Genomic DNA, 57671 nt, shown 5'->3' with positions numbered 1-57671 from the left:
GTCGGGCTCGCCCACGCAGAACTGGTTGCCCTGCGGGTCCGCGAGCACCGACCACCGGTAGCCGGGGATCGTGTGCTCGGCGACCAGCGAGGCACCGTCGGCCAGCAGACGCGCGACCTCCGCCGTGCGGTCCGCGGCCGACGCGTCGAGGTGGATCTTGTTCTTGCCGGGCGTCGGGTCCTCGACCTTCTGGAACCCCAGGACGGGACCCTTGCCCTCCTGCGCGGGGACGACCTCGAGGAACCAGCCGTCGGCCTCGTCGATCACCTTCCCGCCCGTCTGCCGGGCCCACCACTGCGCCAGCGGGCGCGGGTCGGTCGAGTCCACCGTGACCATACCGATCGAAAGAGTCATACCCGGCAGGTTAGCGAGAGGCACCGACACGTGCAGGGCGTCCGGGCCCGCGCGTCGAGGGAGAGGGCTGGTGCCGGGAGAGAGGCTCGGAGGCCTCCCCCTCGACATCGGCCCTCCACCTCGTCGTGAACGGACGTCAGGGGATGTCGGCGGACTCGGTCGACCGGTCGATCGCCCCGCCGTAGCGCCGGTCTCGGCTCGCGTACTCCTCGACGGCACGCCACAGGCTGCGCCGGTCGACGTCGGGCCAGTGCTCGGGCAGGAAGACCATCTCGGCGTACGCGGCCTGCCAGATCATGAAGTTCGACGTGCGCTGCTCGCCCGAGGACCGCAGGAACAGGTCCACGTCCGGCAGGTCCGGCTCGTCGAGGTACTTCGCGACCGTCTTCTCGGAGACCTTCTTCGGGTCGAGCCGGCCCGCCGCGACCTCCTGGGCGATCGCCTGCGCCGCGTCCGCGATCTCCGCACGCCCGCCGTAGTTCACGCACATCGTCAGGGTGCACGTGTCGTTCTCCCTGGTGAGCCGCTCGGCGTCCTCGAGCTCCTTGATGACCGAGCCCCACAGGCGCGGACGGCGCCCCGCCCAGCGCATGCGCACACCCCAGCTGCTCATCTCGTCGCGGCGACGGCGGATCACGTCCCGGTTGAACTGCATGAGGAAGCGGACCTCCTCGGGCGATCGCTTCCAGTTCTCGGTCGAGAACGCGTACGCCGAGACGTGCTTGACGCCGATCTCGATCGCACCCGCCACGACGTCGAGCAGCGCGGCCTCGCCCGCCTTGTGGCCCTCGGTGCGCGGGAGCCCGCGCTCGTTGGCCCACCGGCCGTTGCCGTCCATGACGATCGCGACGTGGTTCGGCACGAACCGCGCCGGGATGTTCGGCGCCGTCGCGCCCGACGGGTGCGGCGGAGGCGGTTGGATCGGTCGCCCCATCAGGCCTCTCCCCCGGCCCGCGGGGTACCCGCGTCGTCTCGTTCCACCATCCGCAGTGATCGCAACGTTCTCTCCAGGTGATATTGGCTGTAGGCGGCCACGAGGCCGCTGGCTTCCTTGCGGTGGCGCACGTCCGACGCGTCCGCCACGTCCCACTCGCCCGCGAGCAGCGCCGCGAGCAGGGAGAAGGTCTCGGGGGCCGGGGACGTCGACCCCGGCGGCCTGCACCGCGAGCAGACCGCCCCGCCCAGGGCCACCGCGAACGACCGGTGCGGTCCGGGCTCGCCGCAGCGCGAGCAGTCGGTGAAGCTCGGCGCCCACCCGGCGACCGCGAGGGCGCGCAGCAGGTAGGAGTCGAGCACGAGGCCCGGTGCGTGCGCGTGCCCCGCGAGCGACCGCAGGGCACCCGCCAGCAGCCAGAACTGCTGGACCGCGGGCTCCTTCTCGGCCTCGACGAGCCGCTCGGCCGTCTCCAGCATCGCGGCCCCCGCCGTGTACAGGCCGTAGTCCTCGCAGATCGCGCGCGCATAGGGCCCCACGGTCTCCGCCTGCGTCACGACGTCGAGCGACCTGCCCACGTGGAGCTGGACGTCGACGAACATGAACGGCTCGAGCCGCGCCCCGAAGCGCGAGGACGTGCGGCGCACGCCCTTGCCCACGGCCCGGACCTTGCCGTTCTCGCGCGTGAGCAGGGTGACGATGCGGTCCGCCTCGCCCAGCTTCTGGGCGCGCAGGACGATCGCTTCGTCTCGGTAGAGGACCACACCCCCATTGTCCGTCATGCCACCGACGTCCCGGTGCACGGTCCGCGCGCGGCCCGCACCGCACCGCTCCGGCGCCGGGCCCGCCCGGCCGCACCGCCACATGGTGCGGACGTCCGGAGACGACGACGGGTCCCGCACCGTTCGGTGCGGGACCCGTCGACGAGGGATCAGCCGTCCGCGCGCTCCGCACGGTTCACGGCCGACACGATCGCCTTGAGCGAGGCCGTGGTGATCGACGGGTCGATCCCCACGCCCCACAGCACGTCGTCGCCGACCTGGCACTCGACGTACGCGGCGGCCGTCGCGTCACCACCCTCCGAGAGCGCGTGCTCGGCATAGTCCAGGACCCGGACCTCGACGCCCACGTGCGCGATCGCGTCGACGAACGCCGCGACCGGTCCGTTGCCCGAGCCCTCGAGCGTCAGGTGCTCGCCACGGTCCAGCACGTCGACAGCCAGTGTGTCCGGTCCGTCCTCCGACGACGCCGCGCGGGTCCCGCGCAGCGCGAGCCGGCCCCACTGCTCCAGGCCCGACTCGGGCGCGGCCGGCAGGTACTCGTCCGAGAAGATCCGCCAGATGTCGTCGCCCGTGACCTCCTGCCCGCCCGCGTCCGTGAACGCCTGGACGACGCGCGAGAACTCGATCTGCAGGCGACGCGGCAGGTCCAGGTGACGCTCGGACTGCAGCAGGTACGAGATGCCGCCCTTGCCCGACTGCGAGTTCACGCGGATGACGGCCTCGTACGACCGGCCCACGTCCTTGGGGTCGATGGGCAGGTACGGCACGCCCCACACCAGGTCGTCGACACCCTTGCCCGCGGCCTCGGCCTCCGCGGCCATGGCGTCGAGACCCTTCTTGATCGCGTCCTGGTGCGAGCCCGAGAACGCGGTGAAGACCAGGTCGCCCGCGTACGGGTGACGCTCGTGCACGGCGATCTGGTTGCAGTGCTCGACCGTGCGGCGGATGCGGTCCATGTCGGAGAAGTCGATCTCCGGGTCGATTCCCTGGCTGAACAGGTTCATGCCGAGCGTCACCAGGCAGACGTTGCCCGTGCGCTCGCCGTTGCCGAACAGGCAGCCCTCGATGCGGTCCGCGCCCGCCTGGTACCCCAGCTCCGCGGCGGCCACGGCCGTCCCGCGGTCGTTGTGCGGGTGCAGCGACAGGACGACGTTCTCGCGGTGCGCGAGGTGCCGGTTCATCCACTCGATCGAGTCCGCATAGACGTTGGGCGTCGCCATCTCGACCGTCGCAGGCAGGTTGATGATGACCTTGCGGTCCGGCGTCGGCTCGAAGACCTCGATGACCTCGTTGCAGATCTCCACGGCGAACTCGAGCTCGGTGCCCGTGTAGGACTCGGGCGAGTACTCGTAGAAGACCGCCGTCTCCGGGATCGTCTCCTCGAACTTGCGGCACAGCTTCGCGCCGTTGACCGCGATCGCGATGATGCCCTCACGGTCCGTGCGGAAGACGACCTCCCGCTGGAGCCGCGACGTCGAGTTGTACAGGTGCACGATCGCCTGCTTCGCACCCCGCAGCGACTCGTACGTGCGGGCGATCAGGTGCTCGCGGGACTGCGTCAGCACCTGGATCACGACGTCGTCCGGGATGTGCCCCTCCTCGATGAGCAGGCGCACGAAGTCGAAGTCGGTCTGCGAGGCCGACGGGAAACCGACCTCGATCTCCTTGTAGCCCATGTCGACGAGCAGCTGGAACATCTTCAGCTTGCGCTCGGCGTTCATGGGCTCGATCAGCGCCTGGTTGCCGTCGCGCAGGTCGACCGCGCACCAGCGCGGGGCCTTCTCGATGCGCTCGTCCGGCCACGTCCGGTCCGGCAGCGACACGTCGAACTGCTGGTGGAAGGGCTCGTACTTGTGCACGGGCATGCCGGACGGCTGCTGTGCGGAACGGGTGCTGGTCTGGGGGGTCTGCGCCGTGGTGCTCATCATGTCCTTCGCGATCTCTTCGTCGGTGCTGTTCAGCCGGCACACCAGACCACCGCGACGAGGATGCGGCCTAGAGGGCCTCGTCGCGGCAACAAAGGAGGAGCAGCTGAGTCACGTGCACGCTGCCACTGTACTCCCGTCCGGGACGATGGTCCGGGACGTCCCGATGGGCGACACGCGAGAGGCGGGCCGACGGCGCCACGAGAGCGACGCCGTCGGCCCGCCTCAGGGCGGGACCGGACAACCCGGCGGCACCACGAGAGCGATGCCGTCGGCCCGCCTCAGGGCGGGACCGGACAACCCGGCGGCGCCACGAGAGCGACGCCGTCGGCCCTCCTCAGGGCGGGACCGGACAACCCGGCGGCACCACGAGAGCGACGCCATCGGCCCGCCTCAGAGCGGGACCACCAGGGAGGTCAGCGGCGCGAGCGCAGTGCTGCGTCGACCGCGGGGTCGCCCAGGTTGCCGAGCCACTCGAGCAGCGCGGGGTACGTCGACGGGTTCGCCGCGACCTGCGGACGCAGGTGCGGAGCCTCCTGGACGATCTGCGCGAGCACCTCGAGCGGCGTGGACGGGTCCAGCGCCTGAGCAGCGCTGAACCCGGCCGGCTGGGGGTCCTGGTACGGAGGCAGGACCGCGGTGTCCCCGACCGACTGAGCGGCGTAGCCGGGGCGGGCCGCGTAGCCCGAGCGCTCGGGCACGACCGGCTGCACGGGGTGCGACGACGAGCCGCCCTGGGCAGGCAGGACCTGCGTCGGCTGGTACTGCTCGACCGGACGGGCCTGCTGCGTCGGAGGGTCCTGCCGCACGGGCTGCGTCGGTTCCTGGCTCGGCTGGTAGCGGACCTGCTGCACGGGCTGCGGCTGGGCCTGCGCGGGCACCTGGGCTGACGTGGGGCGCGACGGGGTCGCGACCGGGTCGGGCTCGTGCTCGCCGGCCTCGGGGCCGTAGCCGTCCGGTCCGGTCGCATAGCTGCCGCTGCCGTACGGGCCCGCGACGGGCTCCTTGGCAGGCTTGGGGCGCGCCGGGCGCGGTGCAGGCGGCTGCCAGACGTATGCGCTCGGGGCGGTGTCGGCCCCGACGGGAGACGCCGGGCGGTTCTCGGCGAAGTGGGTCCTGACCTCGGCCGGGACCGTGAGCGCGAAGACCACGAGGAGCGGGAGCCCGTAGGCCAGCAGGAGGAGCGACGTCCCGAAGCCCGCACCCGGCTGGTTCGTCGCGACGATGAGAAGCACGATGCCGAGGATCGCGACGACGCCCGCCGCGCCCAGGGCGAGGGTCCGCCCGGCCACCGCGTCGCGGGCGAGCGAACGGCGGGCCACGAACGCGGCGCCCGCGGCGAGCAGCCCGAACACGATCGACAGGATCAGGATCGAACCCCGACCGCCGTCCGCGAGCGTGAGGACACCGGACAGCGCGGTCCCGAGGGCGACGACGACGACGAGGTCGAGCGTGTGCACCGCGACCGCGACCCAGGTCGAGACGGGCGACGACGAGGCGGTGGTGCGGGCGAGGGCGGGAGACGACGCGGCCGCCGCCGCAGCCGGTACCAGCAGCAGCCCGAACTGACCGAGCGCGAAGGAGTCGAAGCTGACCAGCAGGTTGCTGGTGTTGAGCACGAACAGGGCCACGAGGGCGACCCCCAGCCCCACGAGCACCAGACGCCAGGCCTCCTCACGGCGCAGGATCCCCCAGACGGGCCATCCGACGAGCGCCACCGTCACGGCCCCGGCGACAAGGAACCGGAGCACCAGCAAGACGGGCACCCCGAGGGAGAAGGTGAGGAGGAAGGCGATCAGCGCGCCGACGACCGCCACACCGGCGATCACCGTCAGGACGAGCGACCAGAGTCGCGACGCCGCCCCGTCCTGCTCGACCGGGCCGAGCTCGGCCTGTCGCGGCTGGGCCGCCAGGAGCGCACCTGCGAGACCGAGCGAGAGCGCCGTCCCGACGCCGCCCCACCCGTTGTCGACCGAGCGGTTCACCAGGTCCAGGACAATGTAGACCGCGGCCAGGAGCACGTACGGGGCGTTCGCGACGAGGCGCGCGAGGCGGGTCGTGTGCACCGTCCACGTCGTCGGGAGCGCGCCGGTCCGTGCCAGGTACGGCAGGGCGAGCGAGAGGAGCGAGACGACCGTGACGAGGACGACCTCGAGCTTGTCCGACGCCTTGTGCCCGGCGTCCCACGGCATGGTCAGCGAGACGAAGAGGAGCAACGCCGCCACGCCGTCCCGCACGTAGTCGCTCACGGGGATGCCGACGAACGGGTTGCTCCCGGCTGCCGGTCCCGGCGTCTGCTCGGTATCGCCCGCCGGTTCCGGGGCGGACACCTTCAGGGACCCGTCGGACGACGGATCCTTCTCGGCCCCGCCGGCGGGAGTCCGTGGCTGCTGATCGGGGCCGGGCCCAGGGTCGGTCTCGTTGGTCATCGCGTTCTCCCTACAGATCACCCCGGGCTCGGTGTCGGTCGAGCGCCGGATCAGGCCACGACGGCCCCGTCAGTTTCTACCGGTAGATCACCGATGGCTCAAGTCTCCCACTCTGTACCTCCGCGTCCCACGACCCAGACGCACGACCTCGGTCCTGGTCATGGCGAACAGCACCCCCTGTGCGGAGACGACCTCGTAGTAGTCTCCGTCGAGGGTCATGCGCCACTCGGTGCGGCCGTCGAAGAGGCTCACGGACACCACGCTCGTCGAGGCACCGCCCGTCCCGCCGAGCTCGTCGCCGAGCGTGGCGAGCAGCACGGAGTCCCCGTCGGTGAACACCCGGACGATCTCCGTGGGCAACCAGCGCTGCCACACCTCGCGGCCGGTCCTCGTCTCGAGCGCCAGCAACCGCGAGCCCGACTCCACCACGACGACGTCGTCCGTCTGGAGCCACAGGACCTCGGGCCACTCCTCCCGGTGCCACAGGCGGTGCCCCGTGCTCGCGTCGTACCCGGTGAACCCGGGCATCCGGACCACGAGCACCTGAGGAGGACCGTCGTCGGTGACCTGGGGCACGAAGGGCTCCCCGGCGACGCTGAACCTCCGCCGACCGTCCGGCCCGACCACGTCCACACGGTCCTCCTGCCCGGTCCGTCGGTCGTCGACCACCCTGGCCGACGAACCTCCCGGAAGGCTGCCCTCCTGCAACCATCCACGCGCCTGCACGCTGGAGAACTCTGCGGACGGCTCTCCGGCCGCGTCGAAGGTCTCCGACACCTCGCCGGAACGGACGTGCAGCAGCCCGCGCGCCGCGACCAGACCGACGTCCTCGACGGGAGCCGTGGAGTCCCCCTCCGCGCCCGTGGACCCGACCGCGTCCACGGGAGCCGGCGTCACGCCGACGGTGCGCACCTGCTCGACGGCACCGTCGAGCGCGCCCTCCCACGTGACGACGACGCCGTCCGTCCCGAGGACCGCCGTCGCGACGCGCCCTCCCGCGAGCGGTACCGCCGCCTCGACGCCGTCGGTCAGGGCACGGGACCCGACGACCTGCCCGGCCTGGTCCAGGACCGTCACCAGGAACGGGAACCTGTCGCCGCTCCGGCCGGCCCCCGCCGACGCTCCCCGGTCCGTGACGCACACGAGCGGCGAACCCTGCACGCCCGGGTCGAGGAGATCCGGCCCGCACGTCGTCGTCCCGGGCGGGAGGCGCGCCGTCCACAGCTCGCCTCCCGTGGTGATGTCCCGGGCCGTCACCGTTCCTTCCGGCCCGGTGAGCACCACCTGGCCCTCGACGGCCGCGGGCGGCCCCTCCCCGGTCGAGGCGCGCCACAGGCTCGCCGGCTCGGAGGCGACGGGCCAGAGCCCTCCGGCCTGTGCGGCCACCCGGTCGGCACGAGCCCGTTCCAGGACCGCCCCGACCGCGAGCGAGGCCCCGGCTCCGCACGCCAGGAGGACCACGGCGAGGACCAGGCGGACGCGCCGGCCTCTGGTCCTGCCCTGCTCGCCGACCGCCCCGGTACCGAGGGGCGCCCGTCCGGCTCCGGCCGTCGACGAGCCTGCTCCCGTCCGTCCGGCATCGGCACCTCGCGGGTGCGCTCCAGCGCTCCCCGTCGTCCGCCCCGTAGCCCCCGTCTGCCCCACGTCGAAGTCGTCGTCGAGCTCGGCCACCTCGACCAGCTCGACGGCGTGGGCATCATGCTCACGACGTCGTGGAGCCACCTCTCCACGGTAGTCCCGATGCCTCGACCGGGCGGGGCGAGAAGGGGCGCCAGGACACGCAGCAGACGCCGCACGAGGCCCCCGGTACAGGTCAGCCGATGCCGAGCACACCGCCGTCGGAGGTCACGACCACGAGCGTCCCGCCGACACCGGTCCCCCAGACCGCGGTGTCCACGAAGTCCTTCACCCACACCTCGCGCCCCGAGTCGACGGCGATCGCCGTGAGCCGCATCCCACCGGTCGGGCCGCTCTCGACGAGGTAGAGGTCCGTGCCGTCGGTGTGCGCCGAGGCGAAGCTCCGCACACCGGAGGCCTCCCAGAGCCGGGCTCCCGACCGCAGGTCGACCGCACGCAGGCGACCGGCGTCCGACAGGATCCCGACGTCGCCCGCCCTGGCGACCGGGGCGTCGAGCGTGCCCTCGCTCTCCCACAGGGTCCGACCGGTCTCGGGGTCGAGCGCGGCCATCCGCGGCGTGCCGATCGCACCGGAGGTGTCCATGACTCCTCCACCGTCGGTCACGAGGAGAGCACCTGCCGGTGTGCCGTCGGTCGCCCCGAACTCCTGGACCTGCCCCTGAGCCACGAAAGCCTCGCTCCCGTCGGGTTCCAGGACCGCCGACGTGCCGTCGATCCGGTGGACGACCGACCGGCCGTCCCCCAGCACCGTGGTCCACGAGTCGCGCGCGCCCTCGGGCTCCACGTTCCCCTCGGCATCGAGGGTCGTGCTGGTGCCCGCAGCGTCCAGGAAGAGCAGGTCCCCGACTCCCCACAGTCCCAGCTGGTCGCCGTACTCACCGCTCCGGTCGCGGACCGCCGCGATCTCCGTCGTCCAGCGCAGCTCCCCCGTGGTCATGTCCCGCAGGTCCACCACGACCTGGTCGCCCGTCCCCCACCGCGCCGTGGCCACCCCGTCGTCGAGGACGCTCGCCCCGAGGGTCCCGTCCTCGAACACGTGGGAGGCCGTGACCTCACCGGTGGTCGCGTCGAGCACCTCGAGGCCGACGAGACGTTCCTCGGCGGCCGTCTCGCCGAGGAACGAGGTCTGCCGCTGCACCGACGTCGTACAGATCAGCGGCCCCGACGCACTCGGCCACGGGCCGCTGCCCGAGCAGTCGGTCCGCTTCGTCCCCGGCACCACCGACCCGAACGGGGACGGGGCTCGCCACAGCTCTTCGCCCGTCGCCGGGTCGAGAGCCATCACGTCGGGCCCCGCCAGCACGACGGTCCCGTCGACCACGACAGGACGGGACAGCCAGGTCTCCGACTCGCCCGCCCCGACCGCACCCGGCTCGATCCGCCACACGACGCTCGCGTCCGGACCCAGCGGCCTGAGCCCCCCGGCGGCCACGACCCGCTCGATGCGCGCGGACTCGTTCATCGAGCCACGGACGAAGCCTCCGACGACGAGGAGAGCGACCACCGCGGCCCCGGCCACCACGAGGACACGGGTCCGGCGCGACCAGGGCCGACGTGCGGGCCTCTCCTCGGGGGGCGGCTCGTCCCCGGCCGAGCCTCGCGACGCCTGACCGTCGCCCGCCCTCGGGGCGTGCGCTCCGCCGTCGGGCGCCGAGCCGTGGACCGGCGGGCCGGACGGCCCCGGCTCCCCCAGGTCGTCGACCTCCTCGATCGCGAGCACACGCACGAGCGAACCCCTCGAGTCCCGCGACCGTCGTCCCATGCGAAGACCCTAGAGGTCGGCGACGACGGCGGGCGTCAGATGCCGAGCTGGTACACGCCCCAGTAGGCGAGCGTCACGAGCAGGATCGTCGAGCCGGCGACGGTCGCCCACAACGTCGTGCGGGCGCCGACACCGGTCGCCGGCCGCACCACGACACCCTCGCCCGAGGCGTCGACCGCCTTGTGCGCCGTCCGCAGGTCCGACAGGCGGTTGATGATGAACGCCGCGGCCACGACGGTCGCCAGCCCCAGGAGACGCACGGCGACCCACCCGCCCTGGACCACCCACGCGTCCGTCCGGTAGTCGAGCGCGAGCCTCGCGACCGAGACCAGGTACACCACGAGGCCCACCATGGTCGCGACGGACCCGACCGCGAGCCCTACGAGCGGCCACCGCAGCCCGGGTGCGAGCCGACCCGGCGAGCGCGGTGCCCGACGCATCCGGCGCACCGTCCCTGTCACGAGCCACACGAGCGGACCTACGACGAGGAGCACGCCACCCACGATCACGAACCCGATGACGATGTCCCCGTTCCCGTACCACCGGGGGTTGGGCACCGCGGAGGCGAGGTAGAGCTGGTTCGGCTGGCCGCCCGCCACCGTCGGGGCGGCGCCCGCCGTGCCCGGGAGCCCCTGGACCCACGCCGAGACGTCGCGCGCGAACTCCGGCACGAGGACGTCGTCGATCTTGATCCCGTGGTTCGCGCCCTCGTAGTAGCGCACCGTCACGTCGTGGTTCCCGTTCGCACCCGCCTCCGCGATGATGCGCAGCGCGCCCTGCTCGATCGGCATCGACGGGTCCGCCGTGCCGTAGACGACGAGGGTCGGGACGTCGAGGCGCGACAGGTAGGGCGTGACGTCGAAGTCCGCGTACTCGAACCCTCCCCCCGGCATCTCCATGCCCACGGCCCGCGGGATCGCCCGGAAGACGCCCTGCGGCACGCCCGTGTTGCGCAGGTAGGAGTCGACCGCGAAGCCCGCCTGCTGCCGTGGCGGCACCACGGGCGCCGAGACCATGACCAGGAAGGACACGTCGGGATCCTGGTCCACCAGGACCGGCGCGATCCACGTGCCCTCCGACTCGGCGTACAGCCCCACCTCGTCCGGGTCCACCGAGGGCCGGGTCCGCAGGAGATCCACCGAGTGCTGGTAGTCGGCCGCCATGTCGACGTAGTCGCGGTGCCGCGTCGTGTAGGTGTCGAGCCGCTTGGAGGGCACGAGCGTCACGACGCCGGCGCTCGCCATCTCGGTCGCGATGTCGACGAACGCCTCGTCGGCCGCCCCCGTCCCGGCGCCGTGGAGGAACACCACCCCGGGTCGCCCGTCCGGGGCGTCGACCGGCTCGCGCACGATCCCGTCGACGCTCGTCCCGTCGAGCCTGATGACGACCGGGGTCTCCGTGACCTCGTAGGTCCCCACCGGCTGGACGTCGGGCCCCTGACCGCCGATCGTCGTGTCCGACGTCGTGGGCTCGAGATGGTCGGTGACCGGCACGGGGGACCACTGGGGTCCGGTGACGGCCCCCACCAGGGCAAGACCGATCGCGAGGGCGGCGCTCGTCGCCGCGGTACGGAAGATCACGACGGCATCGTCTCGCGCGGACGGGGCCGCCCGCCCTGGGAACGACCCGACACCGGACGGGGGCGCACCCTAGAACCCGAGCCGGCGCAGCTGCTTGGGGTCGCGCTGCCAGTCCTTGGCGACCTTGACGTGCAGGTCGAGGTACACGCGCGCACCGAGCAGCGCCTCGATGCCCTTGCGGGCCTCCGTCCCGACGTGGCGCAACCGCGAACCGCCCCGCCCGATGATGATCGCCTTCTGGCTGTCGCGCTCCACGAAGAGGTTGACCCGCACGTCCAGGAGCGGCGGCCGACCGGTCTCCGGGTTCCCGGACCCCTCGCGCGGGACGATCTCGTCGACGACCACGGCAAGGCTGTGCGGCAGCTCGTCGCGCACGCCCTCCAGGGCGGCCTCGCGGACGAGCTCGGCGACCATCACGGCCTCGGGCTCGTCGGTCAGCTCGCCGCCGGGGTACAGCTCCGGGCCCGGCGGCAGGTGCTTGATCAGCACCTCCTCCAGCGTCTCGACCTGGAAGCCGTCCTTGGCCGAGACGGGCACGATGTCCTGCCACGCACCGAGCTGGTCCACCGCGAGGAGGTGCTTCGTCAAGGTCTCGCGGTCCACCAGGTCCGCCTTGGTCACGACCGCGACGACCGGGGTGGGTCGACGACCCTTCATCAGGTCCGCCAGCTGGGCCGCGATGTACTTGTCCCCCGGCCCGACCTTCTGGTCCGCCGGGAGGCAGAACGCGATGACGTCGACCTGCGCGAGGGTCTCGCGGACCAGGTCGTTGAGGCGCTCCCCGAGGAGCGTGCGCGGACGGTGCAACCCGGGCGTGTCCACCAGGATGAGCTGCGCGTCGGGGCGGTGCACGATGCCACGGATCGTGTGGCGGGTCGTCTGCGGTCGCCCGGACGTGATCGCGACCTTCTGCCCGACCAGGGCGTTCGTGAGCGTGGACTTGCCCGCGTTGGGCCGTCCGACGAAGCACGCGAAGCCGGCCTTGTGCTCTGCTGCTGCGTGGTCGTTCTGGGTCACCGGTGTGCTTCTCTCTCGTTCGACTCTCCCGCTCGACGCGGGGTGTCACTGGTCCGCCCGGCACGCTCCGCGCGCTCGGTGGTCGTCTGGTGGTCTCGGTGGCCGCGCTCGTGCGGCTCGGTGGGTTCACGCCGGTCGCCGCTCGACGACGCCTCGGGGTCGTCCGGGTCCTCGCGGTCGGCGGCGACGGCGCTCACGAGCACGGTCGCGAGCTGCTTGCGGCGTCCCTCGACCCGTTCGCCCGTCATGTGCACGCCCTGGGCCTCCGCGGTCGACCCGGGCAGCGGGACCTTGCCGAGAGCCTTGGACAGCAGGCCCCCGACGGTATCGACGTCGTCGTCCTCGATGTCGCGGTCGAAGAGCTCTCCGAGCTCGTCGAGGGGCAGACGCGCGGGCACCCGGAAGGTCCCGTCGCCCAGGTCCTCGACCTCGGGCCCGGACCGGTCGTGCTCGTCCGTCAGCTCCCCGACGATCTCCTCGAGCGCGTCCTCGATCGTCACGAGGCCCGCGACGCCCCCGTACTCGTCGACCACCATCGCGATGTGCGACGACGAGGCCTGCATCTCGCGCAGGAGGTCGTCGACCGGCTTGGACTCGGGCACGAAGATCGCCGGCCGGGCCACCTCCTCGACGCGTCGCGACGCCGCCTCGGGCGACTCGTGCACGACCTTGACGACGTCCTTGAAGTAGACGACGCCCACGAGGTCGTCGACCGACGTCCCCGTGACGGGCAGCCGCGAGAACCCGGAGCGCAGGAACAGGGCGAGCGCCTTGGACAGGGGCGTCGACGCGGGGGTCGTGATCATGTCGGTGCGGGGCACCATGACCTCGCGCGTGAGGGTGTCGCCGAGCTCGAAGACGGAGCGGATCATCTCGCGCTCCTCCTCCTCGATGATCTCGGACTCGTTGACGCGGTCGACCATGTCCCGCAGCTCGCGCTCGTACGGCCCGTCGGCCTCGTCCCGCGAGGCCGTGACACGCACCAGCCAGCCCGTCAGGGCGACCGCGGGCCTCAGGATCCCCGAGAGCGCCAGGAGCACCCTCACCGGGTGCTGGCGCCCGAGCGCGCGCGGCGCGACCCGCGCGAAGCCCAGCGCGACGAGGACCGCGAACAGCAGGGCCACGAGCAGCGCCTGCCACCAGTCGTCGAGCCAGGCCAGGACGAGCAGCGTCACGCAGGCGGCCGCCAGCATCTCGGCGACCACGCGCAGGAACGCGAGCGACGCCGCGGTGTGCGGGGGGTCCTCGGTCAGCGCCTGGACCCGGCGCACCCGGACCACGCGCGGCGGCAGCGGACCGGCCGCCCCACCGCCGTGCGGGCCGGTCGTGGCACCCTCGACCTCCGCGGCCGCCTCACCCACCGCCGCCCGGGTGACCCGCATGACCGCCGCCTCGCCCGCGCCGAGCGCCCCCGCGAGGACGACCCCGACGACCGCGAGGACCAGCAGCAGCGCGACGGGGACCTCTGTCATCGGCTGGCGAGGAAGGTCAGGAGCAGCTTGCGCTGGAGCGCGAACATCTCCTTCTCCTCCTCGGGCTCGGCGTGGTCGTAGCCGAGCAGGTGGAGGATGCCGTGCGTCGTGAGCAGGAGCATCTCCTCGGCCGTCGAGTGGCCCGCCGTGACCGCCTGCTGCGCGGCGACCTCGGGGCACAGCACGATGTCGCCCAGCTCGCCCGCGGGGGTCACGTCCCCGTCGCGCCCGGGACGGAGCTCGTCCATGGGGAACGACAGGACGTCCGTGGGGCCGGGCTCGTCCATCCAGCGGACGTGCAGCTCGGCCATGACGTCGGACTCGACGAACCGGATGCCGAGCTCGCTCTGCGGGTGGACGTGCATCGCGTCCAGGACGTAGCGCGCGAGGGCCGCGAACTCCGCCTCGTCGACCTCGTAGCCGGACTCGTTGTTGATCTCGACGCTCATCAGCGTGCCCCTTGCTCTCGTTGGTCTCGTGTGTCTCGTGGGCGCTCGCGGCGGGCCGTCCCGCCGCGCCCGGCGCCGTGCGCGTGGCCTCCGCCGTCGCGCGCCGGACGCGCGGTGCTCACGTCCCAGCGCGCGTACGCGTCGATGATGTCGCTCACGAGTCGGTGCCGCACGACGTCGGTGGAGGTCAGGCGGCAGAACTCGACGTCGTCGACCCCGGTCAGGACGTCCTCGATGACCCGCAGCCCCGACGGCGTGCCCCCGGGCAGGTCGACCTGCGTCACGTCGCCCGTGATGACCATCTTGGAGCCGAAGCCGAGGCGGGTCAGGAACATCTTCATCTGCTCGGTCGAGGTGTTCTGCGCCTCGTCGAGGATGATGAACGCGTCGTTCAGCGTACGGCCACGCATGTATGCCAGCGGCGCCACCTCGATGGTCCCGGCCTCGATGAGCTTGGGGATCGACTCGGGGTCGATCATGTCGTGCAGCGCGTCGTACAGGGGGCGCAGGTACGGGTCGATCTTCTCGGAGAGCGAGCCGGGCAGGAACCCGAGCCGCTCCCCCGCCTCGACGGCCGGCCGGGTCAGGACGATCCGGCTGACCTGCTTGGCCTGGAGCGACTGGACGGCCTTGGCCATCGCGAGGTAGGTCTTGCCCGTGCCTGCGGGGCCGATGCCGAACGTCACGGTGCTCGCGTCGATCGCGTCGACGTAGCGCTTCTGCCCGACCGTCTTGGGACGGATGGTCCGGCCGCGGCTCGAGAGGATGTTGAGCGTGAGGACCTCGGCCGGGCGGGTCGCGGTCGCCGCGGTGAGCATCGCGACGGAGCGCGTCACGACGTCGGGCGTGAGACGGGTGCCGGACTCGACGACCTCGACGAGCTCGTCGAGCAGCCGGGAGGCGAGCGCGACGTCGCCGACGGGGCCGGACACGGCGATCTCGTTCCCGCGGGCGTGGACGTCGATCGTGGGGAACCCGGACTCGATCGCTCGCAGGACCACGTCACCGCTGCCGAGCAGGTCCACCATCGGCACGTGGGAGGGGACGACGATACGGTGCTCGACCCGGGTCCCGGAGGGGTGCGCGGCCGCTGGGCCGTCCGGTGTGGGTGGTGTCGAAGATGGCATGAGCCGGCTTGCGCCGAGGCACTCCTTCTGCAGGTCGGGTGGTTCGTGGTGCGTCCATGATATCGAGCGTGCCCGCCCGGGTCAGGGCGAATACCGGGCGCTCCGGGCGGCCCGCTGGAGCGGACCGACGGGCGGCCTGCGGTCAGGCCGGGTTCCACCCCAGCGCGGTGCCGCCGATGACGTGCCCGTGGACGTGGAACACGCTCTGCCCGGCACGCGGCCCCGAGTTGAAGATGAGCCGGAACTGGCCGTCGGCGTGCTCGCTCGCGACCTCGTCCGCCAGGGCCACGACCCCCGCGAGGAGGTCTGGGTCGGCGGCCGCGAGCTGCGCGATGTCGCCGTGGTGGGCACGGGGCACCACGAGCACGTGGAGCGGTGCCTGCGGGTTGATGTCCTTGAACGCCACGGCCTGGTCCGTGGTCGCCACGATCGTCGCAGGGATCTCTCCCGCGACGATCTTGCAGAACAGGCAGTCCGGGTCGGTCGGGCGAGAGGTGTCGTTGCTGGTCATGACGGCAGGCTACCCCCGGCTCGCCGGCACGGCCCGGGAGGCGGGCCGTGCTCCGGCACCGCGTGCGGGGTCACTGCGCGTCGTCCGCCCCGCCCCACCGACCGAGCCGCTGGACGAGCATCGCGATCGCGACCGGGCCTGCCGTCGAGGTCCGCAGCACGTGCGGGCCGAGGCGCGCGGTCCGCGCACCGGCACCGGTCAGCGCCTCGACCTCCTTCTCGGAGATCCCACCCTCCGGCCCGACGACGACGAGCACCTCGGGTGCTCGTCCCGCCGCGGCCGCGTCCTGGGACGCGGGGACGGGCAGGGCCACCTCGGCGAGCGGGACGACGGCCTCCTCGTGCAGGACGATCACGGCACCGCCCGCGTCGACCACCTGGCGCGTACGCTCGACGAGCCCGCGCGTGTCGATCGCGAGATCCACCCGCGGGAGGCGCGCGCGCCGCGCCTGCTTGGTCGCGGCGCGCACGGTCGCGAGCCAGCGGGCGCGCGACTTGGCCGCCCGGTCGCCGCGCCACACCACGATCGAACGCTCGGCCTGCCACGGGACCACGGCGTCGGCACCGACCTCGGTCGCCGCCTCGATCGCCATCTCGTCGCGGTCGCCCTTCGCGAGGGCCTGGACCAGCGTCACGACGACGTCGGGCGCGGGCTCCTCGACGACCTCACGGACGCGCAGTCGGACGCCCGAGGGCTCGACCCCTTCGATGGTGCACCGCAGGCGCAGGCCCTCGCCGTCCACGACGTCGACCGCCTCACCGACCCCACGCCGCTGCACGACGCCCGCGTGACGCCCCTCGGCGCCGTCGAGCACGTAGAGCGAACCCGCCGGGAAACCCGCGAGGCCGTCCGTGGCCCCGCCGTCCGACGAGCTGCTCGCCTCCGCGAGGAAGACCGGCGCGCTCACGCTCAGCGTCCCGAGAGCTTGTCGCGCAGGCGGGAGAAGACCCCCGGGTGCGCGGCGGACAGACGCGGGTCGGGACGCTCCTCGCCGCGAGCCTTCGCGAGCGAGCGCAGCAGCTCCTCCTGCTCCTCGTCGAGGCCCGTGGGGACCTGGACCTCGACGTGCACGTTCAGGTCGCCGCGACCACCGGTGTGCAGGTGACCGACGCCGAGGTTCTTGAGCGTGACGATCTGACCGGGCTGGGTGCCGGGACGCAGGTCGATCTCCTGCGGGCCGTCGAGCGTCTCGAGCTCGAGGACCGTCCCGAGGGCCGCAGCCGTCATCGGCACCTGGAGCGTGCAGTGCAGGTCGTCGCCGCGACGCACGAAGACCTCGTGGTTGCGCTCGCGGATCTCGACGTACAGGTCGCCCGCGGGACCGCCCGCGGGGCCGACCTCGCCCTGCGAAGTGAGCTTGATGCGGGTGCCCGTGTCGACGCCGGCGGGGACGTTGACCGTCAGGGTGCGACGGCTGCGCACGCGCCCCTCGCCCGCGCACTCGGCGCACGGCTCGGGGATCACGGTGCCGAATCCCTGGCACGCGGCGCAGGGGGCGGTCGTCATGACCTGGCCGAGGAACGAACGGGCGACGCGCTGGACCGTGCCGCGGCCGTTGCACACGTCGCACGTACGGGGCGACGTGCCGGGGCGACAGCACGAGCCGGAGCACGTGCCGCAGATCACCGCGGTGTCGACCTGGAGCTCGCGGCGCGCCCCGAAGGTCGCCTCCGAGAGGTCGATGTCGAGGCGCACCAGGGCGTCCTGGCCGCGGCGTGCACGCGGGATCGGGCCGGTCTGCGCCTGGCCTCCCCCGAAGAACGTCTCGAAGATGTCCTGGAAGCCGAAGCCTCCGCCCATGCCGCCGCCGGCGGCCGACGGGTCCGAGCCGAGGTCGTACTGCTGGCGCTTGTCCGGGCTGGACAGCACCTCGTAGGCGCGGGACACGTCCTTGAACTTGTCCTCGGCGGCCTCGCCCGCGACGTCAGGGTGCAGCTCACGGGCCAGCTTGCGGTAGGCCTTCTTGATCTGGTCCTGGCTCGCGTCCCGGGGCACGCCCAGGATCTCGTAGTAGTCGCTCACAGGTCACTCTCTACTAGCGCACGCCGGTCCAGGACCGGCGACTTCCGACAACACCGTGCGGTGACGACCAGGGTCCGACGACCCGGTCGAGCACGCGCCGGCGCAAGAACCGAACTCATGTGGTCAGGACGCGCGACAGGTACCGCGCGACCGCGCGGACCGAGGCGATCGTCCCGGGATAGTCCATGCGGGTCGGTCCGATCGAGCCGATCAGCGCGACCGAGTCCCCCTCGTTACCGTATCCGCTCGTCACGACCGACGTTTCCGCGAGCCCCTCGAGCTGCGTCTCGTGACCGATGCGCACGCTCACCCCGGACTCCGCAGCCATCTCGGTCAACAACCCGAGCAGCACGACTTGTTCCTCGAGCGCCTCGAGGACCGGTCGCAGGGCGTGCTCGAACCTCATGCCGACCCGGGCCAGGTTGGCGGTGCCGGCGAGCACGATGCGCTCCTCCGACTCCTCGGACAGGGTCTCCTCCACGAGCAGCGCGAGCGAGCGCGCGAGGTCCCGGTGCTCGGGGCGGAACTCCTCGGCGACGTCGGCGAAGCCCTTGCCGAGCTCCGCGAGGCGCTTGCCCGCCGCGACCGCGTTGAGCCGCGTGCGCAGCTCGGCGAGGGTGGCCTCGTCCGGCGCCTGGGCGACCTCGAGGGTGCGCTGCTCGACGCGGCCCGTGTCCGTGATGATGACCACGAGCAGGCGCCGGTCCCCGACCGGGACGAGCTCGAGGTGCCGCAGGCCCGACCGGCGCAGCGACGGGTACTGCACCACGGCGACCTGGCCCGTGAGCTGGGCGAGGAGACGCCCCGCCCGGGCCACGACGTCGTCGAGGTCCACGGCCTCCGACAGGAACGTCTCGATCGCCCGCCGCTCGGGCGAGGACAGGGGCTTGATCGTCGAGAGCCTGTCCACGAACAGGCGGTACCCCTTGTCCGTGGGGACGCGCCCGGCCGAGGTGTGCGGCTGGGCGATGTAGCCGTCCTCCTCGAGGGCGGCCATGTCGTTGCGGATCGTCGCCGGGGACACCCCCAGGCGGTGCCGCTCTGCCAGGACCCGCGATCCCACCGGCTCCCTCGTCAGGACGTAGTCCTCGACGATCGCGCGCAGCACGTCGAGCCGTCGTTCCTCGCTCATGGACACCTCCTGCCGATCGTCGCGCGTTTCGCACTCTCCACCGTCGAGTGCTAATTCTACGCGGTCGTCGGAGGCGAGGGGCGCGACGTGCACAGTGTCCTCACGGGGTCTTCCCGACCGAGGCGCGGCAGGGGCCGGCCGGGCCCGACGACGCAGCCCGCCCTCCGCCGTCGGGCCACCGCCCGGCACGGCAGGTCAGACCGTCGAGGACACCCCGCCGCGCGGCGCGCCCTGCGCGTGCCGCGCCCGCAGGTCCACGACCGCGACCACGAGCGAGACCGCGACGAGCGCGACCGTGATGAGCATCGCGGTGCTCGCCGCGACGGCTCCGGTCGAGCCTCCCGCCTTGAGCGAGTAGTACGTCGAGAGGACCACGGCGATGCCCATGGCCGACCCCACGCGCTGCCCGAGCTGGAGCATGCTGCCCGCGACGCCTGCGAGCTCGACCGGGACGCGGGCCAGGGTCAGGGTCTGGTTCGGGGAGATGACGGTCCCGCTGCCGATCCCCGTGATCATCATGGTCAGGGCGATGCCCCAGCCCGCGGCCGACGAGTCGTCCCCCGTGGCCCGGATCGCGAGGACCACGCCGCCGAGCCCGACGAGCACCACCACGAGGCCCGCGACCACGAGCGGGCGCCCCCAGCGCGCGACACCGCGCCCCGCGAGCCACGACGCGACGCCCGACGCGATCGCGAACGGCATCCCGATGAGCCCCGCGTGCAGTGGCGTGAAGTGCAGGTCGTTCTGCAGGTACAGCGTCGCGACGAGGAAGATCCCCGTGAACCCCGCGAAGTACGTGATGCCGAGCAGCGTGCCGTTCCGGAACGAGGCGAGCGACAGGACGCGCGGGTCCAGGACCGGGGCGCCCGTGGTGCGCCGGTAGCGCCGCTCCCAGAGCACCGCCGCGACGACCGCGACCGCCCCGAGCGCGAGCCACCACCAGCGCCCGGGGTCGTCGTCCTGGCCCGACGTCGTGACGAACGGGAGCATGACCGCGACGGTCGCGACGGCGATGAGGACGAGGCCCACGGGGTCGAGCCTGCGCGGGCCGGGCCTGTGCACCGTCGCGGGCAGGAACCTGACGGCCAGGGGCAGCACGACCGCGATGATCGGGACGTTGATCCCGAAGATCCACCGCCACCCGTTCTCGTCGCCCGCGACCTGGAGGATCAGGCCGCCCAGGAGCGGCCCGAGCGCCGTCGAGACGCCGATCGTCGCACCGAACATGCCGAACGCCTTGCCGCGCTCGTACCCCGAGAACATCTGCTGGATGAGCCCGATGACCTGCGGGTTGAGCATGCCCGCGCTCACGCCCTGCAGGAGCCGGGCGATCGCGAGCCACTCGTCGTTCGGCGCCAGGCCCGCCGCGAGGCTCGTGAGCGCGAAGCCCACGAGGCCGGCGATGAACAACGTGCGGCGCCCGCCCGCGTCGCCCAGGCGACCGGCCGGGACGAGCGCGAGCCCGAACGCCAGGGTGTAGCCCGCGACGATGAGCTGCAGCTCGGTCGGGCCCGCGTCGAGCGCCCGCTCGATCGACGGGAGCGCGACGTTGACGATCGACACGTCGAGCATCGTGATGAAACCGACCGCGAGGCACAGCCCCAGGACGCGCCACCGCTGGGCGTCGGGCGTGGCCGGGCCGGTCGAAGTGCTCACGGGCCAGTCGTACCACGGCACGTGGGCCCGCACCCGGTGAGCGTCCCCGCCCCGGTACGACCGGAGACGACCTCGGTCGTCGCCGCGCGCCCCTTCCGGGCGCGGGCGCCACGAGCGCCTAGGGTGACGTCGGTGAGCTTCGATCGCTACGGTTCCGACGTCCTGTCCAGCGCGACCCCCGCCCCGGTCCCCCACCGCCGGCGCCCGGTCTCCCGCCCTCAGCCCGCCGAGCGCGGTCTCGTCGTCGAGGACGTCGAGACCGGCTGGGTCGGAGCCGTGGTGCGGGTCGAGAAGTCCGGCGGCATGCACGTCGTCGTGCTCGAGGACCGCGCACGCCGCACGCGCACCTTCCCGCTCGGCCCGGGCTTCTGGGTCGACGGCGAACCGGTCGAGCTGACCGCCCCCGTGACGTCGAGGGCTCCCGTCGCCCCGACGCGCACCGCGTCGGGCTCGCGCGCGGTCGCGAACGTCCGGGCGCGCGTCGCGCGCGGCAGCCGCATCTGGGTCGAGGGCAAGCACGACGCCGAGCTCGTCGAGAAGGTCTGGGGCGACGACCTGCGCATCGAGGGCGTCGTGGTCGAGCTGCTCGACGGCGTCGACAACCTCGCGGAGGCCCTCGAGGACTTCGGCCCGACGGCGGAGCGCAAGGTGGGCGTCCTGGTCGACCACCTGGTCCCCGGCAGCAAGGAGACGCGCCTGGTCGCGGAGGCCCTCAAGGGCGCGCGGCCCGGCACGGTCATGGTGCTCGGCCACCCCTACGTGGACGTGTGGCAGGCCGTGCGGCCCGAGCGCGTGGGCCTCGACGCCTGGCCGGTGATCGAGCGCGGCACCGAGTGGAAGCGCGGCATCCTGCGCGAGCTCGGGTGGCCTGCTGCCGAGCAGGCCGACGTGGCCCGCGGCTGGCAGCGCATCCTCGGGACCGTGCGCAGCTACGCCGACCTCGAACCGTCGCTGCTGGGCCGCGTCGAGGAGCTCATCGACTTCGTGACGGCCGACTGAGAACTTCCAGCCCGGCCGGCGCGCCGAGAGGGGGCGTCCTGGTCCACCCAGGACGCCCCCTCTCGGCGTGCGGTCCCCTGCGCTACCTCACGATCTTCACGTCGATCGGGTAGCTGGCCGGACGGCCGTTGCTGACGGCCTGGAACGCGATGATCCCCAGCACGAGCGACGCCACCCAGACACCGAGGACGACCAGCCCGGACAAGAATCCGGGAAGCACCCAGTTCGCGGCGAGCAGGACGAGAGCCACGGGGATCTGAAAGTTGAGCGCCTTCTTGGCCTCGACGTCCACGACGTGGCTGCGCTCGCGGAAGACGAGCCAGATCACGAGCGGCGCGAGGAACCCGAGGATCCCACCCAGGAGGTGGGACAGGCTCGCCCAGGTCTTGGTGTCGGCGGGCGACAGCGGGGCGGCCGCGCCACCCGGGTAGCCCGGCGGCGGGTACTGGCCCTGGGGCGGGTACTGCCCCTGCTGGCCCGCGGGAGGGCCGTAGGGGGCCTGCTGGCCGGGCTGGCTCGGCTGGCCGGGCTGGCCGCCAGGGGTGCCGGGCTGGTCCGTCGGGGGCACGTACTGCCCGTAGTCGGGGACCTGGTCGGAAGGGTGCTGGCTGCTCATCGGGGCCTCTCTACGGACGGACCGGACCGTTCAGGACGGACCGGGCGCTTCACGCTAGCCGGTCCAGGGCACACGCGGCCACCGTGCCCGTCCCTCGACCTGGCCCGTTCACCCGGTACGTACCCGGGGCGCTCCCGGGGTACACGACGACGGGCCGTCCCGCGCACCCGGGACGGAGGTGCGGCACGGCCCGTCGTCGCGGGTGGTCCCGAGGTCAGGCGGGCTGCTCACCCACCAGACGGCGGTAGGCGTAGGCGACCGCGATGTAGGACAGCGGAAGGGTCACCAGGAGCCCGACGAGGCAGACCAGGAAGCCCAGGATGTTGATCCCGAACAGCGCCAGGAGCAGCAGGAACACCGACCCGAAGTTCTTCGAGACGAGCGACCAGCTGGACTTGATCGCGGTGATCGCGTCCTGCTCCTTGTCGAGCGTGAAGTAGTAGACGAACGCCGAGAAGATCGCGACCGCGATCCCGGGCAGGACGCACAGGATCGTGCCGACGATCGTCATGACGGCCACGAGGAAGGCGGCCAGCAGGACGTTGCCCACGTTGGCGATCCGGAAGAACGCCGCGACGTCGGGCTTGCGGCCCTGGGTCTCGTCGAGGGCGCCCCGGGAGTAGAACGCGGCGATCAGGTAGCTGATGATCACGCCCACGATCGACAGGAGCGTGCCGACGAATCCCAGCCCCAGGGCCGCACCCATGCTGGTGTCGGTGAACCCGTCGGTGCGGTACTCCGAGAACTGGTTGAACCCGCCGGAGATCCAGCTGAAGATCACGTTGATCAGCAGGAAGATCAGCATCGCGAGGATCCACGGGCCGGGGTTGGCCCAGAACTTCTTCCACCCGAAGCCGATCGCGTCACCGACCGAGAACGGGGCCGCCCCGGCGTACGCGGGCTGGCCGGGGGGCGGGTAGGCGCCGGCCGGCGGCGGGTACGGAGGCTGCTGCCCGCCGGCAGGAGCGCCGTAGGGCTGCGCGCCCGGGGGTGGCGTCGGGGCTCCGTAGGGCGGCGCGACCGGGGGCCCCGGCTGAGCAGGTGGCGTCGGCTGGACCGGCGGGGTCGGCTGGGCCGGGGGCTGCGTGGGCGGCGTCACCGGAGGCTGCGTGGGCGGCTGGCTCGGCGGCACGGGCTCGGCAGGAGGTTGCGCGGCGGCACCGGGGTCCGGCGTGCTCGCGTAGGGGTTCTGCGGGGTCGGCTCGTTCTCTTCCGGCGGCGGCCCGCCTGCGGTGTTGTCGCTCATCGTGATCCCTCGGGTCGGCGGGGTGGCAAGCCACACTGTGAACGGACTGTGACGATCGAACATTTCACAGATCACCCTCAACGATGGGGCGTTCGGGCCATTCCCGCCACACGAGGCACGATGCGCACAGGACGCCCGCTCGGGCGCCGCACGGGAGGAGTCAGGGACCGCGGAGCGCGACCGCCTGCGCCAGGCCGCCCGAGACGACCCCCGCGTAGAGCGACGTCCCCTCGGAGGTCGGGTGCACGCCGTCGGGCCCGAGCAGCGCCGGCTGGGAGGCGATCGTGCCGCTCCAGTCCGCGACCACGACGTTCCCGTGGCGCTGGGACGCGCCGACGAGCTCGGCGTTCGTGACCGGCACCCACGACCGGTCGGCGTACCCCGTGACGAGGACGACCGTGTGGTCGGGGCCGATCGCGGCGAGGACCTTGTCCATCATCGCGGCGTCGACGGTGCTGTTCGTCCCGAGCGAGAGCACCACGAAGGGCCGCAGGTTCCCGGCCGCCCGGACGGCGTCGACCAGCCCGACGGCGTCCTTCATCTGCCGGGCGACGGCACCGTCGATCAGCACGCCGGGAAGCGCCGCGGTCAGCGCGGGCGCGCTCGCGAGCGTGACCGAGTCGCCGACGATCGTGACCTGGTCGCCGGGCGGGGGCGTCGGCGCCGCGGGCGGGGCGTCCGGCGCGGGCTCCGCAGGGACCGGCGCCACCTCGGGAGCCGGTGCCGCCGGAGCCTCACCGCCGGGCTGCTGGGTCAGCGCCGCGACCTCCGCGCCCGCCCGGATCTGCGCCTCGACCGAGGACGTCGCTGGCGCACGCACGAAACCCGTGACCGCGAGCCCGACGACCACCACGACCCCACCGACCGTGAGCCACCCGCGGACCGGCAACGGGTTGCGGCCCGACGCGCCTCGGCGGAGCCACGCCACCACGGTCCGCACGTAGCCTCCGAGGCCCCGCCCCATGACGGGACGCTCGACGTACCGGTAGGACAGCGCGGCGGCACCGAACGTCACGACCGACGCGACGAGCGCGACCCACGGTCCAGGGCTGGCGTAGAGCCCTCCGCCCCCGGCGAGCGCGGCGGCCAGGACGAAGACGGGCCAGTGCCACAGGTACAGGCCGTACGAGCGCGCGCCGACCCAGCCCACCGGCCCCCGGTCCAGCAGCCTGCCGAGACCCGGTGCGTGCAGCACGAGGTTGACGACCCCGGCGGTCGCGAGCGACACGACGAACAGCCCACCCCGGTAGGTGACGCCGTCGTCCCACGGCATCCAGAGCATCGCGACGACCAGGACGACGGCGCCCGCGAGCCCCGCACCCACGACGAACAGGGTCCCCCGGCGCGTCGTGGTCCGCGGCGCCTCCCGGACGAGCGTCGGCCTGCCCGTGCGCAGGTGCCAGAACGAGAGGAACGCACCGATCATGAGCCCGAACAGGTGGGTGTCGGTGCCGAAGTAGACCCGGGTCGGGTCCGTTCCGGGCGAGTACAGGACCGCCATCGCGACGGCAGACCCCACGGCGAGCACCCCCGCCAGGACCAGGGCCCGGCGCCGGGTGATCCGTAGCGCGAGCACGGCGAGGACCACGAGCGGCCACACCAGGTAGAACTGCTCCTCGACGGCGAGCGACCACAGGTTCGCGAAGATCTGGGGTGCCAGCCCCCCGGAGTACGTGCTGCCCTGGGCGATGTAGACCCAGTTGCTCGTGAACGTGGCGGCGCCGGCCACCTGCGCCCCGATCCCCACCAGGAGGTCACCCCCGACGAGCCCCGCGGCAGCCGTGCACACGAGCACGACCAGGCCCAGCGCGGGCAGGAGCCTGCGGGCTCTTCGCACCCAGAACCGGGACAGGGACACCGCCCGCCGCGCCCGGAACTCCCGGACCAGGAGCGTCGTGATGAGGAACCCGGAGAGCACGAAGAAGATGTCGACGCCCACGTACCCGCCGGGGAGGACCTGCGGGGCGAAGTGGAAGACCATGACCGAGAGCACGGCCAGCGCACGCAGTCCGTCGAGCCCGGCGATCCGTCGGTACCGGACCGTCGGTCGCACCGGTCGTGACGGACGATGCCCGCCGGGAGCCGGTGGACTCTCCGGCGGTGGCCCGACGAGGGACCGGTCCGGCGCCGCGAGGTCGAGGTCGGCCGGTCGCAGTCGCTGCCACACGTCGACGCGGTCGGTCGAGGTCCCGGCTGCTCCGGCCTGTGCCCGAGCCGACTGCCCTACCGTCGTCACCCGTCCGTCAGCTCCCGTACCACCGTGTCCGCCAGCAACCGTCCCCGCAGGGTCAGCACCCCGCGGCCACGGATCGCCGCCTTGCCGTCGAGGAGGCCCGCCGCGACCATGCCGGCCACGTTGCGTCGACCCACCTCGGTAAGGACGCTCAGGTCCAGTCCTTCACGCAGTCGCACCCCGAGCATGACGCGCTCGAGGTGAGCCTCCGCGACGGTCAGGAGCTCTCGTCCGGCCGCCGGGCTGCTGCCCGCCTCGAGCAACGCCGCGTACCGTCGCGGGTGCTTCACGTTCCACCATCGCACGCCCTCACGGCCGCCCGGCGCAGGCGCGGCCGCGTCGTCGGACGCGTCGTCGGGAGCGCCGGTGAGGTCCGCGGAGCCCTCGGAACCATCTGTACGGTGCGAGACCCCTCCGATGTACGAGTGCGCCCCGGGACCGATCCCCCACCAGTCCTCGCCCCGCCAGTACGCCAGGTTGTGGCGGCACACGAACGCCGGGTCCGCTGCGACGGTGCCCGGCGCCTGGGCGTCGTCGGCCCGCGCCCGCCGGGCCCAGTTGCTGACCTCGTACCACTCCAGCCCGGCCGCGGTGAGCAGCTCGTCCGCAAGCTCGTACTTCTCGGCCTGGTCGTCCTCGCTGGGCAACGAGATGTCCCCGCGGCGCACCTGCGCGGCCATCTTCGTGCCCTGCTCGACGACGAGCGCGTACGCCGAGACGTGGTCGACCCCCGTCGCGAGCGCGGCCTCGAGGCTCGTCCGCCAGTCGTCGAGGCTCTCGCCGGGCGTCCCGTAGATGAGGTCGAGCGACACCGCGAGCCCCGCGTCGCGCGCCCAGCGCACCACGTCGGGGATGCGGCGCGGGTCGTGCGTCCGCTCGAGCGTCGCGAGCACGCGCGGCACGGCCGACTGCATCCCGAACGACACGCGCGTGAACCCCGCCGCGGCGAGCTCCGCGAGCGACTCCGGGGTCACCGAGTCCGGGTTCGCCTCGGTCGTGACCTCGGCGCCGGGGACCAGGCCCCAGGCGTCACGCACGCCCGCGAGCATGCGCCCCAGGTCGCCTGCCGGCAGGAGGGTCGGGGTACCGCCGCCCACGAACACGGTCGAGACCGGGCGCGAGGCCAGGCCGGCACGTTCCATGACCCGCTGCGCGAGCTCGATCTCGCGCAGCGCGGTGTCGGCGTACGACGCCTGGCTCGCACCGCCACCCAGCTCGGAGGCCGTGTACGTGTTGAAGTCGCAGTACCCGCAGCGGACCGTGCAGAACGGCACGTGCAGGTACACACCGAAGTCACGACCCGCGTGGTCGTCCGGCCCCGCCCCGGCGGGACCGGCACCCACCCACGCGGGCAGAGCGCCGTCGTCGGGCACGGGGATGCCGTCCGGGAGCGCCGGGCTCATGCCCGCTCCCCGGACGCCGCGGAGCGCGCGGCCCCCAGCACATCGAGGACCACGCGCTCACGAGAAGAGCAGCACATCACTTCTTGGACTTGTCCTTCGCGTCCTTGCCGCCGCTGCTGCCCGCGCCGTCGGAGGACAGCGCCGCGATGAACGCGTCCTTGGGGACCTCGACCGTACCGATCGTCTTCATGCGCTTCTTGCCCTCCTTCTGCTTCTCGAGCAGCTTGCGCTTGCGGCTGATGTCTCCGCCGTAGCACTTGGCGAGCACGTCCTTGCGGATCGCGCGGATGGTCTCGCGAGCGATCACCCGCGCACCCACGGCCGCCTGGATCGGGACCTCGAACTGCTGACGCGGGATGAGCTCCTTGAGCTTCTCCGTCATCATGACGCCGTACGAGTACGCCTTGTCCTTGTGCACGATCGCGCTGAACGCGTCGACGGTCTGGCCCTGGAGCAGGATGTCGACCTTCACGAGGTCCGCAGCCTGCTCGCCCGACAGCTCGTAGTCGAGCGACGCGTAGCCGCGGGTCTTGGACTTGAGCTGGTCGAAGAAGTCGAACACGATCTCCGCGAGGGGCAGCGTGTACCGCAGCTCGACGCGCTCCTGCGACAGGTGGTCCATGCCGCCCAGCACACCGCGCTTGCCCTGGCACAGCTCCATGACCGCACCGATGAACTCGGTCGGGCACAGGATCGTGGCCTTGACGATCGGCTCACGGATCTCGCCGATCTTGCCGCCCGGGAACTCGCTCGGGTTGGTCACCGTGACGACCGAACGGTCCTCCAGGGTCACCTCGTAGACCACGTTCGGGGCGGTCGAGATGAGCTCGAGGTCGAACTCGCGCTCGAGGCGCTCGCGCACGATCTCGAGGTGCAGCAGGCCAAGGAAGCCCACGCGGAACCCGAAGCCCAGCGCGACCGAGGTCTCGGGCTCGTAGTTGAGGGCGGCGTCGTTCAGCTTGAGCTTGTCGAGCGCGTCGCGCAGCACCGGGTAGTCCGAGCCGTCGATCGGGTACAGCCCCGAGAACACCATGGGCTTGGGGTCGCTGTAGCCGCCGAGCGCCTCGTCCGCGGGCTTCGCGGCATTCGTGACCGTGTCGCCGACCTTGGACTGGCGCACGTCCTTCACACCCGTGATGAGGTAGCCGACCTCGCCCACCCCGAGCCCCTTGGTGGGGTGCGGCTCGGGTGCGCTCACGCCGATCTCGAGGAGCTCGTGCGTCGCCTTGGTCGACATCATGACGATCTTCTCGCGCGGGTTCAGGCTGCCGTCGACCACACGGACGTACGTCACGACGCCGCGGTAGGTGTCGTACACCGAGTCGAAGATCATGGCGCGCGCCGGGGCGTCGGCGTCCCCCTGCGGGGCCGGCACCTCCTCGACGATGCGGTCCAGGAGGTCGGTCACGCCCATGCCCGTCTTGCCCGAGACCTTCAGGACCGTCGACGGGTCGACACCCACGAGGCCCGCGATCTCCTCGGCGTACTTCTCGGGCTGCGCGGCCGGCAGGTCGATCTTGTTGAGCACCGGGATGATCGCGAGGTCGTTCTCCATCGCGAGGTACAGGTTCGCGAGGGTCTGCGCCTCGATGCCCTGCGCGGCGTCCACGAGCAGCACGGCCCCCTCGCACGCGGCGAGCGAGCGCGAGACCTCGTACGTGAAGTCGACGTGCCCGGGCGTGTCGATCATGTTCAGGGCGTAGGGCACCAGCGGGGCCGACGTGTCGTCCGGGTCGTCTCCCTCGCGGACCGCCCACGGCATGCGCACGGCCTGCGACTTGATCGTGATGCCACGCTCACGCTCGATGTCCATGCGGTCGAGGTACTGCGCACGCATGGCTCGCGCGTCGACGACGCCGGTGAGCTGCAGCATGCGGTCGGCCAGCGTGGACTTGCCGTGGTCGATGTGCGCGATGATGCAGAAGTTGCGCAGCAGCTCGGGCGGCGTCGCCGCGGGCTGGATGCGGGTGCTCAGCTGGGCGCTGGGGATCGGGGACAACGGGGGTGCGCTCCTGTGGTGGGTCAAGACGGGGCGGCGGACGGCGCCCGCCCCTGCGGATCGGTGCTCGACGACGGAGCGTGAGCCGCCGGGACGTGCCCGGCAGGTCGCTGGTCGTCGCACGCAGGGTCGGACAGCAGCCACCATTGTCCCACGACCCCGCACACGCGAGGCTCACCGTCCCCCGATGGCCGGGCCCGCAGGGCCCCGCACGCAGGTCAGGGCCCCGGCGGTCCGGGTAGATTGCGGGCGTGGCTCAGAACAAGTGGATCTCCCTGCTCACGGACGCGGCGCGCGCGATCCTCGGCGCGCTCGACAGCTCGTCCCGCTCCGGTGACGGGGCAGGCGCCCGCAAGCCCTCCGGCCCGACGACGTCGGGCACCCCGCGCGGGGTGGCGCCGCGCCCGCAGACGGGAGCGACGGCGTCGGGCACGCGCGCCAAGCCCGGACCGCAGGCCGGCACCCGCGGGCACGGCAGGCCCGCCGGCCCCGCGACGTCGAGCGGGCCCCAGCCCGGCACGGGCACCTACCCCGGTGACTACACGGACCGCGTGCGAGCCGAGTACTCCCCCCAGCTCGACGGCGACCCGGACCCCGGCGAGATCGTGTGGACCTGGGTGCCCTTCGAGGAGGACCACTCCCAGGGCAAGGACCGGCCCGTGCTGCTCGTCGGTCGCGACGGTGGATGGCTGCTCGCGACCATGCTCACGAGCAAGGACCACTCGCGCGACGCCGCCGACGAGGCGCGCTGGGGGCGGCACTGGCTCGACATCGGCTCCGGCCCCTGGGACTCCCGCGGCCGCGACAGCGAGGTGCGCCTCGACCGCGTGATCCGCGTCGACCCCGGCGCGGTGCGCCGCGAGGGCGCCGTCATGGACCGCCGCACGTTCGAGACGGTCGTCCGCGAGATGGGCCGGATCCAGGGCTGAGCGCTCGCTGGCCGGGTGCACGTGGTGCACGTGGGTGCGCCTGGGCGCGCCTGGGCGCACCCGGAGGCCGGTCCGGGCGGGATGGCGGGCCGTGGTGGGCTGCGGTGGGTCGCGGGCCGCGGTGGGCTGCGGCGGGTCGCGGGCCGCGGTGGGCTGCGGTGGGTCGCGGGCCGCGGGTGAGCATTCTGGCTGATCTCGCGGTCGGCTGGTAGTCTAGGTGGCTGCGTGTCCGCCCAGGTCGGCGGGCACAGTTCCAGCTCCTCTCCAAGGGTTCCCCACCCCCAGTCCCGGAGCTGGAATCGCCCTCTACGACCTATTCGATCGCTTCGGCGAACACACCAGAAAGTCCACACGTGGCAAACATCAAGTCTCAGATCAAGCGCATCAAGACGAACGAGAAGGCTCGTCTGCGCAACAAGGCCGTCAAGTCGGAGCTCAAGACGAACGTTCGCCGCGTTCGCGAGGCCGTCGCCGCCGGTGACAAGGAGGCCGCTGCCAGCGCCCTCGTCACCGCGTCGAAGAAGCTCGACAAGGCAGTCTCCAAGGGTGTCATTCACCAGAACCAGGCTGCGAACCGCAAGTCGGCTCTGTCGAAGGCCGTCAACGCTCTCTGAGCGTGACAACTCCCTTCCACGCGTGACCTTGTGCGCCCTTGATCCACCTCGGGCCGCACGGTGAACGTCGAGAGGCGCTGCTCCCTCCACGGGGCAGCGCCTCTCGTGCGTCCGGGGCACGGCGGGCCGTGAGTCCTTGGCACCACCGGATCGGGTGCTCGCGCGGGGCGGGTCGTGCCGTCAGGCGCGGCCCGCGCCCAGGTCTGCCCGGAGGAGCACGCCGCTCCCGCCCGTGAACCGGATCGTGTGGAACGACGCCGCACGCGCCACCTCGCGGAACCCCAGACCCTCGTGCAGCGCGAGCGATGCGACGTTGGTCGCGTTCACGACGCAGCAGACGAAGCCCGCACGCCCGGCCACCCAGTCCATGCGTGCCCGGGTCAGCGTGCCCCCGACGCCGCCGCGCCGGAAGTCCGGGTCGACGGTGACCCCTCCGAGGTAGTGGCCGACCGGTGCCGGGCCGTCCTCGTACGACCACCAGTGAGTCTTGCCCCAACCGACGACCACGCCGTCCACGGTCGCGACGACCACGACCCGTTCCGGGTCGGTCAGGGCGAGCACGAGCTGGTCCCGGTCCGTGCCACGACGGGCACGACGCTCGACGTCGGCGACGGCGTCCAGGTCGTCCTGGGTCGCAGGCCGGACCCGCACGCCGGGACGGTCGTCCTGGCCCGGCATTTCACGCCCCTGTGGGCTCAACGTCCTGAGCCGTGCGCCCCGGCGATCGTCAGCACCGCACGCTCGACCGCGAACACCGGGTCACGGCCGCCGCCCTTGACCTCGGCGTCCGCCTGCGCGACAGCGGTGATCGCGGCGGCGAGCCCCTCGGGGGTCCAGCTCGACAGGTCCTTCTTCGCACGGTCGATCTGCCAGGGGGCGAGCCCCAGGTCCTTGGCCGAGACTCCCCCGCGGCCGCGCATCGCGGCGACCTTGGCGAGCGTGCGCAGCTTGATCGCGAGCACCGCGACGAGCGGCACGGGGTCGACCCCGGTCGCGAGCGCGTGCCGCAGCAACGACACGGCCTCGCCGGCCCTGCCCGCGACGGCCGCGTCGGCGACCCGGAACCCCGTGGCCTCGACCCTGCCCCCGTAGTACCGGTCGACCGTTGCGGCGCTGATCGTGCCCGTCGTGTCGGCGACGAGCTGCGCACACGCGCTCGCGAGCTCACGCAGGTCGTTGCCGAGCGCCTCGACGAGCGCCTTGACCGCGCCGGCATCCGCCCGACGCCCCGCGGCCTTGAACTCCGCGGCGACGAAGGAGAGCTTGTCGGCGTCCTTCTTGATGGCCTCGCACGCCACGACGGGGGCACCGCTCGCCCGGATCGCGTCGAGCATCTTCTTGCCCCGCACCCCGCCGCCGTGCACGATCACGACCGTCGTGTCCGGGTCGGGCGAGGCCACGTAGTCCACGACGTCCGGGATGAGTGCGTCGGCCGCTGCCTCCGCGCCTCGCACGACCACGAACTTGGGCTCGCCGAAGAGCGACGGGCTCGCGGCGACCGTCAGCATGCCGGACTCGTAGGTCACGGCCTCGATCTCCGACTTCTCCGCCTCCGGGTCGCGCGCACGTGCGAGCCCGAGCAGCGAGTCGACGGCGCGCTCCGCGAGCAGCCCCTCGGGTCCCTGCACGAGCACCACGGGCGCGAGCTCGACAGCGTTCCAGGCGAGCGTCACGGACGGGCGGGAGGTGCGGGAGGGAGCGGCAGCCATGGGCACAACGATCCCACGGGCCACCCACCCGCAGCACATCCCGCGACACGTCCCGGGTGCGGACCGCAGGTGCCCGCCCCGGTGCCGAGCATGCGGTTGGCGTCGTGATCGGCCCGATTCCGGACGACAACCGCATGCTCGACGTACCGCAACCGCATGGTCGGCGGTCGAACCGGCTCGGCTCGTCCCGATCAGACCGATCAGCCAGCCAGCCCGGCCAGCCGTCCTGGTCAGCCCGATCACCCGTCCCAGCCATCCATCCCGATCAGCCAGCCCGATCAGCCGTCCTCGCAGCCCGCGACCGCGAGCGCCCCGTCACGCACGACGAGCGCGAACGTCCCGCACCGGTCGGTGCGCAGGACTGCTGCCCCGACGCTCTCGTAGAGGTCGAGCGCGGCATCGGTCGGGTGGCCGTAGGTGTTCTCGCCCGAGCTCACGATCGCGACCGTGGGGCTCAGGGTCGCGGCGAGCCCGGGCGACTGGACGCGGGACCCGTGGTGCGCGACCTTGACGACGTCGACGTCGGCTCCGCCGGCGCGGGACCGCAGCGTCCGGTCGAGGGTCTCCTGTCCGCTGTCCTCGAGGTCGCCGAGCGCGACGAGCGTGAGCCGAGGGGTCGTGACGAGCAGGGCGATGCTCGCGTCGTTCGCTCCTCCGTCGGCCTCGGCGAGGGTGGGCCGACCTCGCTGGCGGCTCGGCGTCGGGTCGCTGGACGTGGTGCCGCGCCCGGCCTGCAGCACCTCCCACGTCACGTCGCCGAGCACCCCGCCGGCCCCGGGCTCGGCGATCTCGACGAGCACCCCGCGGCCGGTCAGGTCGTCGAGGACCCGCTCGGCCTGGTGGGCAGGGTCGCCGAGGCCGGTCACGAGCGCCCGGTCGACCTGGCGTCCGTCGAGCACCGCGTCGAGCCCGCCGACGTGGTCGGCGTGGAAGTGGGTGAGCACGAGCAGGTCGAGGCGCTCGATCCCGAGCTCGTCGAGGCAGGTCCCCGCGGCGTCCCCTGCGGGCCCGACGTCGACCATGAGGCCGCGCCCGGCCCCGGTGCGGACCACCAGTCCGTCGCCCTGCCCGACGTCGCAGGCCGCGACCGCCCAGTCGTCCGGCACGTCACGTCCTGCGGGGGCTATCCAGCGCGGCCACGCGAGCACCACGCACCCGGTGGTCGCCACGGCGACCATCACCCAGGCGACCAGGAGGCGAAGGGTCGCGCGACGCCGTCGGGCGGTGAACGCCTCACGCGCGCCCGTTCGCACCGCCGTGCGCCACGTGTGCGGCCACCCGCTGCCGCGGCTCCACGGCACCCGCATCCCGGCCAGGCTCGCGACCCACCGCCAGCGCCACACCAGGACCAGCCCGACGACGGTCAGCACCGCGAGCGCCGCCGCGCCACCGATCCCGCCTGGCCAGGGCATCCGGGCCCCTGGCAGGCCTGCGAAGGAGCGCGCGACCGCGGCGATCCACCACGACGCCATCCCTGCGGGCCACGCCAGGGCCACCCCGGCCGAGGGGAACCACGGAGCCACGAGGGTCGCGAGCACCCCGAGCACGGTCGCCGGGACGAGCGCCGGCGCGGCGACCAGGTTGGCCGGCACCGCGTACGTCGCGACCGACGGGTCGAGCAGCACGAGGATCGGTGCGCACGCGAGCTGCGCCGTCAGCGGGACGGCGAGCGCGAACGCGGGCACCGTGCCGATCCACGGCGTGAGACGCCGCGCGAGGGGCTGGGTCCCGAGGACCAGGGCGGCCGTCGCGACGCTCGACAGCACGAACCCGTACGACCGCGCGAGCCACGGGTCCAGCACGAGGAGCACCACGACGACCGCCGCGAGCGCCGGGAGCGCCCTGGACGGCCGCCCCAGCCCGATCCCCACGAGCCCGACGGCGCCCATCGCCGCAGCGCGCAGCACGCTCGGGTCGGGGTGGACCAGGAGCACGAAGCCCGCCATGACAGTGCCCGTCACGACGACGCGCACCCCGCGTGGCGCCCGGGCAGTGGCGCACAGCGCCGTCACGGTCGCGACGACGATCGCGAAGTGCCCGCCCGAGACGGCGGTCACGTGCGTCAGCCCCGTGGTCCTGAGCGCTTCGTCGAGCTCGTCGTCGATGTGCGACGTGTCGCCGACCGCGACGCCCGGCAGCAGCGCCCGCGCATCGGCGGGCAGTCCGTCCGAGACCGTGAGGAGGTCGGCCCGCAGGGTGTTGACGATCCCCAGCGCGGGGACCGGGGCACGGGTGACCGTGGGCGGCCCGGTCGCGACGAGCGTCGCCACGGCCTTGTCCCCGGGGTCGGTCGGCATCAGCGTGCCCGACGCCCGGACCTCGCTCCCGTAGGCCAGGTCGCCCCACGTGACGTCCGCGAGGACGTCGACGTGCCCCCCGGCAGGGCCTGCGGCGCCGCGGCCCGCGAGCGCGTCCAGGGCCAGCGTGGTACGGACCGAGTCCGCCGCCCCCGACCAGGGGTTCGTGACCACCTCCGGTTCGCCCACGACCCTCCCGAGGACCTCGACCGTCGCGCCCTGGTCAGCGAGGTCGGCGGTACCGCCCCGGTCGCGGGCGACGAGGTGCACCGTCCCGGCCGCCAGCACGGCCAGCACGCAGGCCGCGACCAGGGTGCACTGCCCGAGCCACGGACGCCCAGGGGTCCGCGGCTCCGGGACGCGGGCCGCCGTGACTCCGCGCGGGTGCCGCGCAACGAGCAGCAGCACCCCGAGGAGGACCACGGACGCCGTGCCCACGACGGTCCCCACCAGGGCGGCCTCGGGCTCGGCGCCCGCGAGCCACCACGCGCTCCCCCAGGACGCGAGCGCCGCGGGCACGAGCCGGAGGTCCGTCGCGGTCGCCCGCGGGGGACGCACCGGGGCGTCCGGTGGCGCCGGCCGGTCGGCCGGGCCGGGGGACCGCCGGGGTGACGGGACCTCCCGGGTGACCTGGTCGTCGCGCACCGTCTCAGACCTTCACCTGGTCGCGCAGCCTCGCGAGCAGCGCGTCCCCGATCCCGCTCACCTCCCCCAGCTCCTCGACGGTCGTGAACGGGCCGTTCGCCTCTCGCCACTCGACGATGCGGGCCGCGAGCACCGGACCGATCCCGGACAGTCCGTCGAGCGCGGCCTCGTCGGCCGTGTTGAGGTCGACCGGGCCGTCCGACGTCCCACCCCCGGCCGCAGCCCCCGGGGCGGCGGCCACGACCTCACCCGGCCTCGGCACGACGATCTGCTCGCCGTCCACGACCTCCCGCGCCAGGTTGACCCCTGCGAGGTCGGCGTCCGGCGTGGCGTCCCCGGCCGCCGTGAGCGCGTCCGCGACGCGGGACCCCTCGGGCACGGTCACGAGCCCGGGCGCGGCCACGGCCCCGACCACGTGCACGACGACGTCGCCCACCCCGGGTGCAGGGTCACCGTCCCCGGCACCGGCCCCGGGGGTGCTGGACGCGACCCCGGGGACACCGTCGTCCCCGGGCGCAGCGAGGTCCTCGCGCCCCGGGGTCCCCGCCACCGTGCGCTCGGCACCGAGGGCCGCGACGGGACGCAGGTCGTCACCGTCGGTGAGCGTCCACGCCGCCACCCCCGCCGCGAGCAGCAGGACCGCGACCGCGGCGACCACCGCGGTCCTCGCCCCGGCCGACCAGCGGCGCGGACCGCCGTCGGGCACGTGCTCGAAACCCGAGTGCGTCGTCGGGTGACCGTTCGCCGCGGTGTACGCCTCGGCGACCGCGTGCAGAGGACCGTGCCGGGGGGCCGGCTCGTCCCGCAGGTCGCTCTCGCCCTCGCGAGTCCTCCTGGGAGGTGCGGTCGAGGGCCGCAGGGGGTCGTCGCTCGACACCGGGTCGAGGGCCGCGTCGACGCTTCGTAACCGCCGCAGCCGGTCCCCTCCGCCGGGGTGCGGCAGGTCGTCGTCGGCGGTCGGTGGGCGCGTCCGGGAGAAGGTCACCCGGGCACGCTAGGCCCCTGGCCCCACCGCTGGCCGGGCACGACGACGGCGCTGTGGACACGACGCACGGAGGCCGACCTGTGCACGGCCGACAGTCCCGGGACGACCTACGGCGCGCGGTCCGCCACGACGATCGCCAGCACACCGGGTCCCGCGTGAGCCCCGACGACCGCGCTCACGGGCGTGACCGCCGCCCGCACCCCGGTCTCGTCCCACAGCCGGTCGGCCACGTCTCTCGCCGCACCGTCGTCGCCCAGGTAGTGCACCGCGAGCTCGGGCTCGCCCCGACGCTCGACCGAGTCGACCGCCACCTGGACCAGCCGGTCGACCGCAGCGCCGCGCGTCCGGACCTTCTGGATCACCTCGATCCGGCCGTCGCGCACCGCGAGCAGCGGTCTCACGCCGAGCACGGTACCGAGCGTCGCGGCCGCCACACCCAGACGGCCACCGCGGCGCAGGTGGTCGAGCGACTCGACCATGAAGATCGCTCGGCTCGAGTCAGCGACCGCGATCGCACGGCGGGCCACCTCGTCGACCGTGCCGCCGTCCGCCGCGACGTCGGCCGCCGCGAGCGCCGCGAAACCCAGCCCCATCGCGACGGTCCGGGAGTCCACGACCCGCACCGGCACCGGGGAGCGCGTCGCGGCGAGCGCCGCCGCGTGCACCGTGCCCGACAGGTCGCCCGACAGGTGGATCGAGACGATCGACCGCGCACCGGCCCGAGCCGCCGCCTCGTAGGCCGTGACCAGGGCGTGCGGTGTCGGCTGCGAGGTCGTGACCCGCTCGCCCGCGCCGATCCGGTCCGCGACGTCGTCGGGCGACACGTCGACGCCCTCGAGGAACACCTCGTCCCCGGCCAGCACGTGCAGAGGCACCACGGACAGCGCCGGGTGGTCACCGGCAGGGAGGGAGGCGGTCGAGTCCGTGACGACGTGGACGGCCGGGTGCTTCGCAGGACTCATCTCCGGGACACCTTACGTGGCAGCCGCCAGCCGTCGCATCCTGCGCCGCGCGCTCACCGGGGCGCCGCCCTAGTATCCGAGACATGCCCGACGACGCAGCCCCCTCCCCCGCAGAGCTCGCCGCCCTGAAGGCAGCCGCCGCGCAGGCGGCCGCCGAGGCGGCCGAGGCCAAGGCCGCCGCAGCACAGGCCGCGCTCGAGGCCGCCGAGGCCGCAGCGGCCGGGAGCGCCGACATCCCCTCCGGTACCGGCTCCCCCTCCGGACCCGGCACCGAGGCGCCTGGCCCGCCCGCCGACGCGGCGCCGTCGGGCACTCCCGACCCGACCACCCCGGCACCGGCGGCCGCACCACACGCGCAGGCTCCGCCGTCGGGCCCCCTGGACGTTTACGCCGCCGAGGTCGCCGCGGGCTACGCCTACAAGGGTGCGACGCTCGCGCTGGGTGCGCTGCTCGAAGCCCCCGAGGCTCCCGGCGACCCCGTACCGCGCGCCGACGTCCAGGTCGGGTTCTCGCTCGCGATGCTCAACCGGCACGGGCTCGTCGCCGGGGCCACCGGGACGGGCAAGACCAAGACGCTGCAGGGCATGGCCGAAGGGCTGTCCGACGCCGGGGTGCCGACGTTCGTCGCGGACATCAAGGGCGACCTGTCGGGGCTCGCCGTGCCCGGCGCGAGCGGGGAGAAGATCCTCGAGCGCACCGCGAGCATCGGGCAGGACTGGGAGCCGACCACCTACCCGGTCGAGTTCTACTCGCTCGGCGGGCTCGGCAAGGGCATCCCGATCCGGACGACCGTGAGCGACTTCGGGCCGCTCCTGCTGTCCAAGGTGCTCGGCCTCAACGACACCCAGGAGTCCAGCCTGGGGCTGATCTTCCACTGGGCCGACACGCAGGGCCTCGCGCTGCTCGACCTCAAGGACCTGCAGTCGACCATCGCCTACCTCACCTCGGACGACGGCAAGGCCGAGCTCAAGGGCATCGGCGGGCTGTCCGCGGCGACGGCCGGCGTGATCCTGCGCGAGATCGTGACGCTCCAGGCGCAGGGAGCCGACGTGTTCTTCGGCGAGCCCGCGTTCGACACGACCGAGCTGCTGCGCGTCGCGGCCGACGGGCGCGGCACGATCTCGGCGCTCGAGCTGCCCGCCGTCCAGGACCGGCCCGCGCTCTTCTCGACGTTCCTCATGTGGCTCCTCGCCGACCTGTACCAGGACCTGCCCGAGGTCGGCGACCTCGACAAGCCCCGCCTCGTCTTCTTCTTCGACGAGGCGCACCTGCTGTTCACGGGCGCTACCAAGGAGTTCGTGGCGCAGGTCGTGCAGACCGTGCGACTCATCCGCTCCAAGGGCGTGGGCGTGTTCTTCGTGACGCAGAGCCCCAAGGACGTGCCCGCCGACGTCCTGGCCCAGCTCGGCAACAGGGTCCAGCACGCGCTGCGCGCCTTCACGCCCGACGACGCCGCGGCCCTCCGCGCCGCCGTGCGGACGTTCCCGCGGTCCCCCTACGACCTCGAGCAGCTGCTGCAGTCGCTCGGGACGGGCGAGGCGGTGGTCACGGTGCTGACCGAGAAGGGCGCCCCGACGCCGGTCGCGTGGACCCGGGTGCGTGCGCCGCAGTCGTCGATGGAACCCGCACCCGAGCCCGTCGTCGACGGGATCGTCGCGGGATCGCCGCTCGCCGCGCGGTACGCCGTGGCGGTCGACAACGAGTCGGCCTACGAGCTCCTGACGGCGCGCATCGCCGCGCAGCACGCCGCGGCCGAGCAGGCCGAGACCGCCGAGAGGCTCGCGAAGGAGCAGGAGGCCGCGCAGAAGGAGGCGGACCGCGCGGCGAAGAAGCAGGCCGACGAGCTCGAGAGGATGCGGGCCAAGCTCGAACGGGATGCTGCCCGCTCGGGGGGCGGTTCGGGGGGCGGTTCGGGGTCGGGCTCGCGGACCGGCACGGCCCGGAGGTCGACCGCGTCCTCGGGCCTCGACAAGCTCCTGGGCTCGATGGCGACGCAGCTCGGCCGGGAGATCACGCGGACGGTGTTCGGCACGCGCCGTCGCTGACCGGGGAGCTCTCGCTGAGTGCATGATTCGGCTGCGACTCGCCCGGCGTGTCGCAGCCGAATCATGCACTCAGCGCGCCAGGGCCGCCCGCACTCGTCGGATCAGCCGCTCGGGATGTCGGATCACATCGTCAGCGGTGACCGTGATGATCAGCCAACCTGCTTCTTCGAGGCGCTGTCGGCGCTCGACGTCCCGTCGCCATGTGCCGGGATCGGTCCTGTGGACGTCTCCGTCGTACTCGATCGCGATCCGGAGCGCAGGGTAGGACATGTCGGGCATCGCGAGGAAGGCCCCCGACGAGTCGATCGCCGGCACGTTGACCTGCGGGCAGGGCAGTCCCGCGCCCACGAGGATCATGCGGGTCCGGGACTCCATCGAGGAATCTGTGCCCGTGACGACATGTTCGATCGCGGCACGTGCCCTCACGATCCCTCGCATCTTGTGCGTCGCGGCCAGCAGCTCGCGCATCCGCTCGGTGGTCGTCGCAGCGTTCTTCCGGCGAGTCATGGAGTCTCCCAGCACCACGAGCTCGGTCACGCTGAGCCCGTGAGAGAGGTGGAGCCAGGTCTGCGCGGGGGTCGTGACCGGGAGCCCGTGCCACGTACAGACCTCGAGCGCCGGCTGGATGCACGTGTGGGCGACGATGTCCCCGCGCTGCGGCCGCACGTCCCGACGAGGAACCACGACGTGCAGGCGCTCCGGCAGCTCGTCGGTTCCGGCGGAGTCGCGGTCCAACCGCCAGGGCACCTCTATCCCGAGCAGCCGGAGCGCTGTGACGTGGCTGAACGCGGCGGACGACGGCAAGATCTCCAGAGCGGCACGGCACCGGGCGGCGACGCCGTCGACGCTGCCGGTCGGCACGCGTACCCCTCGGGTCGGCGCCTCCCACCAGGGCCGGCCCAGGTCGTGGCGCGTCAGACCGTGGCTCTCCGCGTCCCGCGAGCGGAGCACGATCGATGGCAGGTCAAGGTTCGTCATGGGGCAACGATGCGCCGGTCGGCGGTCGCCTGGCGGTGAACCGACGAATCTGTGGACAACGCACCCGTGAGTGCGTGATTCGGCTGCGACTCGCCGGGCGTGTCGCAGCCGAATCATGCACTCAGCGGCACAGCGTCAGGCAGGGACCACGTTCACGAGCTTCGGGGCGCGGACGATGACCGTGCGGATGCCCCGCCCGTCGAGCGTGCGCTGCACGTTCGCGTCGGCCAGCGCCAGCTCACGCAGCTCGTCCTCGCCGATCGACGGCGGGACCTCGAGGCGGCTGCGCACCTTGCCCTGGACCTGCACGACGCACGTCACGGTGTCCTCGACCAGGTACTCGTCGAGCGCGACCGGGAAAGGCTCGTGGGCCAGCGACTGCGGGTGGCCGAGGCGGGACCACAGCTCCTCCGCGATGTGCGGGGCGATGGGCGCCACCATGAGGATCAGCGGCTCGATCGCCTCGCGCGGCACCCGGTCCAGGCCCGTGAGGTGGTTGTTGAGCGCGATGAGCTTGGCGATCGCCGTGTTGGAGCGCATGTGCTCCATCTCGACGCGCACGTCCGCGATCGTCCGGTGGACCAGGCGCAGGGTCGCGACCTCGGCGGGCTCGTCCGAGACCGTCGTCCTGCCCGTCTCCTCGCTGACGACGTTGCGCCACAGCCGCTGCAGGAAGCGCTGCGAGCCGACGACGGCGCGAGTGTCCCAGGGGCGCGACAGGTCGAGCGGTCCCATGGACATCTCGTACACGCGGAACGTGTCGGCGCCGTAGGTCTCGTACATGTCGTCGGGCGTCACGACGTTCTTGAGCGACTTGCCCATCTTCCCGTACTCACGGTTGACGGGCTCGCCGTTCCACAGGTACCGGACCTCGTCGCCGCCGCCTTCTTCGACGACCTCCTCGGCCGGCACGTACGCGCCGCGCGAGTCGGTGAAGGCGTAGGCCTGCACGTAGCCCTGGTTGAAGAGCTTGTGGAACGGCTCGGTGCTGGTCACGTGCCCGAGGTCCAGGAGCACCTTGTGCCAGAAGCGCGCGTAGAGCAGGTGCAGCACGGCGTGCTCGACACCGCCCACGTACAGGTCGACGCCGCCCGCGGGGCCGGCCGTGGCGTTGTGCCCGGGGCCGGTCCAGTACGTCTCGAGCTCCGGGGCCGCCATGTGCTCGGTGTCCGCGGGGTCGAGGTAGCGCAGGTAGTACCAGCAGGACCCGGCCCAGTTGGGCATGGTGTTGGTGTCGCGGCGGTAGGTCTTGGGGCCGTCGCCCAGGTCGAGCGTGACGTTGACCCAGTCCTCGTTGCGACCGAGCGGGGGCTCGGGCGAGGAGTCGGCGTCGTCGGGCTCGTAGGTGCGCGGCGAGTAGTCGGGGACCTCGGGCAGGTTGACGGGCAGCAGCTCGTCGGGCAGCGCGATGGGCTGGTCGTTCTCGTCGTAGACGATGGGGAACGGCTCGCCCCAGTAACGCTGGCGGCTGAAGAGCCAGTCGCGCAGACGGTACGTCACGGTGCCCGTGCCGATGTCCTTGGCCTCGAGCCACTCGATCATGGCGCGCTTGGCGTCGGCCACGTTCAGGCCGTCGAGCGAGATCTCGTCGTTGGAGGAGTTGACGATCTCGCCGTCGCCGGTCCAGGCGCCCTCGTGGTCGGCGGGGACCGCGATGGTGTGGACCACGGGCAGCTCGAAGGCCTCGGCGAAAGCGTGGTCGCGCTCGTCGCCGCCGGGGACGGCCATGATGGCGCCCGTGCCGTAGCCCATGAGCACGTAGTCCGCGGTGAACACGGGGATGAGCGTGCCGTTGACGGGGTTCACGGCGAGGTGGCCCGTGAAGACCCCGGTCTTCTTGCCCGCGTCGGCCTGGCGCTCGACCGCGGTCTTGGCCGCGGCCTCCTTGCGGTACGCCGCGACGGCGTCGATCGGGGTCGCGTGTCCACCGGTCCAGACGCCGTGCGTGCCGTCGGGCCACTCGGCGGGGACCTCGTCGAGCAGGGGGTGCTCGGGCGAGACGACCAGGAACGTCGCACCGAACAGCGTGTCGGGGCGCGTCGTGAAGACCTCGACGTCCTGGCTGCCTGCGGCACCCAGGCCGTCGATCGCGAAGCGCACGTTCGCGCCCTCGCTGCGGCCGATCCAGTTGCGCTGCATCGACTTGACCTTCTCGGGCCAGTCGATGAGGTCGAGGTCGTCGGCGAGGCGGTCGGCGTACGCCGTGATGCGCATGTTCCACTGGCGCAGGCTGCGCTGGAAGACGGGGAAGTTGCCGCGCTCGGAGCGGCCGTCCGAGGTGACCTCCTCGTTGGCGAGCACGGTGCCCAGGCCCGGCGCCCAGTTCACGGGCGACTCGGACACGTAGGCCAGGCGCTGCGGGTCGATCACGGCGCGCTGCGCGACGCGGTCGAGGTCGGACCAGCGGGTGCCCTCGGGGTGGCCGGGGACAGGCCGCGTGCCCGCGGCGTACTCGGCCACGAGCTCGGTGATGGGGCGGGCGCGGCCCGTGCCGCCGTCGGGACGCACGGCGTCCTCGTCGTACCAGGCCTCGAAGATCTGCAGGAAGATCCACTGCGTCCAGCGGACGTACTCGGGGTCGATCGTCGCGAACGAGCGGCGCGAGTCGTGCCCCAGGCCCAGGCGGCGCAGCTGGCGGCGCATGTTCGCGATGTTCGCCTCGGTCGACACACGCGGGTGCTGGCCCGTCTGCACCGCGAACTGCTCGGCGGGCAGGCCGAACGCGTCGTACCCGAGCGCGTGCAGCACGTTGTCGCCGCACATGCGCCGGAAGCGTCCGACGACGTCGGTCGCGATGAACCCGAGCGGGTGCCCCACGTGCAGACCCGCACCCGAGGGGTACGGGAACATGTCCATGATGAAGTAGGGCGAGCGCCCGTCGGCGTGCCTGCCCTCGCCGTCGGTGAGGTGCCCCGAGGGGTTCGCGGCCCAGAACGTGCCGCGCTCCTCCCACGCGTCCTGCCACCGGAGCTCGATGTCCTGCGCGAGGGCGGGCGTGTAGCGGTGGGAGGTCGTCTCGAGCGAGGCCGCGGGGGCGGGGCGCGCGGACTCGGCGGGGTTCTCGGGGGCGGGGTTCTCAGGCGTGCTCACCCCGCGAGTTTACCGTTCGGCGCGGCCTCGTCCGGCAGGCGGGCGCGGGCTGGACGCCCACGTCCCACCCGGCCCGACGGCGCCGCCCACCCACGCCGTCAGGGCGCCCCGTCCACCCGGGTCGGGTCCGGGCGGACGGGTGGACCGGGCGGACCGGGAGCCGGTCAGACGGTCTGCAGGTACTCGACGATCGTGGGGCCCATCTCGAGGAAGACCCAGGCCACGAGGAGGACGTAGAGCACCGCGAGGAGCGTGCCCTTGTTGTCGACGATCACGCGGCGTACCCCCTCGGAGACCTTGAGGTACCCCTCCTGGACGGCGTGCACGACCTGGAACCAGAAGATCGGCAGCATCGCGGCCCACACGACCATGCAGAACGGGCAGAGCACGACGAGCACGTACAGGCTGGTCCACACGAGGAAGACGATGAGGCCCATGGCGACGGTCGTGACGGCCAGCAGGGTGAGCCAGAACCAGCGGGGCAGGCGGGCGCCCGTGAGGACCACGACGCCGATCGTCATGACCACGGGGAAGGCGGCGACGCCGAGGAACGGGTTGGGGAACCCGAGGAGCGCCCCCTGCCACGACGCCATGGCTGGGCCGCAGTCGAGGAACGGGTTGAGGGAGCACGCCGCGACGTGGTTCGGGTCGATGAGCTTGAGGTAGCGCTCGATCGCCAACCAGGCGGCGCCGACCAGCCCGACCGTGCCGGCGACCAGGAGCACCCACCCGAACGCGCGAGGAGTCAGGTTCTTGGCGTCGGGGGCGCCGAGGCCTCCCCCCTGGTCGGGGGCGAGGAGGTCGGCGGAGTCGCCGGGCGTGCCCGGGGTGCGCCCGGTGCGGAAAGGACGGGTGGGGCTCTCGCTCACGAACCGCTCCTGAAGGGTCTGCGTGTGCGCTTCCGGCACACAGGTGGGCCCAAGGTACCGGCGATCTCTGGGGCTTGGCTGAATGCACCACGTACGCGCGGATCGTGGCCCGGTGCCGTGCGCCCCGGGTGGAGCACGCGTAGCGTCGTGGGGACAGGTCGTCGTACCGACACGGGAGGGGTGCTCATGGCACACAAGAAGTCGTGGAGCGAGTTCAGCAGCCGCAAGAAGGCGTTGATGGTGGTGGCCTCGATCGTGCAGGTCTCGCTCACGGTCGCGGGCTACCGCGACCTGGCCAGGCGGTCTGCCGACGAGGTCGAGGGTTCGAAGCTCGCGTGGGGCGTGGCGATGCTCGCGAACTGGGTGGGTCCGATCGCCTACTTCGCGAAGGGCCGCAAGGGGCTGGGCCTCAACACCTGAGGGGTCCGCCTCGGGCGGGTCGGCGCGTCGTCGAGCGGGCCAGTGCCCCTGACGTGCGGGCTCGCCCCGCCGGGCGAGGGGCGCGGGGCCGCCCAGGTCACGCCGCGCCGGCCGTCGACGGCTGTGCCTGTGCGTCCTCCAGGGCCGGGGCGTCGTCCCGGACGTGCGCGACGCGCTGACGTCCGAACAGGGCGATGATCGCGAGGCCGGCGAGCGTGAGGGCGAGGCCTGTCCACGCGAGGTCGAGGTATCCCCAGCCGGCGGCGATGACGAGGCCGCCGAGGAATGCGCCGTTGGCGTTGCCGACGTTGAGCGCCGAGTGGCACAGCGCTGCTCCGAGCGAGGGTGCGCCGGGAGAGAGGTCCATGAGCCGGGTCTGGAGCGCGAGGCCCAGGATCTGCGACGTCACGCCCAGCAGGAACAGGGACGCGACGGCCGGGACCGGGCTCTGGCCCGTGAGCGCGAACGCGACGAGGGCGAGGGCCGTCGAGCCGAAGCCGATCCACACGGTGCGCAGGACGTCCTTGTCGGCGAGCCGTCCGCCGACGATCGTCCCGAGCGTCATGCCGAGGCCGAAGATCGCGAGGACCACGGGGACGACGCCGAGCGAGAGGCCCGTGACCTCGGTCATGGTGGGTGCGACGTAGGAGTAGACGGCGAACATGCCGCCGAAGCCGATCGCGCCGCCCACGAAGCTGATCCACAGCGGGCCGTTCCTCAGCGCGGCGACCTCCTGGCTCACGCTCGACCCGGTGTCGCCCGCGCCGGCGGGGACCCAGCGCCACAGGGCTGCGAGCGTGATGCCGCCCAGGACGCCGATGAGCACGAACGCGGCGCGCCAGCCGAGCTGCTGGCCCGCGAACGTCGACAGCGGGACGCCCACGACGTTCGCGATCGTGAGGCCGGTCATCATCATGGCCACGGCGTGGCCGCGGCGCCCGGGCCCGGCGACGGCGGCGCCGACCGCGGCCCCGACCCCGAAGAACGCGCCGTGCGGCAGGCCCGCGAGGAAGCGGCCCGCGATGAGCCCCTCGATGCTGGGGGCCTCGGCCGAGAGCACGTTGCCGAGGGTGTAGGCGAGCATGAGCGCGATGAGCAGCTTCTTGCGCGAGACGCGCGCGGCGAGCACGGTCAGCAGGGGCGCGCCGACGACGACGCCCACGGCGTAGGCCGTGATGGCGTGCCCGGTGAGCGGGATGGAGGCGTCGAACGCGTCGGCGATGTCGGGCAGCAGGCCCATGGTCGCGAACTCGGTCGTGCCGATCGTGAAGCCGCCCGCGGCGAGCGCGAGCAGCGCGAGCCCGGTGGTCCGGGAGCCACGCGGCGCTCCGCCCCCTGCCCGACGACGTCGCGCGCCCGGGGTTGGCGCCTCGGCGTGGGTGTCGGTCGGGCCGGGCAGGCTGGTGCTGTCGACGGTCAAGGCGGACCTTTCGAGGGTGTTCAGGGGCGGGACACTGCGGATCGAATCGATTCGAGCCTGTCGCTGGCGCCGTCGGCAGCGTGATGCGGGAAGAACGTCAGTCTAGACCGGGGCGTGGCCCGCGGCGAGGGGCTGCGGCACGACCCACACGCGGGACGCAGCCGGGAGCCCCAGGTGCACGGGGCTCTCGTCGCTCCCCCACGTGATGGCCATGGTGCCCGCGTACTCGCGCCTCTCCTGCACGCAGACCTCGGCGTCGAGCCCCAGGCCCAGCTCGGCGAGGTACCGCAGCACGTCCGGGTCCGAGTCCGAGATCCGCGCCACGACCGCGCACGCCCCCGCGTCGAGCTCCGAGAGCCGGACCGCCGCCGGTCGCGGGACATGGCCCGATGCCGTCGGGATCGGGTCGCCGTGCGGGTCGCGCGTCGGGTGTCCGAGCAACGCGTCGATGCGGTCGAGCATGAGGTCGGACACCGCGTGCTCCAGGACCTCGGCCTCGTCGTGCACCTCGTCCCACGAGTACCCCAGCTCCGAGACCAGGTACGTCTCGAGGATGCGGTGCCGTCGCACCATCGCGACCGCGTGCGAGCGCCCCAGGTCCGTGAGCTCGATCGCGCCGTAGCGGGCGTGAACCAGCAGGCCCTGCGCGGACAGGCGGCGCACGGTCTCCGACACGGTCGAGGCCCCGACCCCGAGCCGGTCCGCGAGGAGCTTGGTGGTCACGGGCTCGTCGGACCACTCCTGCGCCGACCACACCACCTTGAGGTAGTCCTGGGCGACGGAGGTCAGGTCGAGGGGATGGTCCACGGCGCTCACTCTATTTCACGGCCCTCCGCAGGGCCGGGCGGACCGAGGCCCGGACACCCGGAGGCGCACGTCGGCACCCGGCCGCCCGCACCGTCCCCCGCCCTGGCCCCTCACCCGGCGACCAGCTCCGCGGGCTCACGCTCCGCCGTCGGGCCTGCGGCCTGCACGCGCGGGCGGCGCGCCAGGTGGACCACGTACGCGACCGCGAACACGACCCCCTGCGCGACGACGATCGTCGCGGCGCTCGCCGTGTCGAGGTAGTAGCTCGCGTAGATCCCGACGACCGCGCAGCCCACCGCGACGAGCGGCGCGACCACGAGCATGCGGGACATGCGGTCGACCAGGAGGTACGCCGTGGCCCCCGGCGTGATGACCAGGGCCACGACGAGCACGACCCCGACCGCCTGGAGCGCAACCACCACGGTGAGCGCGAGCGAGCCCAGCAGCAGGGCCGACAGGCGCCGCGGCGAGATGCCGACCGCGTGCGCGTGCACGGGGTCGAACGCGAACAGCGTCAGGTCGCGCCGCTTGAGCACGAGGACCACGGTCGTCAGCGCACCGAGCACCACGACCTGCCACAGGTCCGTGTCCGTGATGCCGAGCATGTTGCCGAACAGGATGTGCCCCAGGTCGATCTGGCTCGGCGTGACCGAGACGAGGACGATCCCGATCGCGAACAGCGTCGTGAAGACCACGCCGATCGCCGCGTCCTCCTTGAGCCTGCTCGTGTCCCGGACCGTGCCGATCAGCGCGACCGCCCCGATCCCGAACACGAGCGCGCCCACCGCGAACGGAACCCCGACGATGTAGGACAGCACGACGCCCGGCAGCACCGCGTGCGAGACCGCGTCCCCGAGCAGCGACCAGCCGATCATGATGAGCCAGCAGCTCAGGAGCGCGCACACGATGCTCGCGACGACCGCGACGAGCAGCGCGCGCTGCACGAACTCGTACTCGAGGGGCGCGGCCAGCCACGTCCCCGCGGCGGCGAGCAGGTCGAGCGGGTTCATCGGGCGGCTCCTTCGGTCGTCGCGGAGCCGTGCGGCGCCGGTGCACGGGGTGGAGTTCGGTCGGCGTCACCGACGGCATCGGCCGGCTCGGCCGGGTCCGCCGGGTCTGCCTGGTCCGCCGGGTCTGCCGTGTCCGCCGGGCCCGGCCCGCCCCGGCTCGCCGCGAGCGGGTCGATCCCGAACGTGCGGGCGAGGTTCTCGGGGCGCAGCACCACGTCGGGCGGCCCGGTCATGATCACGCGGCGCTGGAGCAGGATCGCGTCGTCGACGAGGTCGGGCAGCGACGTGAGGTCGTGCGTCGAGACGAGGACGGCGCAGCCGGCCGCCGCCAAGCCCCGCAGCACGGCGGTGATCTGCGCCTCCGAGACCTTGTCGACCCCGGCGAACGGCTCGTCGAGCAGCAGCAGCCGCGCGCCCTGGGCGATCGCGCGGGCGACGAAGACCCGCTTGCGCTGCCCGCCGGACAGCCGGCCGATCTGGCGGTGCGCGAGGTCCGCGAGCCCCACCCGCTCCAGGGCGTCGGCCACGGCCCGGCGATCCTCGGCGCGTGCCCGACGCGTCGGGCCGAGCCCTCCGTAGCGGCCCATGGTCACCACGTCGCGCACGTCGACCGGGAACGCCCAGTCGACGTCCTCGGACTGCGGCACGTACCCGACGAGCCCGTCCTTGCGCGCCGCGTCCGCGTCCCGGCCGTAGACCCGCACGTCCCCGGCCTGGGTCACGCCGTTGCCGCGCGTCATGCCCATGACGGACCGGAACAGCGTCGACTTGCCCGACCCGTTGGCCCCGATGAGCCCGGTCACCGTGCCGGGCGCGAGCGTCAGGCCCACGTCCTCGAGCGCGAGCACCTCGCGGTAGCGGACCGTGAGCCCGTGGACGTCGAGGGCGGGCGTGGGGTCCATGTGCGGCTCCGGGGCGTCGGGTCGGGGGGTTGGTCGGGCGATGGTCGTGTCGCGGGTCTCCCCCACGCGCGCTCGACGGAAGGTCGTCACGACTCGCCCCGCAGCCCCGCGCTGATGACGCGCGCGTCGTGGGTGAGCAGGTCGAGGTAGGTGGGGACCGCGCCGTCGGGCCGGGACAGCGAGTCGACGTAGAGCGTGCCCGCGTAGGTCGCGCCCGTCTCGGCCGCGACCTGCCGCTGGGCGGCGGCCGAGACGGTCGTCTCGCAGAACACGGCGCGCACGTCGTTGTCCCGGACGTAGTCGATGACGCGAGCGACCTGCTGCGGCGTGCCCTGCTGGTCGGCATTGACGGGCCACAGGAACTTCTCGTCGAGCCCGACGTCGCGTGCAAGGTAGGAGAAGGCCCCCTCGCACGTGACGAGCGCCCGGGAGGCGGCCGGGACCTGGTCGACCTCGGCCGCGAGCTCGCGGCCCACGGCCTCGATGCGCCGGGCGTAGCCGGCGGCGTTCGCGCGGTAGTCGGCAGCGTTCCCGGGGTCTGCCGCCGCGAACGCCTCGCCGATGTTGCGGGCGTAGATCGCGCCGTTGACGGGTGACATCCAGGCGTGCGGGTTGGGGCGCCCGTCGTACGCCCCGGAGCCGATCTCGATCACGTCGACGCCGTCCGAGACCGTGACGTGCGGGGCGTCGAGCCGTGCGACGAAGGGCTCGAACCACTTCTCGAGACCGAGACCGTTGTCGAGGACGAGGTCGGCGCTCGCGGCGCGGCGCAGGTCCGCGGGTGTGGGCTCGTAGCCGTGGATCTCGGCGCCGACCTTGGTCAGGGACGCGACCTCGACGTGCTCTCCCCCGACCTCGCGGGCCATGTCGGCCAGGACGGTGAAGGTGGTCAGGACCTGCAGCGGCCCGACGGCGTCGCTCGCCCCCGCGACGAGGCTCTCCCCGGGCGCGGGCTCGCCCGGGGCCGGGTCGACCGCGCAGCCCGCGGCGAGGAGCAGTGCGACGAGACCTCCGAGCAGAGGTTTCACCCCTGTGCGAAGTTGAAAGTTCGGCATACCGAACTTTAACCAGGAGCAAGGCCCCGCGTCGAGCACCGGGGACGGCCGAGCCCGCGTCCGCGCCTCGCGACGCGCGCGAGGACACCCGACCGGGCAGCGTCAGCAGGGACCGGTCAGGGTGCGGGGGTCTGCGCGGGTGCACCGCGTTCGAGCCGGAGCAGCATCTCGACGGTGCCCGTCGGGTCCAGCGTCACGAACGGCAGCTCGGGGACGTGCACGCCGTAGTCCGCGAACGTCACCGGGATGGCCCCGCTCACCTGGACCCCGTCGCCCGAGCGCCGCGCCTCGAGCGTCACGTTCACGGGTTCGGTCACGTCGCGGATCGTGAGGGTGCCCCGGGCCTTGACCGTCAGGGGCTCGTCCCGGTTCTCGATCCCCGTGAGGTCGACCGGTTCGGTGAGGATGAACACCGCGTTGGGGAACACGTCGGTCTCGAGGAGCCGCCTGAACGCGTCGTCGCGCACCACGCTGTCGCTCGCGATCGACCCCGTGTCCACCGTGATCTCGGCCCGGACGAGCTCACCGTCGGTGACCACGAGCGAGCCCCCTACCGCCTCGGTCCGACCGACGACCGTGCCCTTCTCGCCGCTGAGGACCTCGCCGACCCGGTACCCGGCCTGCGAGCCGGGACTCACGACCCAGGTGCCGTCCGGGTCGAAGGGTCCAGGGACGGGCGACTCCGACGGCGGGGCGCTCTCCCCCGGCGTCTGCAGGCCCAGCGGAGGCGGGGGGTTGCCCGCAGAGATGCGGGCCACGACGTACGGCCCGGCGAGCACGATCACCAGCGCCGCGACGACCGCGACGAGGATCCACCGGGCACCTCTGCTCATGCCCCGTATTCTGCCGTGCCGCTCGCTGCCGTCCGGACCGCGGGGGTCCGATTCACCCGGTCCGGCGAGATCGCTCACCCGACCCTCACCTCCGCCCTCGCACGGGGAGGCCTCCGCGGGCAGGACCGGGAGGGGGCTCGAGGGCACCGACCTCCTCGCGGGCCCGCACGGGAGCGGGTCCGACCGGTGAGCGGCGGACCCTGCGGCGCGGGGTCGAGCGGAGGCGATCCATCACCTCTCACCCTTCCCGATCCGCCACCCGGATGCCAGCGGGCACGCTCGCCGGCACCCGGGTGAATGTCACGCCCGCGCGGAACGCAGCGCCACGAGGGCGATCGTCGCCGCCACGAGCATGAGACCGAAACCGATCCACGACGTCGTCCCCACACCGCTGCCGAAGGCCTCGTGGGCCGAGGCGAGCAGCGCCTGGGCCTGGCCGGCCGGCAGGGTCTCGGCGACCTGCGTCGCACCACCGAGGGTCTCGGCGGCCGCGGTCGCGTCGGCGACGGGCACGCCGTCGGGGACGACGACGTTGCGGTGGTAGGAGGCCGTGAGGATGCTGCCGAGGATGGCCGTGCCCAGCACGGCGCCGACCTCGTACGCGGTCTCCGAGATCGCTGAGGCGGCCCCGGCCTTGTCGGCCGGGACGGCAGAGACGATCAGGTCGTTCGACACGGTCTCGGCCGCGCCGATCCCGATCGCGAGGACCACGAACGCGACGACGAGCACCATGAGCGTGCTCGCACCCGCGCTGAGGGCCACGATCGCGTAGCCCGCCGCGGCGAACAGCAGCGCGACGGCGACCACGTACGACGGTCGGACCTTGCGCACCACGCGGACGACCAGGAGTCCGGCGACGATCATCGCGGCCAGCCCCGGCAGCAGCGCGTAGCCGGCCTTCATGGGGCTCAGGCCGATGACGAGCTGCACGTCCTGCGACACGAAGAACAGGAAGCCCACGAGCGAGAACACCGACAGGAGGTTGATCACGACCGCGCCCGAGAACTCGCCCCGGCGGAACAGGCGGACGTCGATCATGGGGTCGGGCCGCCCGAGCTGACGACGGACGAACACCCACCCGGCGACGATCCCGAGCACGAGCGCGCCCACGGCGAGCGCGCTGGGTCCGGACTTGGCGAGGGTCTTGATGCCCAGCACGATCGGCGCCATGGTCGCCATCGAGAGCACGATCGAGACGACGTCGACCCGGCCGGGGTTCGTGTCCTTCGACTCGGGCACGAAGATCGGCGCGAGGACCAGGAGGAGGAGCAGCACGGGCACCGCGAGCAGGAAGACCGAGCCCCACCACGAGTGCTCGAGCAGGAAGCCGCCCGCGATCGGGCCGATCGCGTTGCCGGCCGCGAAGCCCGCGGCCCAGATCGCGATCGCGAGCCGGCGCTCCTCACGGTCGGTGAAGATGTTGCGCAGCAGCGACAGCGTCGGCGGCATGATCATGGCGCCGAAGAACCCGAGCCCGGCGCGCGAGGCCACGAGCGCCTCGGCGCTCGGCGCGTAGGCCGCGACGACCGAGACCGCCGCGAAGCCGACGGCTCCGACGAGCAGCAGCCTGCGCCGTCCGATGCGGTCGGCGAACGAGCCCATCGAGACGAGCAGGCCCGCGAGCACGAGCGGGTAGATGTCGATCATCCACAGCAGCTGGGTCCCCGTGGGGCGCAGCGCCTCGGAGATCTGGGGCAGCGCGAAGGTGAGCACCGTGTTGTCGATCGAGACGAGCAGCACGGGGAGCATGAGCACGGCGAGCGCGACCCACCGGCGGTTGCGGGTGAGCGGCGAACCGGAGGTCGCGGGGAGCGTCGAGGCGCCCTGGGGGCCGTTCGGGTCCCGGGGCGTCCGGTTGTCCTGGACGAGAGTCACGGGAGCAGTCCTTTCACGTACGAGGACGGCTGGGGCGGCGCTGTGGCGCCGGACTGCCAACCGTCCAGACGGTATAGTAACCGACCGGACGGTACACTTTCAAGATGCCGCCGCCCCCTGCCGCCCGCGCGAAGGTCCTCGAGGCGTTCGCCACCCTCCTCGTCACCCAGGGGGAACGCGCGGCCACCCTCGACGCGGTCGCCGCTGAGGCCGGCGTCTCCAAGGGCGGCCTGCTCTACCACTTCGGCTCGAAGGTCGCGCTGGCCGAAGGGCTCATGGAGCTCCTGCGCGAGCTGACCGCCGCGGACGTCGAGACCATGCGCTCGTGGCCCGCCGGGCCGGTCGACTACTTCATCAGGACGTCCGCCGACTCCGACAGCGCCTTCGAGCTCGTCTACGTCGCCGTCTCACGGCTCGCGCAGGGCAGCTACCCGCAGGCTCGCGCCGCGCTCGACGACGCCCACGACGCCTGGACCGGCGCGGTCCTCGAGGTCGTCGGCGACCCCGTCCTCACCCGGGCGATCATGCTCGTCGGCGACGGCCTCTACGCCCAGGCCAGCGAGCACTTCGCGAGCGGAGAGGCCCCCTCGGCCGCGAGCCAGGACCGGGCCGGTTCGATCGACGAGCTCCTCGGTCTGATCGACGAGATGATCGCGCTGCGCTCCCGGAGCTGACTCCCGCGGCCAGCGACGGCCCCGCCGCCGGGCCCACGGACCGGTGCGACGTCGTCGGGCACCGAGCCGGGCCGGGTGCGAGGACCGGACGCACCGGACGACCCCGGACGTGCGGGAGGCGTCGGCCGCCCCCAGTGGCAACCGACGCCCCTCTTCCTCCCGCACACCTCATGCGGTCTCCCCGCCCTGCGAGCAGTGCGGGGAAATCCCGTACCTCGTCCAGGTCCCACGGTCCGTAGCGTGGGGGCGTCCGGGACGACGACGGTCAGGGAGTGCCCAAGGGACACCCAAGGACCAGTGTCCCCCCTCGGCCGCGCCTTCGCCAGACCGGACGTCGCACGTGTTGCGCACTGCACACGTCGGGGTGCGGGAGGCGCGTCGCCGGACCGCAGCACGACGACGTCACGCAGGCCGGGCGGCAGCCGCGCCTCACCCCAGCCGCACCACGCCCGTCCACGCCTCCGCGAGCAGGTCGTGACCCGCGGGGGTCGGGTGCACGCCGTCGTACGCCCAGGCCTGCGGGCCGAGCCCGCTGGTCGTGACGGCCTGCGCGAACGGCCCGTCGGTCGCCACGAGCGGCAGCCCGTACTCCCCCGCGAGCCGCCGCACGACCTGGATCTTGGGGTCGAGGTCCTCGCGCCAGCGCCACTGCTCCGCGCGGACCGGCACCAGGAACGGCTCGACCAGGACGATCGACGCCTGCGGCGCGCCGGCCCGCGTGCGGTCGAGCAGGTCGCGGTAGCCGGTCTCGAACGCCTCGGCGCTCGTCACGTCCCCGGCGTCGTACCGGCGCCACGTGTCGTTGATCCCGATCTTGATCGACACGAGGTCGGGTTCGAGCGCCAGCACGTCGTCGTCCCACCGGGCCTGGAGGTCCACGACCCGGTGACCGCTCACGCCACGGTTGACCACCTCGACACCGTGGCGCCCGCACACGCCTGCGACCCGCGCCGCATAGCCGTGCCCGAGCCCGAACTCCCCCTCCGCGAGCCGCCCGGCGTCCGTGATCGAGTCGCCGATCAGGACCGCCCGCGACCCCGGGGCCAGCGTCGCGCGGCTCACGCCGTGCCCGCCTCGACGGCCGCGGCCGGACGCTCGCCGGACCGCTCTCCCGACGCCGCCGCGGAGGCGGCCGCGGCACGCTCCGCCTCGACCGTGGCGGCCACGTCGCGCAGCGCGTCCTGGAGGGGCGCGTAGTGCGCGACGACCGCGGCCCGGTACGCGTCGGCGTCCCCCGCCTCGGCCGCGCGCAGCATCGCCCCGTGCGCCTTCGCGGTGAGGTCGATCTGCTCGGGAGCCGGCAGGCCCAGCTTGGGCGAGACCACCTGGTGCACGTCCCAGAACGCGGTGCCGAGCTGCGCGACGAGGAAGTTGTCGAGGTGCGCGAGCAGGTGCGAGTGGAACTCGCGGTCCTCCTCGAAGAAGTCCTCCCCCTTCTGCGCCTTGTGCTCCATCGCGGCGACGAGGCTCTCCAGGTCGGGGTTGGACGTCCCGGCCATCTCGGTGACGATCTGCTCGGCCATGGACAGGTCGAGCGCCTGACGCACCTCGACCACCTCGCGCAGCGCGGAGAAGTCGTCCCCCGGGATCAGCACGCCGCGGAACACGAGCCCCTCGACCAGTGGCTTGAGCGAGAGCTGGCCCACGTAGGTGCCGTAGCCGTGCCGCACCTCGACGATATCGAGGGCCGCGAGCGTCCTGATCGCCTCGCGGACGTTCGACCGGCTGACACCGAGGAGCGAGCACAGCTCGGCCTCGGTCGGCAGCAGGTCTCCGGGCCGCAGGTGGGCCCGCAGGATGTAGTCCTTGATCTGTTCGGTAGTCGTCGGGGGACGCACCCCCTGACCTCCGAAGCCCAGATGTGACACGGGCTCGGTAGCTGTCATGCGCCTTGACCTCCTCAGAAATTGCCTCTACGGTTCAACCCTACCAGCGTCAGACATCAGACGTCCTATATCTGGAGAGTTCATGGCTACCTCGATGGCGACTAGCACGAACGCGACCGACACCTCTCGCCGGAGCTTCCTCAAGCTCGCAGGCGTGATCGGCGCAGGAGCGGTGATCGCAGGCACGATCGCCGCCTGCGGCGGACCCGCGTCCACCTCGGCCGACCCGCAGACCACCCCCGCCGGCGGCGGGACCAAGCCCAACCTCGACGGCACGATCGAGGCGGGCATCTCCTACGCCCTGTCGACCGGCTTCGACCCCATGACGACGTCCGGCGCCGTGACCATGGCCGCCAACTGGCACGTCCTCGAGGGCCTCGTCGAGCTCGACCCCGCAGCGCGCACGCCCTACGCCGCGCTCGGCAAGGAGCTGCCCAAGAAGATCGACGAGACCACCTGGGAGGTCACGCTGCGCGACGGCGCGACGTTCCACGACGGCTCCCCCGTCACGACCGACGACGTCGTGTTCAGCTTCAACCGCGTCCTCGACCCGGCCAACGCCTCGCTCTACTCCCAGTTCCTGCCGTTCCTCGCTTCGGTGGTCGCCAAGGACGACAAGACGGTCACGTTCACGCTCAACTACCCGTTCGGGCTCTTCGTCGACCGCGTCTCGGTCGTCAAGATCGTCCCGAAGGCGATCGTCGAGGCCGACCCCAAGGCCTACGACTCGCTGCCCGTGGGCTCGGGCCCGTACAAGCTCACGAGCGCGACGGTCGACGACAAGATCACCTTCGAGCGCTTCGACGCCTACAACGGCTCGCGCCCCGCGCTCGCCAAGGCCATGACGTGGAACCTGCTCTCCGACGCCGCCGCCCGCGTGACGGCCGTCGAGTCGGGCCGCGTCCAGGCGATCGAGGACGTGCCCTACCTCGACGCCGACCGCCTCGCGAACGCCGTGACCGTCGAGTCCGTCCAGTCGTTCGGCCTGCTCTTCATGATGTTCGACTGCACCAAGGCCCCGTTCACCGACAAGCGCGTGCGCCAGGCGTTCTTCCACGCGCTCGACATGGACAAGATCATCAGCACGGGCCTGCTCGGCAACGCGACCGCGGCGACCAGCTTCCTGCACAAGGAGCACCCGTCGTACGTCAAGGCCTCGACGGTCTACTCGCACGACCCCGCCAAGGCCAAGAAGCTCCTCGCCGACGCAGGCGTGAGCGGCCTGGCGATCACGCTCCTGACGACCGACACGAGCTGGGTCAAGGACGTCGCGCCGCTCATCAAGGAGGACCTCGACGCGGTCGGGATCTCCACGACCCTCGACATCGGCCAGTCCGGCGGACAGTACAAGAAGGTCGACGACGGCGGGCTCGAGGTCATGGTGGCCCCCGGTGACCCGTCGGTCTTCGGCAACGACCCCGACCTGCTGCTCCGCTGGTGGTACTCGGGCTCGGTCTGGCCCGTCAAGCGCTACCGCTGGGCCAGCACGCCCGAGTTCGCGGAGGTCACGCGCCTGCTCGACCAGGGCGCCGCCGAGCAGGACGCGGCCAAGCAGAAGAAGACCTGGGGCGAGGTGTTCGACATCCTCTCCGACGAGGTCCCGCTGTACCCGCTGCTGCACCGCAAGCTCCCCAGCGCATGGGAGGACTCGGCGCTCGACGGCTTCAAGCCCCTCCCCGTCACGGGCCTGTCCTTCCTGGACGTCTCCCGCACCGCCTGACGTCCCCGTGTTCCGGGTGGCGGCAGGGCCCCTCCCTGCCCTGCCGCCACCCACCCCGACCCCGAGGAGTACCGCGTGACCGCGCTCCTACGACTGACCGGACGACGCCTGCTCGCCCTGCCCGTCATGATCCTGGGCATCACCCTGCTCGTCTTCGTCGTCATGCAGTTCGCGCCCAGCGACCAGGCGACCAACGCCCTCGGCGAGTCCGCCACGGACGCGGCCAAGGAGGCCTACCGGGCGGCCAACGGTCTCAACGACCCGATGCTCGTGCAGTACGGCAACTTCCTGGCCGGGCTCGTGCGCGGCGACATGGGCATGACCGTCCCGCCCTCCCAGCCCGTGAACGAGCTCATCGCCAACGCGTTCCCCCTCACGCTCCAGCTCACGTTCATGGGCCTGGCGATCGCCGTCGTGCTCTCGCTCGTGCTCGGCGTGACCGCCGCGCTCTACCGCGACCGCTGGCCCGACCAGGCCATCCGCGTCCTGTCGATCGCAGGCGTCGCGACGCCGTCGTTCTGGCTCGCGATCCTCCTCATCCAGCAGTTCTCGCTGCGCCTCGACTGGTTCCCGTCCGGCGGGTACACGAACCCCGCGGACGACTTCGGGATGTTCCTCGCCTCGATGTTCCTGCCCGCCCTCTCGCTCGCCATCCCGGTC

47 protein-coding genes (2 of these 47 running past the window's edge) are annotated in these 57671 nt (G+C 72.8%); 8 read left to right on the top strand and 39 right to left on the bottom strand.

Annotated features, from left to right (window positions below):
- From ACFVQ3_RS01330 to ACFVQ3_RS01250, 17 genes are all read right to left on the bottom strand, one after another.
- Positions 1 to 354, bottom strand: the 5' portion of a protein-coding gene (locus tag ACFVQ3_RS01330; protein ID WP_387634104.1) for a VOC family protein. It extends 24 nt beyond the left edge of the window; only the first 354 of its 378 coding nucleotides appear in the window; it begins with the start codon at positions 352 to 354; its stop codon lies off the left edge, out of view.
- 136 nt (positions 355 to 490) lie between these two features.
- Positions 491 to 1288, bottom strand: a complete 798-nt coding sequence (locus tag ACFVQ3_RS01325; protein ID WP_387634102.1) for an isoprenyl transferase — start codon at positions 1286 to 1288, stop codon at positions 491 to 493.
- Positions 1288 to 2052, bottom strand: coding sequence for a DNA repair protein RecO (gene recO / locus ACFVQ3_RS01320; RefSeq protein WP_387634100.1), 765 nt, complete (start codon positions 2050 to 2052; stop codon positions 1288 to 1290). The genes ACFVQ3_RS01325 and recO overlap by 1 nt, the downstream gene beginning before the upstream one ends.
- Before the next feature lie 167 nt (positions 2053 to 2219).
- Positions 2220 to 3995 (bottom strand): 2-isopropylmalate synthase, encoded by a 1776-nt coding sequence (gene leuA, locus ACFVQ3_RS01315; RefSeq protein ID WP_387634098.1) that lies wholly within the window; start codon positions 3993 to 3995, stop codon positions 2220 to 2222.
- 416 nt (positions 3996 to 4411) lie between these two features.
- Positions 4412 to 6424: a hypothetical protein gene (locus tag ACFVQ3_RS01310; protein ID WP_387634096.1), complete on the bottom strand. Its 2013-nt coding sequence runs from the start codon at positions 6422 to 6424 to the stop codon at positions 4412 to 4414.
- 87 nt (positions 6425 to 6511) lie between these two features.
- The gene (locus ACFVQ3_RS01305; RefSeq protein ID WP_387634094.1) at positions 6512 to 8146 is read right to left on the bottom strand and encodes a PQQ-binding-like beta-propeller repeat protein; all 1635 of its coding nucleotides are present in this window, start codon (positions 8144 to 8146) and stop codon (positions 6512 to 6514) included.
- A 91-nt stretch (positions 8147 to 8237) separates the two neighbouring features.
- The gene (locus ACFVQ3_RS01300) at positions 8238 to 9824 is read right to left on the bottom strand and encodes a PQQ-binding-like beta-propeller repeat protein (protein WP_387634092.1); all 1587 of its coding nucleotides are present in this window, start codon (positions 9822 to 9824) and stop codon (positions 8238 to 8240) included.
- Positions 9825 to 9859: 35 nt separating this feature from the next.
- Complete coding sequence (locus tag ACFVQ3_RS01295; protein ID WP_387634090.1) at positions 9860 to 11404, bottom strand: alpha/beta hydrolase family protein; 1545 nt, start codon at positions 11402 to 11404, stop codon at positions 9860 to 9862.
- Positions 11405 to 11473: 69 nt separating this feature from the next.
- The gene (gene era, locus ACFVQ3_RS01290) at positions 11474 to 12421 is read right to left on the bottom strand and encodes a GTPase Era (RefSeq protein WP_387634088.1); all 948 of its coding nucleotides are present in this window, start codon (positions 12419 to 12421) and stop codon (positions 11474 to 11476) included.
- Positions 12418 to 13893, bottom strand: a complete 1476-nt coding sequence (locus ACFVQ3_RS01285) for a hemolysin family protein (protein ID WP_387634086.1) — start codon at positions 13891 to 13893, stop codon at positions 12418 to 12420. Before ACFVQ3_RS01285 ends, era begins: the two co-directional genes overlap by 4 nt.
- On the bottom strand, positions 13890 to 14342 hold the full coding sequence (ybeY, locus tag ACFVQ3_RS01280; protein WP_030151649.1) for an rRNA maturation RNase YbeY: 453 nt from the start codon (positions 14340 to 14342) through the stop codon (positions 13890 to 13892). The genes ACFVQ3_RS01285 and ybeY overlap by 4 nt, the downstream gene beginning before the upstream one ends.
- Complete coding sequence (locus tag ACFVQ3_RS01275; RefSeq protein WP_387634083.1) at positions 14342 to 15469, bottom strand: PhoH family protein; 1128 nt, start codon at positions 15467 to 15469, stop codon at positions 14342 to 14344. Before ACFVQ3_RS01275 ends, ybeY begins: the two co-directional genes overlap by 1 nt.
- Positions 15470 to 15611: 142 nt before the next feature.
- Positions 15612 to 15980 (bottom strand): histidine triad nucleotide-binding protein, encoded by a 369-nt coding sequence (locus ACFVQ3_RS01270; RefSeq protein ID WP_387634081.1) that lies wholly within the window; start codon positions 15978 to 15980, stop codon positions 15612 to 15614.
- Between the two features lie 70 nt (positions 15981 to 16050).
- Positions 16051 to 16887, bottom strand: coding sequence for a 16S rRNA (uracil(1498)-N(3))-methyltransferase (locus ACFVQ3_RS01265; RefSeq protein WP_387634079.1), 837 nt, complete (start codon positions 16885 to 16887; stop codon positions 16051 to 16053).
- Between the two features lie 2 nt (positions 16888 to 16889).
- Positions 16890 to 18002 (bottom strand): molecular chaperone DnaJ, encoded by a 1113-nt coding sequence (gene dnaJ / locus ACFVQ3_RS01260; protein ID WP_191788978.1) that lies wholly within the window; start codon positions 18000 to 18002, stop codon positions 16890 to 16892.
- Positions 18003 to 18117: 115 nt separating this feature from the next.
- Positions 18118 to 19134 (bottom strand): heat-inducible transcriptional repressor HrcA, encoded by a 1017-nt coding sequence (gene hrcA / locus ACFVQ3_RS01255; RefSeq protein WP_387634077.1) that lies wholly within the window; start codon positions 19132 to 19134, stop codon positions 18118 to 18120.
- Between the two features lie 195 nt (positions 19135 to 19329).
- Positions 19330 to 20790, bottom strand: a complete 1461-nt coding sequence (locus ACFVQ3_RS01250) for an MFS transporter (protein WP_387634075.1) — start codon at positions 20788 to 20790, stop codon at positions 19330 to 19332.
- A 132-nt stretch (positions 20791 to 20922) separates the two neighbouring features.
- On the opposite strand from ACFVQ3_RS01250, the gene ACFVQ3_RS01245 reads away from it, so the two are divergent.
- Entirely contained in the window at positions 20923 to 21789 is an 867-nt protein-coding gene (locus ACFVQ3_RS01245; protein WP_387634073.1) for a DUF3097 domain-containing protein, read from the top strand.
- An 82-nt stretch (positions 21790 to 21871) separates the two neighbouring features.
- On the opposite strand, the gene ACFVQ3_RS01240 is transcribed toward ACFVQ3_RS01245, so the two are convergent.
- The 5 genes from ACFVQ3_RS01240 to lepA form a co-directional block, all read right to left on the bottom strand.
- Positions 21872 to 22405 carry a DUF4870 domain-containing protein gene (locus tag ACFVQ3_RS01240; protein WP_387634071.1) on the bottom strand — a complete coding sequence of 178 codons (534 nt, stop codon included), beginning with the start codon at positions 22403 to 22405 and terminating at the stop codon, positions 21872 to 21874.
- Between the two features lie 214 nt (positions 22406 to 22619).
- The gene (locus ACFVQ3_RS01235) at positions 22620 to 23651 is read right to left on the bottom strand and encodes a hypothetical protein (RefSeq protein ID WP_387634069.1); all 1032 of its coding nucleotides are present in this window, start codon (positions 23649 to 23651) and stop codon (positions 22620 to 22622) included.
- A gap of 160 nt (positions 23652 to 23811) precedes the next feature.
- Complete coding sequence (locus tag ACFVQ3_RS01230; RefSeq protein WP_387634067.1) at positions 23812 to 25704, bottom strand: acyltransferase family protein; 1893 nt, start codon at positions 25702 to 25704, stop codon at positions 23812 to 23814.
- A 179-nt stretch (positions 25705 to 25883) separates the two neighbouring features.
- Positions 25884 to 27287, bottom strand: coding sequence for a radical SAM family heme chaperone HemW (gene hemW / locus ACFVQ3_RS01225; protein WP_387634065.1), 1404 nt, complete (start codon positions 27285 to 27287; stop codon positions 25884 to 25886).
- 76 nt (positions 27288 to 27363) lie between these two features.
- The gene (gene lepA, locus ACFVQ3_RS01220; RefSeq protein WP_387634063.1) at positions 27364 to 29286 is read right to left on the bottom strand and encodes a translation elongation factor 4; all 1923 of its coding nucleotides are present in this window, start codon (positions 29284 to 29286) and stop codon (positions 27364 to 27366) included.
- Positions 29287 to 29537: 251 nt separating this feature from the next.
- Here lepA and ACFVQ3_RS01215 point away from each other — a divergent pair, with 251 nt between their 5' ends.
- Both ACFVQ3_RS01215 and rpsT read left to right on the top strand, forming a co-directional pair.
- Positions 29538 to 30215 carry a type II toxin-antitoxin system PemK/MazF family toxin gene (locus tag ACFVQ3_RS01215; RefSeq protein WP_387634061.1) on the top strand — a complete coding sequence of 226 codons (678 nt, stop codon included), beginning with the start codon at positions 29538 to 29540 and terminating at the stop codon, positions 30213 to 30215.
- Positions 30216 to 30568: 353 nt separating this feature from the next.
- Positions 30569 to 30829, top strand: a complete 261-nt coding sequence (rpsT, locus tag ACFVQ3_RS01210; protein WP_138824098.1) for a 30S ribosomal protein S20 — start codon at positions 30569 to 30571, stop codon at positions 30827 to 30829.
- Between the two features lie 180 nt (positions 30830 to 31009).
- Here rpsT and ACFVQ3_RS01205 read toward each other — a convergent pair whose 3' ends face one another.
- The 5 genes from ACFVQ3_RS01205 to ACFVQ3_RS01185 form a co-directional block, all read right to left on the bottom strand.
- The gene (locus ACFVQ3_RS01205; RefSeq protein WP_387634059.1) at positions 31010 to 31507 is read right to left on the bottom strand and encodes a GNAT family N-acetyltransferase; all 498 of its coding nucleotides are present in this window, start codon (positions 31505 to 31507) and stop codon (positions 31010 to 31012) included.
- 17 nt (positions 31508 to 31524) lie between these two features.
- Complete coding sequence (gene holA / locus ACFVQ3_RS01200) at positions 31525 to 32538, bottom strand: DNA polymerase III subunit delta (protein ID WP_387634057.1); 1014 nt, start codon at positions 32536 to 32538, stop codon at positions 31525 to 31527.
- 278 nt (positions 32539 to 32816) lie between these two features.
- Positions 32817 to 35393: a ComEC/Rec2 family competence protein gene (locus tag ACFVQ3_RS01195; protein ID WP_387634055.1), complete on the bottom strand. Its 2577-nt coding sequence runs from the start codon at positions 35391 to 35393 to the stop codon at positions 32817 to 32819.
- Between the two features lie 91 nt (positions 35394 to 35484).
- Complete coding sequence (locus ACFVQ3_RS01190; protein ID WP_387634053.1) at positions 35485 to 36465, bottom strand: helix-hairpin-helix domain-containing protein; 981 nt, start codon at positions 36463 to 36465, stop codon at positions 35485 to 35487.
- 107 nt (positions 36466 to 36572) lie between these two features.
- A complete protein-coding gene (locus ACFVQ3_RS01185; protein WP_387634051.1) occupies positions 36573 to 37427 on the bottom strand; it encodes a DegV family protein in 855 nt (284 codons plus the stop codon).
- 83 nt (positions 37428 to 37510) lie between these two features.
- Here ACFVQ3_RS01185 and ACFVQ3_RS01180 point away from each other — a divergent pair, with 83 nt between their 5' ends.
- The gene (locus ACFVQ3_RS01180; RefSeq protein ID WP_387634049.1) at positions 37511 to 39472 is read left to right on the top strand and encodes a helicase HerA-like domain-containing protein; all 1962 of its coding nucleotides are present in this window, start codon (positions 37511 to 37513) and stop codon (positions 39470 to 39472) included.
- A 69-nt stretch (positions 39473 to 39541) separates the two neighbouring features.
- Here the strand turns inward: ACFVQ3_RS01180 and ACFVQ3_RS01175 are convergent, their stop codons facing one another.
- The 3 genes from ACFVQ3_RS01175 to ACFVQ3_RS01165 all read right to left on the bottom strand — a co-directional run bounded on the left by ACFVQ3_RS01175 (position 39542) and on the right by ACFVQ3_RS01165 (position 44409).
- A complete protein-coding gene (locus tag ACFVQ3_RS01175; RefSeq protein ID WP_387634047.1) occupies positions 39542 to 40450 on the bottom strand; it encodes a hypothetical protein in 909 nt (302 codons plus the stop codon).
- A 135-nt stretch (positions 40451 to 40585) separates the two neighbouring features.
- Entirely contained in the window at positions 40586 to 43540 is a 2955-nt protein-coding gene (gene leuS / locus ACFVQ3_RS01170; protein ID WP_387634045.1) for a leucine--tRNA ligase, read from the bottom strand.
- 164 nt (positions 43541 to 43704) lie between these two features.
- Entirely contained in the window at positions 43705 to 44409 is a 705-nt protein-coding gene (locus tag ACFVQ3_RS01165) for a vitamin K epoxide reductase family protein (RefSeq protein ID WP_387634043.1), read from the bottom strand.
- 186 nt (positions 44410 to 44595) lie between these two features.
- Here ACFVQ3_RS01165 and ACFVQ3_RS01160 point away from each other — a divergent pair, with 186 nt between their 5' ends.
- Positions 44596 to 44829 carry a PLDc N-terminal domain-containing protein gene (locus ACFVQ3_RS01160; RefSeq protein WP_387634041.1) on the top strand — a complete coding sequence of 78 codons (234 nt, stop codon included), beginning with the start codon at positions 44596 to 44598 and terminating at the stop codon, positions 44827 to 44829.
- A gap of 97 nt (positions 44830 to 44926) precedes the next feature.
- Here ACFVQ3_RS01160 and ACFVQ3_RS01155 read toward each other — a convergent pair whose 3' ends face one another.
- The 7 genes from ACFVQ3_RS01155 to ACFVQ3_RS01125 all read right to left on the bottom strand — a co-directional run bounded on the left by ACFVQ3_RS01155 (position 44927) and on the right by ACFVQ3_RS01125 (position 52731).
- Entirely contained in the window at positions 44927 to 46249 is a 1323-nt protein-coding gene (locus ACFVQ3_RS01155; protein ID WP_387634039.1) for an MFS transporter, read from the bottom strand.
- A 102-nt stretch (positions 46250 to 46351) separates the two neighbouring features.
- The gene (locus tag ACFVQ3_RS01150; protein ID WP_387634037.1) at positions 46352 to 47056 is read right to left on the bottom strand and encodes a metal-dependent transcriptional regulator; all 705 of its coding nucleotides are present in this window, start codon (positions 47054 to 47056) and stop codon (positions 46352 to 46354) included.
- 110 nt (positions 47057 to 47166) lie between these two features.
- The gene (locus ACFVQ3_RS01145; RefSeq protein WP_387634035.1) at positions 47167 to 48066 is read right to left on the bottom strand and encodes a metal ABC transporter permease; all 900 of its coding nucleotides are present in this window, start codon (positions 48064 to 48066) and stop codon (positions 47167 to 47169) included.
- The gene (locus tag ACFVQ3_RS01140; protein ID WP_387634033.1) at positions 48063 to 48968 is read right to left on the bottom strand and encodes a metal ABC transporter ATP-binding protein; all 906 of its coding nucleotides are present in this window, start codon (positions 48966 to 48968) and stop codon (positions 48063 to 48065) included. The genes ACFVQ3_RS01145 and ACFVQ3_RS01140 overlap by 4 nt, the downstream gene beginning before the upstream one ends.
- Before the next feature lie 86 nt (positions 48969 to 49054).
- Positions 49055 to 49996: a metal ABC transporter substrate-binding protein gene (locus tag ACFVQ3_RS01135; protein WP_387634031.1), complete on the bottom strand. Its 942-nt coding sequence runs from the start codon at positions 49994 to 49996 to the stop codon at positions 49055 to 49057.
- 143 nt (positions 49997 to 50139) lie between these two features.
- Positions 50140 to 50856, bottom strand: coding sequence for a YceI family protein (locus tag ACFVQ3_RS01130; protein ID WP_387634029.1), 717 nt, complete (start codon positions 50854 to 50856; stop codon positions 50140 to 50142).
- A 300-nt stretch (positions 50857 to 51156) separates the two neighbouring features.
- Positions 51157 to 52731, bottom strand: coding sequence for an MFS transporter (locus ACFVQ3_RS01125; protein ID WP_387634027.1), 1575 nt, complete (start codon positions 52729 to 52731; stop codon positions 51157 to 51159).
- Between the two features lie 104 nt (positions 52732 to 52835).
- Here ACFVQ3_RS01125 and ACFVQ3_RS01120 point away from each other — a divergent pair, with 104 nt between their 5' ends.
- Entirely contained in the window at positions 52836 to 53405 is a 570-nt protein-coding gene (locus tag ACFVQ3_RS01120; protein ID WP_387634025.1) for a TetR/AcrR family transcriptional regulator, read from the top strand.
- Between the two features lie 429 nt (positions 53406 to 53834).
- Here the strand turns inward: ACFVQ3_RS01120 and ACFVQ3_RS01115 are convergent, their stop codons facing one another.
- Positions 53835 to 54467 (bottom strand): SGNH/GDSL hydrolase family protein, encoded by a 633-nt coding sequence (locus tag ACFVQ3_RS01115; RefSeq protein WP_387634023.1) that lies wholly within the window; start codon positions 54465 to 54467, stop codon positions 53835 to 53837.
- Positions 54464 to 55291, bottom strand: a complete 828-nt coding sequence (locus ACFVQ3_RS01110) for a FadR/GntR family transcriptional regulator (protein WP_387634021.1) — start codon at positions 55289 to 55291, stop codon at positions 54464 to 54466. Before ACFVQ3_RS01110 ends, ACFVQ3_RS01115 begins: the two co-directional genes overlap by 4 nt.
- 94 nt (positions 55292 to 55385) lie before the next feature.
- Between ACFVQ3_RS01110 and ACFVQ3_RS01105 the strand changes: the two genes are divergently transcribed.
- Together ACFVQ3_RS01105 and ACFVQ3_RS01100 are read left to right on the top strand one after the other, a co-directional pair.
- Positions 55386 to 57011, top strand: a complete 1626-nt coding sequence (locus ACFVQ3_RS01105; RefSeq protein WP_387634019.1) for an ABC transporter substrate-binding protein — start codon at positions 55386 to 55388, stop codon at positions 57009 to 57011.
- Between the two features lie 75 nt (positions 57012 to 57086).
- Positions 57087 to 57671, top strand: partial view of an ABC transporter permease gene (locus ACFVQ3_RS01100; protein WP_387634018.1) — the 5' portion only. Its footprint extends 369 nt past the window's final position; the window shows 585 of its 954 coding nt (coding positions 1-585); its start codon is at positions 57087 to 57089; its stop codon lies beyond the right edge, outside the window.

The organism is Oerskovia sp. NPDC057915 (genome assembly GCF_042887685.1).
Taxonomy (GTDB): domain Bacteria; phylum Actinomycetota; class Actinomycetes; order Actinomycetales; family Cellulomonadaceae; genus Oerskovia.
Note: the sequence above shows the minus strand (reverse complement) of the source record. Positions and strands in the feature narration are given on the sequence as shown.

Coding starts and splice junctions, on each gene's coding strand:
- ACFVQ3_RS01185 (WP_387634051.1), bottom strand. CDS start 37,427: ATGAGTCCTGCGAAGCACCCGGCCGTCCACGTCGTCACGGACTCGACC.
- ACFVQ3_RS01270 (WP_387634081.1), bottom strand. CDS start 15,980: ATGACCAGCAACGACACCTCTCGCCCGACCGACCCGGACTGCCTGTTC.
- holA (WP_387634057.1), bottom strand. CDS start 32,538: ATGGCTGCCGCTCCCTCCCGCACCTCCCGCCCGTCCGTGACGCTCGCC.
- ACFVQ3_RS01105 (WP_387634019.1), top strand. CDS start 55,386: ATGGCGACTAGCACGAACGCGACCGACACCTCTCGCCGGAGCTTCCTC.
- ACFVQ3_RS01275 (WP_387634083.1), bottom strand. CDS start 15,469: ATGCCATCTTCGACACCACCCACACCGGACGGCCCAGCGGCCGCGCAC.
- ACFVQ3_RS01160 (WP_387634041.1), top strand. CDS start 44,596: ATGGCACACAAGAAGTCGTGGAGCGAGTTCAGCAGCCGCAAGAAGGCG.
- ACFVQ3_RS01120 (WP_387634025.1), top strand. CDS start 52,836: ATGCCGCCGCCCCCTGCCGCCCGCGCGAAGGTCCTCGAGGCGTTCGCC.
- ybeY (WP_030151649.1), bottom strand. CDS start 14,342: ATGAGCGTCGAGATCAACAACGAGTCCGGCTACGAGGTCGACGAGGCG.
- ACFVQ3_RS01140 (WP_387634033.1), bottom strand. CDS start 48,968: ATGGACCCCACGCCCGCCCTCGACGTCCACGGGCTCACGGTCCGCTAC.
- hemW (WP_387634065.1), bottom strand. CDS start 27,287: ATGAGCCCGGCGCTCCCGGACGGCATCCCCGTGCCCGACGACGGCGCT.
- ACFVQ3_RS01110 (WP_387634021.1), bottom strand. CDS start 55,291: ATGACAGCTACCGAGCCCGTGTCACATCTGGGCTTCGGAGGTCAGGGG.
- ACFVQ3_RS01325 (WP_387634102.1), bottom strand. CDS start 1,288: ATGGGGCGACCGATCCAACCGCCTCCGCCGCACCCGTCGGGCGCGACG.
- ACFVQ3_RS01180 (WP_387634049.1), top strand. CDS start 37,511: ATGCCCGACGACGCAGCCCCCTCCCCCGCAGAGCTCGCCGCCCTGAAG.
- ACFVQ3_RS01285 (WP_387634086.1), bottom strand. CDS start 13,893: ATGACAGAGGTCCCCGTCGCGCTGCTGCTGGTCCTCGCGGTCGTCGGG.
- ACFVQ3_RS01310 (WP_387634096.1), bottom strand. CDS start 6,424: ATGACCAACGAGACCGACCCTGGGCCCGGCCCCGATCAGCAGCCACGG.
- ACFVQ3_RS01175 (WP_387634047.1), bottom strand. CDS start 40,450: ATGACGAACCTTGACCTGCCATCGATCGTGCTCCGCTCGCGGGACGCG.
- ACFVQ3_RS01300 (WP_387634092.1), bottom strand. CDS start 9,824: ATGGGACGACGGTCGCGGGACTCGAGGGGTTCGCTCGTGCGTGTGCTC.
- leuA (WP_387634098.1), bottom strand. CDS start 3,995: ATGAGCACCACGGCGCAGACCCCCCAGACCAGCACCCGTTCCGCACAG.
- ACFVQ3_RS01240 (WP_387634071.1), bottom strand. CDS start 22,405: ATGAGCAGCCAGCACCCTTCCGACCAGGTCCCCGACTACGGGCAGTAC.
- ACFVQ3_RS01205 (WP_387634059.1), bottom strand. CDS start 31,507: ATGCCGGGCCAGGACGACCGTCCCGGCGTGCGGGTCCGGCCTGCGACC.
- ACFVQ3_RS01145 (WP_387634035.1), bottom strand. CDS start 48,066: ATGAACCCGCTCGACCTGCTCGCCGCCGCGGGGACGTGGCTGGCCGCG.
- ACFVQ3_RS01235 (WP_387634069.1), bottom strand. CDS start 23,651: ATGAGCGACAACACCGCAGGCGGGCCGCCGCCGGAAGAGAACGAGCCG.
- ACFVQ3_RS01130 (WP_387634029.1), bottom strand. CDS start 50,856: ATGAGCAGAGGTGCCCGGTGGATCCTCGTCGCGGTCGTCGCGGCGCTG.
- hrcA (WP_387634077.1), bottom strand. CDS start 19,134: ATGAGCGAGGAACGACGGCTCGACGTGCTGCGCGCGATCGTCGAGGAC.